Raw genomic sequence first — 57,671 nt, forward strand, 5'->3', positions numbered from 1 at the left:
TGTCCGAAAAGGCCTATGCGGCCGTTCGAGAATTCAAACTCATTAGCGCGAAAGAAACCCGCAATAACTGCTGCTATTGCTCAGTGGGTTGCGGATTGCTGATGTACAGCAAAGGAAGTAACGGCAAAAACGCCGAACAAAGTATTTTCCATATCGAAGGGGATGCAGACCATCCAGTCAACCGCGGGGCCTTGTGTCCTAAGGGTGCTGGTCTAGTGGATTATGTGAACAGCCCTAATCGTCTTAAATATCCTGAGTACCGTGCGCCAGGCAGTAATGAATGGACTCGTATCAGCTGGACTGAAGCTTACCAACGCATCGCCCGTCTGATGAAGAATGACCGTGATGCTAACTTGATTGAAAAGAATTCTGCTGGGATGACGGTTAACCGTTGGCTTAGCACTGGGATGATGACCTCGTCGGCGATGCCGAATGAAGGCGGCTATATCACCCAGAAATTTGCACGGGCACTGGGCCTAGTTGCAATCGATACTATTGCGCGTAACTGACACTCTCCAACGGTAGCAAGTCTTGCTCCGACATTTGGACGTGGTGCCATGACCAACCACTGGATCGATATTAAAAACTCTAATTTGATCATTATTATGGGCGGTAATGCTGCAGAGGCTCACCCTGTCGGATTCGGCTGGGTTACAGAAGCTATGCAACATAACAACGCTAAACTTTTGGTGGTCGATCCTCGCTTCACCCGTAGCGCCGCTGTGGCCGATTACTATGCGCCGATCCGCTCGGGCACAGATATCGCCTTCCTGCTCGGGGTGATCCGCTATCTTATTGAAACCAAACAAGTGAACTACGACTATGTTAAGGCTTATACCAATGCCAGTTACATAGTGCGCGAAGACTTCTCTTTTAGTGAAGGTCTGTTCAGTGGTTTCGATGAAGAAACAGATAGCTACAATAAAGAGTCTTGGTATTACGAGTTAGACGAACAGGGTTACGCGAAAATCGATCCTAGCTTCGAACATCCACGCTGTGTGTGGAACTTAATGAAGCAACATGTAGAACGCTATGACTTTGAAACAGTAAGCAATATTACCGGTACGCCGATTGCGGACTATGAGATCGTTTGCCAACAAATTGGTAGCACTCATACCCACGATAGAGCCGCGACCTTTATGTATGCCTTAGGTTGGACTCACCACAGTAAAGGGGCGCAGAACATTCGCTCTATGGCCATGGTGCAGTTGCTGCTGGGTAACATTGGGGTGTTGGGCGGTGGTGTTAACGCTCTGCGCGGACACTCGAACGTGCAAGGCGCGACCGATATGGGTTTATTGTGTCAAAGCTTGCCCGGTTACCTCAAGTTACCGAACGAAAAAGACATTAATCTTAAAACCTATCTCCACAACTATACCCCTGTCGCTCTGCGTCCGGGTCAAACCAACTATTGGCAAAATTACCCTAAATTCTTTGTTTCACAAATGAAGAGCTTTTGGGGCGATAACGCTACGGTTGAAAATGACTTTGGTTATGACTGGTTGCCGAAATGGGACAAGCAGTACGACTTTACTAAACACTTAGATATGGCTTTCCACGGCGAAGTGAATGGCTACATTATCCAAGGTGTTAACGCCATTAACTCTATGCCAAACCGTAATAAGGTACTCAAAGCCTTGAGTAATCTTAAATACATGGTGGTGTTAGATGCCTTGGCAACGGAAACCGCAACCTTCTGGCAAAATGCCGATGGCTTCAATGAAGTCAATCCCGCTGAAATCATGACGGAAGTGTTCCGTTTACCTACGACATGTTTTGCCGAGGAAGAAGGTTCCATCGTCAACTCTGGCCGTTGGATGCAGTGGCATTGGAAGGGAGCTAACCCGCCGGGTGAAGCCAAGCCAGATGCTGAGATTCTCTCTGGCGTCTTAATGGCAATGCGTGAACTGTACAAACAAGAGGGCGGTAAGCTGCCTGAGCCAGTGCACGCGATGAGCTGGAATTACCACAATCCTCACTCACCGCACGCTGAAGAAATCGCTCGCGAGCTTAACGGTAAGGATCTCGTGACTCAACGTCAGCTCAGTAGTTTTGCTGAACTGAAAGCTGATGGTAGTACCGCCAGCGCCTGTTGGATTTATGCGGGTTCTTGGACCGAAGAAGGCAACTTGATGGCTCGCCGTGACAACCATGATCCTTCCGGTAAAGGTGTTACTCCGGGTTGGGCATTTGCTTGGCCAGCAAACCGTCGTGTGCTGTATAACCGCGCTTCTTGCGATATCAACGGCAAACCTTGGGATCCAAAACGCACTATCGTCGAGTGGGTTGACGGTAAGTGGCACGGTATCGATGTGGGCGACTTCAATATGAAGTTAACACCACAGGAATCCGCTGGCCCCTTCATCATGCAACCCGAAGGTGTGGGTCGTTTCTTCGCCCTTAAACTATTGGCCGAAGGTCCGTTCCCTGAGCACTACGAGCCGATGGAGTCGCCTATTGGGTTGAACCCGTTACACAAGGTCACCAGTAACCCTGCGGTACGTATGTTACCGGGTGTGAAGGAAACCTTAGGTTCCCATAAGGACTTCCCTTATGTGGCAACTACTTACTGTGTAACTGAACACTTTAACTTCTGGTCTACGCATGCTCGTTTAGCTGCGATTTCTATGCCTGAAACCTTCGTCGAAATCGATGAAATGTTAGCGGCAGAAAAAGGTATCGCCAATGGGGATTGGGTCACTGTCAGCTCTAAACGCGGCAGCATTGAAACCAAAGCTTTAGTGACTAAACGGCTACAGCCGTTAAAGGTAAATGGCCAGTTAGTCCATACCGTCGGGTTACCCCGTCACGGCAGCCATAATGCACTCACTCGTAAGAGTTACTCCTGTAACGTACTCACCACGGAAGTGGGGGATGCAAATACACAGGTGCCTGAGTTCAAAGCATTTTTGGTTAACATCACTAAAGCGGAGGGGATCTGATTATGGCATCACAAGACATTATCCGCCGCTCCGGTACTTCAGCGGTGACGCCTGCGGCAAAGGGGCGTAATTCGTCAGAAAAGGTCGCCAAGCTGTTCGACGCCACTAAGTGTAATGGCTGTAAAGCCTGCCAAGTGGCGTGTTCTGAGTGGAATGATTTACGGGAAGAAGTGGGCACGTTCCAAGGCAGTTACCAAAACCCCATGTCGCTATCGGGCCAATGTTGGACTCTGATGGAGTTCCATGAGGTGATGGAAAGCAACAAGCTGCGTTGGCAATTTACCCACTCGGCCTGTATGCACTGTGCCGATCCTGCCTGCTTAACGGCCTGTTCGACCTCGGGCGCGATTATCCAGCACGCCAATGGTGTGGTGGACTTCGATTCGGACAAATGTATCGGCTGCGGTTATTGCGCCAGTGCTTGTCCTTTCGATGTGCCCAAAATAGATCCTAAGGATAACAAGGCCTACAAGTGCACTATGTGCTCTGACCGTTTGGCTGTGGGATTGGAACCTTCCTGCGTTAAGTCCTGTACCACAGGGGCGCTGCGTTTTGGCACCCGTGAGGACATGTTGTTCTACTCGCAAAAACGGGTCGAAGAACTGAAGGAAAAGGGCTTTGCTAAGGCAGGACTTTATAACCCTGAGGGTGTAGGTGGCACGGGTATGATGATGATATTGCACGATATCAATCAGCCAGAAAGCTACAACATGCCCGATAACCCGCAGATCCCACTGTCACTCACTCTGTGGCAGGACTGGGTCAAACCTTTAGGCACTATGGGCATTCTTGCCACTGCCGCCGTCGCTTGTCTGCATAAGATCACCGTCGGTCGCAATATAGTCGAAGAAGACCAACCGGGTTATCAACCGCCAGAGGAAGAGGCTAAGCAGGAAGAGGGGGCCGACAAATGAGCAAGCATGATAAGCAAGAAATGATAGTGCGTCACAAGCTGTTCGATCGCATCTGTCATTGGTTCATTGTGGCGGTTGGCCTAGTGACATTTCTCACTGGCTTTTCCTTCTTCTATCCGTCGTTTCAATGGCTTGGGGCGATAGCGGGCACACCGCAATTGGCGAAGTTTATTCATCCCATTGCGGGCTTGATGATGTGCTTACCTCTGATGTTGATGTTGGTACGTTACTACAAACACAACAAATGGGAAAAGCACGACCTCGCTTGGATGCTCGCCATTAAGGATGTGATGTTCGAGAACGAGGAGAAAATCCCGCCTATCGGCCATTACAACCCAGGGCAAAAGGTATTGTTTCGCGCCTTCGTGCTGACATCTATCACTTTAACGGTGACGGGAATCATCATGTGGCAGCCTTACTTTGCGCCCTATTTCTCCGCCACTGTGGTGGGTTGGGCCATTCTGTTGCACGCCATTTGTGCGCTCATCATGTTGATTTTTGTGATGGTGCATTTCTGGATGGCGACATGGGTGGAAGGGTCGGTTACGGGCATGCTTTACGGCAAAGTCTCTAAGGCTTGGTGCCGCAAACATCACCCTGTGATGTTGGATGAACATTCGGACGTGGAGAAACATTAATGAGTCATACAGCCGAGATACCTCTGGCCCAAGGCCGCGAATCGCCGCTGGAACTTAAACCGTTAAAAGCGGCAGATCCCCAAGCTGTGTATCACAGAAGGGCGCAGCGTTTGCTGTCATTGGCCAAGGACTCGCCGCTGGCTGACTACTTTGAGCTATGTCGCCGTTTGGTCTCTATACAGGCCAGGTTAGCGCAGGAGGCTGACTTCGGTAAGCTTCTCGCTTGGGGGAAAGATGAGGCGACTCCGCTTTCCCTGTTGGGCTCAGAGGCAGATAGCTATTGGCAAGGACTGCTACAGCAACTGTTAAGTGATTTGTTGCCGCAGGTGGATGAATCCATTGCTCGGGTAGTGCGTTTGCTGATGCAGCAATCGCCCGAGCAACTGAGTTCTTGGGGGCGTTCACTACGCCAAGGGCATGTCAGTGAAGTGCCTGCCCGTTTTAGCTTATTCATCTGGGCGGCGATGGGCGTTTATTGGTCGCATTGGGCACCTATGGTCATCAAGCGGATGGATCCGTGCAAGGTGGCGCAGCAGAGTATGTGTCCCGTGTGTGGATGTCATCCAGTGGCGAGTGTGATTGTCGATCAGCCCCGAGCTGGTTTGCGCTACCTGCATTGCAGTCTGTGCGAGAGCGAATGGCATTACATTCGTGCCCATTGCACCAGTTGCGGTCAGGACAAAGAGATGACGATTTGGTCGCTAGATGATGCCAAGGCTCAAGTGCGGATCGAAAGCTGCGATGAATGTCATGGCTATACCAAGATGATGTTCGTCGAAAACTCGCCGTCTATGGATGTGGCGGCAGACGATCTCGCAACCTTGATGTTAGACAGTGAGCTAAATGCTAAGGGCTTTGGTGCAACAACACTGAACCCACTGCTACTGGCCCACGAAACCACGTAAGCCACATAGCTTAAACAAATGCGGGAGGGAATCGGGTTGCTGATCCCTTCCTGCTTTTTATAAACCAATGGCAATAATATAAACAAAATGGCACAGATGATGACCCAAGCACCTGAAACACTACAAGTTCTGTACCGAGCTTTGCCTTCAATGGATAGCCTACTTGCAGAGCCTAGTTTTGTGGTATTGCAGCAGTCCTACGGCAAAGCGGCAGTAAAGGCCGCACTGGATACCCAGTTAAAGGCGGCGCGCAGCTTAATCGGCCGTGAGCACTGTTTGCCGACATGGTGTGGCGATCTTGCGCAATTGCACAGATGTTTGGTTGATCAACTGTCTAACGATTACAGCCACAGCTTAAAACCCGTGTGGAATCTCACTGGCACCATATTGCATACCAACCTTGGCCGAGCGCAACAGTCAGAAGCGGCAATTCGAGCCGTGACTTCTGTTATGCGCTATCCCACACCGCTGGAGTTTGAGCTTGCGGCAGGTGAACGTGGTCACAGAGATAATGCGATCAGTGCTTTGATCCAGCGCTTAACGGGTGCCGAGGCTTGTTGTGTTGTGAATAACAATGCCGCAGCTGTGTTGTTGATGCTGTCAGCGGTGGCGGCGGGGAAAGAAGTCATCGTCTCCCGTGGTGAGTTGGTGGAAATTGGCGGCGCGTTTCGCATCCCTGACATTATGCGCCAAGCGGGCTGCACCTTAGTCGAGGTCGGCAGCACCAATCGGACTCACCTTAAGGATTATGAGCAGGCCATTACTGAAAATACCGCTGCGATAATGAAGGTCCACACCAGTAATTATCATATTAGTGGTTTTACTGCCGCAGTGGAGGAGGCAAGGCTGGGTCAGTTATGCCGTGAGCGTGGCATATCACTCATTTCAGATCTTGGCAGCGGTTCACTGACGGATCTGCGCCGCTTTGGTCTAAAGCAAGAACCTACACCCCAAGCCATGTTAGCCGATGGGGTTGATCTAGTCAGTTTTTCCGGTGACAAACTATTGGGTGGCCCTCAGTCTGGTTTAATCGTTGGCAAACAGTCGCTGATTAAGCAGTTACAGAGTCATCCACTAAAGCGCGCCCTGCGTTGCGATAAGCTGATTTTGGCGGCGTTAGAAGCGACATTGATCCACTATCTTAACCCTGAAACCTTAGACATTGAGCTGCCTATTATGGCGAAATTTGCCCGTAGCCAAGAGACGTTATGGCAGATTGGTCGTCGCTTACAGCAAGCTTTGGTTCCACACTTTGAACCTTGTTATCGCATTGAGTTAGTCGAGTGCCAAACACAGGTCGGCAGTGGCTCGCAGCCCGATACTTTTTTACCTTCAGTGGCGTTGTGTTTTACCGCACTCAATGGCGGTAGTTTAAGTTTGTTAGAACAACAATTTAAGCAGGCGGCACGGCCTATCATAGGCCGCATGAGTCAGGACCAACTCAGGTTAGATCTGCGCGGTCTTGATAGTGAAGCCGAACTCCTCGCCGAGTTGAGCACTTTAGGTGTGCAGTTGTGATCATTGTGACTGCGGGTCATGTCGATCATGGCAAGAGCACGCTTATTCGTGCTTTGACTGGGATGAATACCGATCGTCTGCCGGAGGAAAAACGCCGTGGTATGACGATCGATCTTGGCTATGCGTTTATGCCACTTCGAGATGGTTCGCGCTTTGCTTTTATTGATGTGCCCGGCCACGAAAAATTTATCAACAACATGCTGGTGGGTGTGAGTCATGCTCGACACGCCCTGTTGGTGATGGCCTGTGACGATGGCGTAATGCCGCAAACCCGTGAGCATTTGCAAATTCTTGCGCTCTTACCTTTGCACAGTTTGACCTTAGTGCTAACTAAGCGGGATTTAGTTGATAGTGACAAGGCGGCACAGCTTGTCGCCGATGGACTCACTTTGCTCGCCGAGTATGGCATTGAAGCCAGTGGTGTTTTTGAAGTGTCGGCGAATGGAACCGCCGACTTAGCATCCAATGGCGTGGCGGCGCTGAAGGCGCATATTCTTGATTTAGGTGAGCAAGAGTCAAAGCGAGCGGAGGATGCCAGCAGCTTTAGGATGACGCTCGATCGCGCCTTTAGTGTGAAAGGTGCGGGTTGTGTCGTGACGGGCACAGTGATCAGCGGCAGCGTATGTGTGGGGGATAGTCTTTTTAGCTCAGGGCAAAAGGCCAAACTCAGAGTGCGAGGCATACATTGTCAGGGACAAGAAGCCCAAAGGGCTGTCACGGGTACACGCGTAGCACTCAATTTAACGGGTGTCGATAACCATAGGGAGCCAGAGCGTGGCGATTGGCTGAGCAGTTTGCCTCAAGCCGAGCTCTGTAGCCGCCCTGTTGTGCACATTCGAGCCTTCGATTTTTTAGGCAGTGAGCCATTAGTGCATTGGCAAAATGTCCACTGTCACCATGGCGCCGATCATACTTTAGGTCGAGTTTCCCTGTTAAATGAAGCTGATGAAGAAGGCTTCTATCTGGCGGAGTTAGTACTCGAAAAGCCACTACTCCTATGTCAGGACGATCGAATTGTCCTGCGACACATTGGGGGTAAACAGACTTTAGGTGCGGGGCGAGTGTTGGCGTTGAAAGTCCCTAATCGTAAGAAACGTACGCCTGAACGAGTCGCGAGATTACTGCAATTAGCACGCTTGGATAATCCTGCCCATGTGGTGGCTTTACTCGGCCAAACTCAGGCGCTAGATCTTGATGAAATCGCGTGGCGTTGGCAATTAACTGACGAAGGGCTGGCTATGCTGTTAGCCCAAGCGGGTTTAGTCCGTTTTGGGGCATTTGCTATAGCGACAAGTTTACTTGAGCAAGAAAAACAACAGTTTATTACTTTACTTAGCGAGTTCCATCAACAGCATCCCGACCAACTTGGGCTTGGGCGTAATCGCCTGCAGCGCATGAGCCATAGCGCTTTGCCGCCCGAATTAGCCAATAAAGTGCTCGACACGCTTTGCCAAGAAGGTCGCATGGTGCTGCGTGGTGCCTTGTTGCAGCTCGCTGAACATAAAATAGTGCTAGATGCTGAGGCGCAGCATTGTTGGCAGGCGCTTGCGCCTTGGCTGGCACAGCAAACAGCCCCTGTATGGGTCACCGAAATGGGCGAATACCTTGCGCTAGAACCTGCCAAATTAAGGCTGCTGTGTTTCCAGCTGGTGCAGCAGGGGTTTATTACTGCTGTGGTGAAGGACAGATATTTGCTCAGCGAGCAAATCTGTTACTACGCCAGCTTAGTGCGTACTCATATTGCAGAACACGGCAAGCTCGAAACGGCAGAATTTAAAGACATGGTTGGGCTTGGGCGTAAGGTGAGTATTCAACTGCTTGAGTTCTTTGACAGAAGTGGTTTTACCCGTAGGAAGTATCGCAGTAATAGCCGAGAAGTTCGGGATGCCGAGTTGTTTTTTTCCCATGAGAATTGGCGGAAGAACATAGGAGTCGAACCTACCCAGGACTGCTGGCAGCCCTACCCGGATTTGAAATCCGGACGCCTCACCGGAGACGACGTTCTTCCAATAGAAGACTTAGGGATAGTAGAAAATGCGTAAGGATGATTCAAGGCGATTCTTATTTAGTTTATGGGTTTGTGATACAAGTCTTAAATTGTCATCAAACTAATTGTTTTTATTTGGTTTTATAGTTTTAAAGGGGCGCTATGGAATATCATTCACATGAAGTGGTGACAGAAAGAAACGTGATCTTGTTAGAACATGGGCACGCATCTGAGCTGACTGACTACTTAGCTAATGAAGTGCGGGTCGCACTGGTCTATAACGGCATAGCGCATACCGTGATGTTGGCGAGCCCTCAAGATTTAGAAGCCTTCGCTATTGGTTTTACGTTATCTGAACGTATCGTTTCCCATATCAATGATATCAAAGGGGTGGAGCTCGAGTTCACCAGTGAAGGTGTGTTGATCCAAGTGGAAATCAACCAACGATGCTTTATGGAACTCAAGCAACAAAGGCGCAATATGGCAGGACGCACAGGTTGTGGATTGTGCGGCGTCGCCCAGCTCGAAGAGGCCGTTAAGCCTGTGATGCGGGTGGACTCAGATGCCAGATTCGATATCGAACACTTACAGGTCGCACTTGGGCAAATTCAAGATAATCAACAACATTTTAAGCTGACGGGTGCCACTCATGCGGCCATGGGGCTTAACCATCAAGGACAGATCATCGCCGCCTATGAGGATATAGGCAGGCATATCGCACTAGACAAGCTAATTGGCGCCTTTTCCGCTCACAATGTGGAACGTCCAGTGGCCGTATTGCTCACCAGTCGCGCGAGTTTTGAGATGGTGCAAAAGGCCGCTAGTGCCAATATCCAAATTCTGTTTGCTATGTCCGCCGTGACTTCACTGGCGTTGGAATTAGCAGAGAAAAGCAATATCACGCTTATCGGTTTTTGCCGTAATGGCAGGGCAACGCTTTACACCCACGGTTATCGCCTGTTGGGGCAGCAGTGTGTCAGCTTAGCTAAAGCCATTTAAGCGTGAGGCCACTTGAGATTGAAGTTGTCGAACGACTTCAATCATTCTGGCACACAGGTTATAAGCGCATTGCGCTTATTTTTTATAGTCTCGTTCATTAGGGTAATGACATGACATGGCAACAATTTAAACAAGAATATTTAGTCCGTTTTTGGGCGCCTATGCCAGCGGTTATCGCTGCGGGTATCCTTTCTACTTACTATTTTGGTTTGACCGGAACCTTCTGGGCTGTTACTGGGGAATTCACTCGTTGGGGTGGTCATTTACTGCAGTTTTTAGGTGCAGAGCCTGAAACCTGGGGTTATTTCAAAGTGATAGGTCTGCAGGGCTCTCCTCTAGATCGTATCGACGGCATGATGATTATCGGTATGTTTGGTGGTTGTATTGCCGCTGCGCTTTGGGCCAATAACGTCAAACTGCGTATGCCACAGAGCCGTATCCGTATTGCTCAGGCACTGATCGGCGGCATTATTGCTGGCTTTGGTGCCCGTTTAGCTATGGGTTGTAACCTTGCCGCCTTCTTCACGGGTATTCCTCAGTTCTCTTTACATGCTTGGTTCTTTGCTTTGGCGACGGCGGCAGGTTCTTACTTTGGTGCAAGATTTACCTTACTGCCGATGTTCCGTATTCCGATAAAACTGAAAAAGGTAAATAAAGCGACTTCAATCAAGCAGGACGAAAACCAAGCTAGACGTCGTTTCCGCATCGGTATGTTGGTGTTTGTAGGCATCGTCGGTTGGGGGTTGTTGACTATGTTCAATGCGCCAAAACTCGGCATTGCTATGCTCTGTGGTGTTGGTTTTGGTTTATTAATCGAACGGGCCCAAATCTGCTTTACCTCAGCGTTCCGCGATATGTGGATCACTGGTCGTACTCACATGGCGAAGGCGATTATCTTAGGCATGGCGGTCAGTGCGATAGGTATTTACAGCTATGTGCAACTGGGTGTGCCACCTAAGATCATGTGGGCTGGCCCTAATGCGGTGATCGGCGGCTTACTGTTTGGTTTTGGTATTGTACTGGCTGGTGGTTGTGAAACGGGTTGGATGTATCGTGCAGTCGAAGGCCAAGTGCATTTCTGGTGGGTGGGCTTAGGTAACGTGTTGGGTTCAACCTTACTGGCGTATTACTGGGATGATATCGCTCAGCCATTAGCAACGAACTGGGACAAAGTTAATTTACTGACCAGCTTTGGCGATAAAGGCGGATTATTGCTGACCTATGTGCTGCTGGGGCTCTCCTTTGGCGCTATGTTGCTGTGGGAGAAACGTTTCTTTGCTCGTAAGGCGAAGCGTGATGAACAATTGCTAGCGGAGGCGGCGTAATGGCTCAATATATTCCAGATTATCAACTCGATATGGTGGGTGAACCTTGCCCTTATCCCGCAGTGGCTACCCTTGAGGCTATGCCAAAGTTAAAGCCCGGTGAAATTCTCGAGGTGATTAGTGACTGTCCGCAGTCTATTAACAACATTCCCCTCGACGCTAAAAATCATGGTTATAAAGTGCTGGAAATTGAGCAGAATGGTCCGACTATTCGTTATCTGATCCAGCGTTGAGGATAGGACTATGTTGACTATTCTCAGTGGCTTAGGTATTGGCTTAGCCATGGGATTTGTGATGCAAAGGGGTAGATTTTGTATGGCGGGCGGGATCCGCGATACCTATCTGCAACGGGACTTTACCATGGTGATCGCTATTTTGATTGCCATCAGCATCCAAAGTCTAGGGCTGTTCCTGTTTTACGAATGGGGTTGGGTTAAATTGCCAGAAGGGCATTTCCCTTGGTTGGCAACCTTAGTCGGTGGTGTATTGTTTGGTGTGGGTATGGCAGCAGCGGGAAGCTGCTCCACTGGTGCCTATTACCGCGCTGCCGAAGGGTTGGCTGCCAGTGTGATGGCCGTTCTCGGTTTTATTGCTGCCAGTAAATTAGTGCGTCTCGATGAGTTGAAAGGTCTACTTAAACCTTTTAAACAGCATCAATTTGAGGACCAAACGCTCTATCAAACTCTGGGCGTTTCCCCTTGGGTGATCGTGCTTGTCCTCGTATTACTCACATTGTGGTTGGCATTGGGTTATCTCAAACGCCGCAAACGTCCGGTTGCACTGATGGCACCCCGTAAAACGGGTTTAGCTCATTGGTTGTTTGAAGCGCGCTGGCATCCCTTTGTAAGTGCTTTGCTGATTGGTTTACTGGCGCTACTTGCATGGCCTGCAAGTCTTGAAAGTGGCCGTGTAGGCAGTGTTGGGATCAGTGGCCCGAGTGCGCAGTTATGGGATCTTGTCACCACAGGTAACACTAAGTTCTTTAGTTGGCCTGGATATTTTCTCTTGGGATTATTTGTAGGTGCCTTTATCGCTGCCCGGGGCAGTGCTGAGCAGCGCTGGCGCTACCCAGGTCATAAAGTGGTGTTATTTGGGTTTATTGGTGGCCTGTTGATGGGCGTGGGGAGCGGGCTTGCCGGAGGTTGCATGCTTGGTAATGCGCTCGTTGGCGCGGCTTATTTGTCGTGGCAAGGCTGGCTATTTATCCCTGCTATTTTATTTGGCAGTTGGTGCTTTAACTATTTTGCGCTACTGAGGCCAATGCGTCTTGCGCAGATTTAACTTTTATAAAGGAGCTGTATATGGAACAGTATCTCGACACAACGGGTAAGCTATGCCCTTTTCCTTTAATTGAGCTACAACGCTTAATTGCGAGTCTTGAGACTGGCGATAAAGTGGTACTGGATTACGATTGTGGCCAAGCAACTGAGAATATTCCCCGCTGGGCGGCTGAAGCTGGGCATGAGGTGACACACTTTGCCCAGAAGGGCGATGCTGCTTGGACTATGACGATTCAAAAAGGCTAACTCGTCCTCAACTAAAAAGCGCTGCATTTGCAGCGCTTTTTGATCTTAGCCTTGGCAATCTACTGGCAGATATTCATCCGGAATACCGTTGCTGCTGCAAACCCAAGTGATATTATTTTGCTCATCAACTTGAGGCGATAGATAGACTTCATAGCCTTGATAATCCCCGAGTGCTTCGCTTCCTATAAAACCGACTATGCCATCTGTGTACAGATTAAATGTCGCAATCTGCTCGTCCGTGAGTCCAAGCACATCCAATTCGGTTGGCCAAGCTTTGTTGGTTTGATAGTAGCCGACTAAGATGTCAGTGATCGGTGCCAGTGCTTGATGTTGCTGGTCGATACTGGCAATAGCCAGTGCCGCATCGGGTACATTCAATGCTGCTGGTGTGGCTTCGGTCGTGGTTGGCGCCTCATAACTCGTGGCGGCACCCATCTTCTCTTGATAGTCCTTATACGCTGGCAACGCGACTGCTGCAGCAATACCAATAATCGCAGCGAAGATTATCAATCCACCGCCTGCTGTGCCTAAACGTGGCATAAAGAAGCTGAGTACATAGGCCCATGCACTGCGTGATGGCGGTGCATATTCCACTCCTTGTGCTTTGGCTTGGACTCTTGCCATGCGCTTGGTCAACCAAGGATAGCTGCCATTAAGCTCGTGCAGCGACATCCAAAAACCACTCGACTCACTGGCTTGGCGGATATATTGATCCACATTCATACGTTTCCATTGCTCGACACCAGCGGCTAACACAGCAACGGCATTTGTGGCTGAACGTAAGCTGTTGCAGCAACGTAATCCGTGGAGATCGCAGGTATATTCACAGGCGCGAGAATAAGCCGCACCGACTAAAGGTAACCAAGTGGCGAAGACTAAGAAGGGCGCTTTACCTATATGATTGCGGCGAATATGGCCTAACTCGTGGCCGATATAGAAGTTGAGCGCATCTTTATCTGACTCAAGCGCATCCACAATCGATGAAAATAGCACTATATAGTTGCGACCGAGGAAGCGTGTCGCCAGTGCGTTTAACATGCCATCAGCTGCCAATAAGTAAGCGCGTGGTGGCTCGCGCATTTCTAAACGTTCGCAACACGCTAAATATTGTTTATGTAATTCAGGAAATTGCTCTGCATTGATTTCGACAGCCGTGCCTTTTAAGTAGCTGATAAAGGCGGAGTGGCTAAAGAGATAAATAATGAAAAACATCAACACATAGAGCAGCGCCATGCCAAAAGTGCCTATGATCAATGCCGCCCAGACGATCCCAGAAATAATAGCTAACAGAGTGAACAGCGATTTTTCCTTCGAATAGACAATATCTGTCATTTGAATGGGATTCTCGTTCCCTGCGGTAATAACTTGTTCCATGTTGATCCTTTTCCTTGTGAAGAGACAAACGGCGTGAAAGTAGTCAATTTTACTCGAAAATTCAACCACTATCGTGTGCAAAGCAAAAAATTAACCGTTTTGACATTCAGTTTAATCAGCTATGCGCAAATTGGAGTAGGTCGATTTCATCAGGATTTTGTGGTTTTTTGGCGCTAGAGAGTCCGATTATGCAGGCGGACACAGATTGGTAAGTGGCTCTTAGTCTCTGGGCATTTTCCTCGCAGCGCACTAGAATTAGGTGTTTTCGCAGCATATCGGCTGAGGGTTAAGTCTTAAGTTAGAACCGAGATAAAAGTAAATCACATCACTATGAGTGCACTTTAAGGCATGGTTCTTCAAGGCATAGTGCTTTGAGTCAGGCTCGGTTAAGCCTATATAGGGTTAGCTATGGTAAGCGTTAAAACAAACCACAGAAATACAAAGGAATTGAGATGGCTAAGTTAACAAATAAGATGATAAGTAATCGATTGGGTTTCAAATGGTACTGTGCCGCAGGCGTGATGGTTAGCGCGTTAAGTGCGGGAGTAATGGCGGCTAATGCACCTTCTTTTGACTGCACGAAAGTAAATTCTGGCAGTATTGAAGACATGGTCTGTAAGGATGCGGGGCTGAACCAACTTGATAATCAGTTAGCTAAGGTTTATAGCCAAGCGCTTGAAAAAGCGAAGAATGAACAACCTCCTACTTTAAAGGCGATGCAACGTGGTTGGGTGAAAGGCCGTAATGAATGCTGGAAGAGCGACGATAAGCACGCGTGTATTGAATCTAGCTATCAAACCCGCATTGCCGAACTGCAGGCACAATATCGTTTAGTCGACATGACCGGCCCAGTGTTTTATGCCTGTGACGGCAATCCAGCTAACGAAGTGGTCGTGACTTATTTTAAAACCGAACCTGCAACCCTGGTTGCTGAACATGGTGATAGTACTTCATTAATGTTTGTGCAACCCAGCGGCAGCGGCGCTAAGTATCAAGGCCGCAATGAAAGCCTATGGGAACATCAAGGCGAAGCTAAAGTAGTTTGGGGCTACGAAGCACCAGAAATGACCTGTAAACTGGTGACCAAATAGGATTGATTTAAGGTCGCCATGAAACAAGCTCTCGTGCATATCGCCTTAGTCGTAAGAGATTACGATGAGGCGATTGATTTTTATGTGAATAAATTAAAATTCGAATTAGTTGAAGACACTTATCAAGCCGAGCAAGATAAGCGCTGGGTCGTTGTTGCCCCACCGGGTTCTAAGGGCGCTTCTATCTTGTTAGCGCGGGCGTCTAAACCTGAGCAGTTCGATTTTATCGGTAATCAGGCGGGTGGTCGGGTGTTTTTATTCTTGAATACCGATGATTTTTGGCGTGATTATCGCCGTATGGTCGCCGATGGCGTGGAGTTTGCGCGCGAGCCGCAAGAACAAGACTATGGCACAGTCGCTGTGTTTAAAGATCTCTACGGTAACTTATGGGATTTACTGCAATTGAATGATGAACATCCTATGGCTCACAGGTTAGCGTATCGGGAGCCAGGATTAGAAGTTAACCCCTAATCCTAAGGTGTAGCTGGTATCTCTCGTATTGCCTATCACTGTTTTAGTGTCGTTGAAGTCATATTTAAATGACAAATAAATCCGCTGAGTTAGTAGATATTTAAGTCCTACTGTCGAGTTTGAGATGTAATCAATCGAAGGCATATCTGGGAAGGCAATTTGCAGATCGGCATAGGACTCTAAAATGCCACCAAACCAATATTGTTTATAGTTAAGTGAGGCCGCCCAAGCATTTAGTTCTAGTTTAAAGGACTGTTGTTCAAGCCAAAAATGGTTGTAGGTTACGACGAAGTCTAATTTATCGCGCCCAGCACCCCAAAAGCGATAACCAGGACCGAGCGCTGCATAATAGCTATGGCTATCGATGCCGAGTTTATCTTCTTCATAAAAATCTTCCTGACGTAACAGCCAATGCTCATTGAGTAGATAGTCTAATGAATAATGTCCTTCGAGGGTGTTGCGCTTAGTCACGTCATCTTCGGTTTCATAGCGCACTTCGGTCTTGAGATTATGTCGCCATTGCAAGGTTTCCGCTGTGATATCGCCTTTGATATGTAGCTTCTGACTATTTTTCTTGTTTTTGGTGACATCAAGTGTGGTTTCTACACTACCGTTAAAATTCCAATCTGAGTTTGCATAGTGCTGCGAAAATCTCAACTCACTCACGGGAGTGTGCTGGTTATTAATTAATACCATGCCATGTTCATTAGAGGCTTGAATTCTTATGTCCTGTATGGAACGACTGACACTCCAAGGTCTAGTATCTGTGACTTCGAGGCTGAGAATAGCACTGCGTTGAATGGTAATTTTAGGGGTATAACTGGTGTTGATGATGAGATTTTGATCGTTAAACTCTTTAATTTCACCGCTAATTTTATCGCCATTGAGCAAAAAAACTGTGTCGGCATAACACAAGGGGCTGACACTACAGAGCGTAGCAACAAGGTACAATGCTGGATTGGATATCAGATTATGCATCTTGCTCGTGGGCTCAAAATAAAGGGAGAGTAAGTGTTGTCATTCTACTCGAACACAGGCTCTACAAAGCAATAACATTTGATAAAAGTGTTGATAAGGGATTGAAAACGGGTTCGCAATCCCTTACTTCTTTGCCTGTTAGCGTGAGTTAATTTCGGTTATTTTGAGGTTAATGAGCTGCTTCTGCCATTGGGATTTATCTATGCCTTCGACCCAAATGACGCTGCTTTTACGCTGTTCGCCTTTGCGTAGATAGGTCTCAGGCATGCGGAAAATGGCTTCCCACACTTCGAGTTTTTCGGTTTTGAGCAAAGTACCATTATCGGCGAAGAAGCTAGCTTCAACTTCAACTAAGGTAACGTGTTCATTGCTGGTGCTGGCGAGATCGAAGCTGAGTCCGAGTTTGTCGCCTTTCCATTGACCTTCAGCAAAGCTGACTTTGATCCCATCTTTTGCCGTTGAGCCTAATAGCTCAGGTTGGGTAATCGCAGTGGCGGTCAAGGTGGTGACTGGCGCAGCAACAGTTTGAGTGGTAACTGCGGCACTTGGGACACTGGCAATATTGCTCGATGCACTTGCTACGGCTGCAGTGGCTAAGGCATTGGGCGCTGCTTTGGTTTCAGTGATCACGTATTCCCAGGTAAAGTCGTCTTTGAGTCTGACTTGGGCGCCATTTTCTAGGGTGATATTGGCTACGTCGGCCGCCATAACCGATGATGTTAGCAATAACAATGAGCTAAGTGCGCTAAGGCGTAATGAAGTGTGCATTAATTTTCTGGCTCCGATATCCGTCTGAGTCAATATTCTGCCCTAACATAAACAATTTGCCGCATGTTAGTCACTGTCTAAGTCGTGTTTTGATGAATAAAGTGGATTAATGGCGAGATTTTAACGCTAGTACAGATTGAGCTAGCTGACTGTGGCACTATTAGATAGGTGTACATGAGCGGTATGCTCAATGAATAAAGTAACAGGAGATTAAGATGCAGATGAAACATGGAATTTATGGCTTAGTGATTGGATTGGCATTTAGCACTGTCACTTTGGCTGCTGAAGCACCGAAAGTGGGTTGCGCGGCGAAATTAGATGCCATTAGTGCCGAACTTGCCCAAGCAAAAGCGGCAGGTAATAAGCATAAAGTCGCGGGACTTGAAAAGGCCTATGACGAAGTTTCAACCCATTGCGACGATGATAGCTTATACGCCGAGCGAGTCGCTAAAGTTGAGGCTTTAGAGGAAAAACTCACCGAGCGCCAAAACGAATTGGCCAAAGCCATAGAAGAAGGTCGTTCTATGGATAAAATCAACAAGAAACGCAATAAAGTCGCCGAAGTCGAGGCTGATCTTGCTAAGGCGCGAGCCGAGCTAACGCAATAAATAGCTCAAGCCCAATCGCTAGGAGCTTAGCCCGCGTAACCTATGCTTAAAATAGTGGATTCTGTGCTGGAGTTATAACCGGCACTCAGTATGAAGTGCTCAGTGATTCGATATCTTAACCCAGCTTCTGCGCCCCAACGGGTCGTTTTATCTTCTTCCCATGTGGGTTTGCCATCGACAATTTTGGGTGAAATGTTATTCGTGTAAGACACTGTGCTGATATAGCCACTGCCGCCGGCATAAAAGCTTAAATCTGCCGTTAAGCTGTAGCTTAAGCCTAAGCGGAAGAGGCTTTCTTGGCGATAGGACTGCGCGGGTTCTGGCACGATAATATCGGTTTCACGACTGCGGGCATAGCCTAGGTAATAACCCCATTGTTGGTAATTATTATCGAAATGATAGGGGGCGATTGTAATGCCATAGAGATTATCTGTGGCGGGAATATAATCGAGCATAAGGGCGATATAAGGTGCATTGGCAGTTTCGTCTGATTTATCTGGCCTAACTAATTGCTTAGAAGTGCTATATTCGGCCGCTTGAAGCGGTTGGCATAGGCTCAGGAGTCCAATGCTAAGACAGGCTAGCGTATATGAATGACGACACATAGGATGGTTTCCTTAGGGATAGGGGAAATATTGTTCATTTTCCTGTGTGCGGGGTCAATTCAAAATGCTAAAATCTCTTTTAAAATAAGTATTTGTAAATATTTTGTGTTTTGATTTGAGTGTTTTCTAGGGTGATATTTAACCGAGGTCAACTCGGCAGTTACCTTTGTATGGGTTTGTTGCGCTAGCGCCTACGTTGGAGTGAAATTGTGGATCAGGAAATAAGGCTCGAAATTTCGGCATGGTTAGCGGGCTTTGGGATTGATAGCCAACCTTCTGATGGAATATCGACCACAGTTATGGTCATTGCTTGCTTACTGTTAGCGAGCATCGCTTATTTTATTGTCCGACGCGTGGTGATTCGTGCGGTGAATATGGTAATCCTGCGCTCTAAGGCGACGTGGGACGATGTATTCATGCGTTATAAGGTACTTGAAAAGCTGGCCATGCTTGTGCCCGCTATCGTACTTAATCTATTGGTGCCAATCGCGCTGACTGAGCATCCACTGTTAAGCGGGCTAGTCGACCGATTACTGAGTATTTGGTTAGTGGTGCTGATTATCCGCGCTATGTATGCAGGTATGGATGCGGTTGATGAAATTTCAGATGTGAATCTGGTGAGTCGGCGCTTGCCTGTTAAGAGTTTCGTACAGTTAACTAAGCTATTTTTATTCTTTGTTGGGATTATCGTTTCTATCTCAATCTTGGCCGATCAATCACCTGTGTACTTCCTCAGCGGCTTAGGTGTGGCAACGGGTTTTGTGATGTTAGTGTTCCGCGACACTATCTTAGGTTTTGTGGCGGGCATTCAGTTAGCGGCTAACCGTATGGTGAGTAAAGGCGACTGGATCCAGATGGACAAATACGGCGCCGACGGTGCGGTAGAAGAAGTCTCGCTGACCACAGTGAAAGTGCGTAACTGGGACAAAACCATCACTATGATCCCTGCTTATGCCTTAGTGTCGGATGCGTTTCGCAACTGGCGGGGTATGTCTGAGTCGGGCGGTCGCAGGATCAAACGCGCGATCAATATCGATATCAACAGCATAAAGTTTTTGACCGAGGAAGAGCGCGAACGTCTCAGTAAGATCAATTGCTTAAAAGAATATTTTCCCGCAAAAATAAACGAAATTCGTGAGTCGAATGCCAGAGTGTCGGATCTCGATATGAAAGTGAACGGCCGCCATTTGACTAACGTCGGCACTTTCCGCGCTTATCTGCAGGAATATTTACAGCGTCATGATAAAGTCCACAAGGATATGACTTTAATGGTACGCCAATTAGCGCCGACTACTGAAGGGTTACCGATCGAGATTTATATCTTCACCAATGATACTCGTTGGGCGTTTTATGAGGCGATACAAGCGGATATTTTCGACCATGTGTTTGCTGTATTACCTGAGTTTGGCCTGCAGGCGTTCCAAGCGCCCACCGGCAATGACATTCGCAGTTTAAAGTCTGTTAAGGTCGACTAGTTTGATGGCTGTCGATGATTATCGATTTAGTTTCGAGAGACAAGAATCGCGGCTAAGGTGATAAATACACCGCCGCTGGTTCTGTCAAACCAATGCAGCTTGTTGCTCGCCTTTAGGCTGGGCGCAAGTACATTGGCCATGCAGGCATAAACCATCACAAAGCTAAAATCCACCACGGCCCAAGTGACTGCAAGAATGGTCAGTTGCGGTAATTGCGGCGCGGCAAGATTGATAAATTGCGGAAATAACGCGGCAAAAAACAGTAAATCCTTCGGATTACTGATCCCCACTAGAAACGCCTGCTTATAAAGCTGCCAAGGCGTACCTTTGCCCTCTGACGGGCTAACTTCAAGGGCTTGACCTTGGTTTTTCGTCAATAACAGCTTAATACCTAAAAATACTAAATAGGCCGCGCCGCACCATTTGAGCAGAGTAAAACCGTATTCTGAGGCGCTAATAATCGCCCCCAGTCCTGCCGCTGACGCCATCATTAAGATTAAAGCGGCGCTAACACTGCCAAGGCCTGTGGCTATGCTGCGCATCTTGCCGAAGTGGATCCCATGGGACATAGACAACATAGCGATAGGACCTGGTGAAATCCCAATCAATACAATGGCGAAGAGATAGAGTAACCAAGTTTCGGGTTGCATATTTGCTGCTCTAAATGGAATAAATGTTAATGTTTAGCACTCGCTATAAAATCAGGGATCACCTTGGGATGACGGCCTTTAATGGTGCGATAGAAGCTCAAAATCTCTTGCATGTCGGTCACGATATCGTCACTGGGTTGCAGTGGTGTGCGGATAACGACAGTGCGGCGGCTAAAGTCTAAGCCAACGGGAGTGATGGGTACTTGGGCCTTGCTGGCGATATGATAAAAGCCGCACTTCCAACGCGTCACTGGGCCGCGGGTGCCTTCTGGCGCTAGCGCTAACTTGTAATCGGATTTTGATTCAAACAGCTGCACGGCGGCATCGACTAAGTTGTTGTTCTTGCGCCGATCCACCGGACTGCCGCCAATGGCGCGGAAAAACCAGCCCCAAGGCGGGATAAAGAGTTGGTGTTTGCCGAGAAAGTGAATGCGGATACCTAGGGCGCCACGGGCTAAAATGCCGACAATGAAGTCCCAGTTACTAGTGTGCGGCGCAACTATGATGATGTATTTAGCACAGTCGGGCAGTTGGCCTTCTATCTGCCAGCCTGAAGTTTTAAGTAGCCAACGGCAAAGTGGTGTAAACATAGTTCGGTGCCCAGAGTCGAAAAATTAATAATATCATCAGTTTTTTTAGATTTTAAACTGGCTTAAACAAGATAGTCTGTACTTAATTCGCGATATACCCAAACAACCTCAAGATGCAGGATTCAGCGGTTGATGTTCATGGTAAGGTAACGCATTTTAGACAAGGCTATTTACGGACCTTAATAGCCAGCACGGCCTAAAATGCGTTGCCACATGATCAACATCAGCCGCCGGGACGGAGCGCCTAGGGCACCCCACTTCCGTGTTGCATCAATTCAAAAGGTGGTCGACATTCTTTCATTGAAGCGCCTTGAATTGGTGTACCCTAGACGCTCTGAAACTCGTATCTTGAGGTAGCTTGGGTATAATACAGTTTAACCTGATTGATTGTGGGGGAACGATACTATGTTGAAAAATGGACTATTAAACAAGGTTATCTGGCAGCGTGTTTTTGCGGCACTGTTACTCTTGCTGACTTGTCATGTTAATGCGGTGCCGACGGATGAAATTACGCAGATGCTCAAAGGCCAAGAAGACGCCTGGAATCGCGGTGATCTCGATGCTTATATGCAAGGCTATTGGAAGAGTGATCAACTGCGTTTTGTCTCTAATGGTAAGTTTCGTTTTGGCTGGGAAGAAACTCTCGCTGCCTATAAGAAAAATTATCCAAATAAAGAAGCGCTTGGTGAACTGAAGTTCACTATCAAAGAAATAAAAATGCTCAGTAATTACGCCGCTATGGTTGTTGGGCGCTGGGATTTACGGCGGATAAAAGATGCCCCAACGGGCGCGTTTACTCTGTTGATTGAAAAAATCGACGATCGTTGGGTGATCACTATGGACCACAGTTCAGACTAAACCGTGTCCTTTACACTCAGTGCTGCACTGCAGTTCAAATTAGATTTGCGATAATAAACAGTCTGGTTTGGCTGGCGGCTCGGCGGGCAGGGTTAAATGGAAATCCTGCTGTCCAAGCTGTCTACCTTTGCCATCGTATCTCACTTCGGTGAAATGCATACCGCCCTCAGCATCTTCAAGCAGAATGCTGGTGGAGCGGGTGCCATAGTCGGGGTGACGAATATAAATCGCAGCTAAACGCCGTTCCCACTCGATCCCTACTCCCGTATTAGGCAGCTCATTATCTTGCGGCTGGGAATCGTCTTTCATTAGTTGTAACAGTACTTGCACTTCTATACTGCTGGACTGGCTGATTGCCGCTTCTAACGCCTGCTGTCCCTTCGCCATTTTCGGCCAAATATCATCGAGTGCACCATTGCTAATGGCATGAAATCCATCGGCAAGTTTTACTGTGTCTTTATTGATACTGTTAAAACAATATAAGTCAGTGCCTTGGCCGAAGATGAGATTGAACGGCTGATAATTGTCGCTATGTTCAACGAGCCAATTAGGGCACACGAGCGACCCTGAGTTGAGCGTCATAGTAATTAGCTCGCCACGACTACGCATGGCTTCAGGGTTCTTTTGCGGAACGCGCAGATTGGTTACGCCAGCGATTTGTCCTTGTTTATTGATGCCAAACCAAGTGCCACCGGCCTGCAGATCTTTACCCGCGAGTATGTTTTCTTCCGGCGGCCAAAAATGCGCTGGCGCAGTTGGTCTATGATGAAATTCATCGCGGTTGGCACAGATGATTAAGGGATACTTAGGATGGGCATTAATGGCGACAAAGAGTATGCACATAGCAGGCTAAATTAATCCAAAGGTAGATTAACTTAGCCTGTCTGCTCACAAATGAACAGCGTTAGTGGTGCGAGTGCTTATCCGTTTTTGCGTGTTCATGTACATGTTTATCAGCACTAGGTGTCGCAACAGGTTTCTGCTCGTCTGTGTGCGAAGCGCTAGATTCGTGAGTATGTGTATTCTCGTGGGAATGGCTATGGGCGTGACTATGCGCATGAGCTACCGGTTTGCTGAGCATTAAGCGGCGTAAAAATTTACGTGGACCTAAGCGCAGTAAGCTGGCAGCAAACAACCCTGAGAGGATCAGTAGTGCAATTAAGTTCACGACTTCAGGCAAGGTAAATAAGGAGAACCATAGTGGCAAGCGTAATGCTGCGGCTAAACTCAGCGCAATAATACTCAGTAATATCGCCCTTTGCGTCCATGTCATTAACTTAAGCTGAGCTATGTTGAGCACAGGTGCTGCAATCAGCGGCATCATAATCGCGATAGGACTCCAGCCACTATAGGCCAGTGCAAGAGCGAGGACGGCGGCGCCTAAGTTGCAGAAACGCATAGGTAAAAATACAAGCAATAGCACAACAACCTGTAGCAATGGATTGCTTAAGGGTATTGAAGGGTGGCCAATTAAATTCACTAATACTAGGCTGAGTAAAATCCAAGGTGCGCTGCGATCGACTAAATGAGCAAAGCCGAAACGCAGTGAATTGCTGGGTAATTTAGTGTGTGGATCGGTAATGGTGACGTTAGCATGGCTTAAATATGCACTCAGAATAAACACTACAAGCAATTGGAATAACGCTAACCAAGGACCAAGAAGTAGAGCTGTGATCACTAAGGCTTCAGGCCCTGCTAAGCGTTGGAACCAGCGACGGGCTAAACTGCCATCCTGCGGCGTCAAACCTAATTTAAAGCGTAGCGCAGCCGCACCATAGCTTAGCAGCAACACGGGTGCGAGCTTTAATAGCCAAGTCATTAATTGCTCTGTACTGTGATCATGGTGGGCATGTTCGTGGCCGCCTGAATCCATTAATAGCAATATCACGAGTAAACCGATGCCGAGCAAACTACCTATGCCAGCTTGGTATTCATATTTGCCTTGCGTATCACTTTCATGCTGACCATGGGGTTGATGTAGTACCACATGCAGAATTGTGCCAGTAATAAAGGCTTGTAAGTAGACAGTGTCATCGATATTTAAATAAGGAAGTAGTTGCTCACCGGCGAAATAGCCTATGCCTGTAAATAGCATCTGGGCTGCAAAGATCATAAGTGTCCAACGTGTTCCGAGATGGGGTTTAAGTATCCACCATACTGCAAAACCGACGGGTAATTGGTGGAGTATGACACCAAGAGCTAGCAGAATGGAGTTATCGTCTTGCTGCGCCAAAACCATAGCGGTGCCATCGGTGATGGTATGCAGTAATAAGCCACCAATACCCAAGAAAAGCGTAAAATTATGGGTGACTTCTGAATAACGGTGAAATAGGCGTTCGCTGGCGGTAGGCCCCCAGATGCCGAGGAGTACAAAGACGATCGCAAGCATGCCACCATGCTCGAGTAATTCTGGCAAGATGTGGATCAGCACTAATCCACCTAATGAGACGAATATAAAACCATCGAGCCCCTTTTGTAAGCCACTACTCGATGAGAAGTAGCGATAAAACAGAGGGCCAATTAAGAGTGCGATACAGCTAGCAAGAAGATAGAGCATGGATTCCACGGAAAATTTGCTGAAAAAACGCCATAGTATACCAGCTGTAAAGCAAAGTGAGCAGTGACTTGCAGGCAATTTACTCAACTGACATTTTATACTGTGTTTTGAAGGGGAGAATTTTATTCACTTTGACCATTCTGCGGAGAAGTTTTCGGATCTAACTCGAGAAAAGGTTATACAATATCGGCTTATGTTGGCTTGGGTGTTGATACGTTAAATGGATATATTTTCTGCTGCGGTAATGTTGTTTCTGATCATGGACCCTTTGGGGAATTTGCCGATTTTCGCGTCGATTCTGCGGCATATCGATCCCAAGAAACGTCGTAAGGTACTGATCCGCGAATTACTTTTCGCCTTAGTGATCATGTTGTCTTTCCTTTATGCGGGTGAGGCTATCTTAAGTTTCTTAAATCTTCGTTCCGAATCTGTGAGTATTGCAGGCGGGATTATTCTGTTTTTGATCGCGATTAAAATGATTTTCCCTCAACCCGGCGGTGTCGTTGGATTAGCCGCGGGAGAAGAGCCTTTTATCGTGCCTATGGCTATTCCCTTGATGGCTGGCCCATCGATTCTTGCAGCCTTGATTTTACTGGCGCATACCGATAGCTCACGTATGGGCGATTGGACCATAGCGTTAGTGTCAGCTTGGGGGGCGAGTGCGGTGATCTTAATGTTTTATAAACTTTTCACCCGTGTGCTGGGGGAAAAGGGGCTCACAGCGGTCGAGCGTTTGATGGGTATGGTGCTGGTCATGATCTCAGTGCAAATGTTCCTCGACGGTATTTCAAACTATCTGAAAACCGCTGGCTAACTTTATCTAGTTTGATCAAAACGAAACCGTATTAACGTTGTTAATGCGGTTTTTTTATGGCTGAGATTTGGCTTGGAATTGAGTCAGCACAGAGGTTTGCTGAATATTTGCTGACAAAAGTGCAAATCTTACCTGCGAACAGGTGTATCAAGTTGTTACTGAGGTGCAGTGCTGCTAATGTCGAAAACTCTGTCTCTATCACTTGAAGACGGATAAACCCTGGGTAGGTTACTCATTAAAGGTAATTTGTCTTAATACAAAGAGACACTAGTCTTAATAAATAGAATGGCGTTGGCTGTTACAGAAGGATGTTAAAAATGCGAAGTACAAAAGGCGTAACAGCGTTTGGACTGATGTTGGCATTGATTAGCGGCGCGAGTATTGCAGCTCCGAATCATACGCCTGCAGATGCGGGTGTGATTAATAAAGATCGAATTTTATATTGGTTGATTAAGCGTGGCGAAGTGGCCGCCGATGCCAGTGATAGTGTAAAGCAGGAGGCGATAGAAGCTTATATTCATCGCGCCACTTTGGCACAACCTAAAGCGCCGCGCATCGAAGTTGAAGCTGAACATGCGCGTCTACAAAGAGCTAAATCATCGCAAATGATGCGCTCACCCGCACAGCGTTTACAGGCCGATGCGGATGTAAAGAAAACCGTTAAAGTGCTCACAGTATTAGTGGATTTTGCTGATCTAAAACATGATAACAATGGCTTAAAAGCGGGGGATACAGACATGTATTACCCGAGTTATCCTGCGTCCCACTACAAGGAATTACTCTTTTCGCCTACGGGCTTCAAAGGTCCACAGGGGCAGACGTTAGATTCGGGGTATCAATATTATCAAGCGGTTTCTGGGCAAACCTTCTCCTTTACTGGGGATGTGAAGGGCTGGTATACCGCCTCGCAAAATGCTGAATACTATGGTGTTAATGATCCAGATACCCGTAGTGATTCACAGGTCGAACAATTGGTAAAAGAAGCCGTATCTCAAGCTGTTGCAAATATGTCTGCAGCTGAGTTGGCGAGTTATGATGTTGAAGACCAAAATGATTTGAACAATAACGGTAATTACGATGAGCCCGATGGCATTATCGACCATGTGATGATTTTCCACTCTAGCGTAGGCGAAGAGGTCGGCGGCGGAAAACTAGGATCGAGTGCGATATGGTCGCATCGATATTATGTCGACCAAGCAACCAATGGTTATGCGCTTCCTGGTACGAACAAAAAAGTGTTCGGTTATACAATCCAGCCTATCGATGCGGCAACGGGCGTGTGTACCCACGAGTTTGGCCATGATCTAGGTCTGCCTGATGAGTACGATACCTCTGAAAATGATAAGAAAGACGGTTCGCCTGTGGGGCTATGGTCTTTAATGTCTGGTGGTAGTTGGGCTGGTGCTATTCCTGGCGCTCAGCCGAGTGGTTTTAGTCCTTATGCTCGATCTTATCTACAGAAAAGATACAAAGGTAAGTGGTTAAATGAACGTGAAATTTCCTTAGATAGCATTCCCAAATCAGGCATGGAAGTGACGTTGAATGAGGCGGTTAATCATCAGGCGGTTAATCAGATCTCTATTCCACTTCCTCCAACGCTAATTCCTTTTAAAACACCTTATCAGGGCAGTTATCAGTACTATTCTGGCCAAGGAAATATGCTGAATAACAGCATGATTTTTAATGTTAAATTACCTGCCGTAACCACAGATAAACTGATTCTGAGTATGAAGGCCAGTTGGAGTATTGAACTTGACTTTGACTACATGCAGGTGAAAGTGGATGGTGCGGCCATTGCGGGTAATTACACTAAGTCGAACAATGGGATAAATAGCGCTCGTCATATCATCACTGGTGAATCGTCTGCGCTTGCTCAGGCGGAAGGTCGTGATGCTTGGGTAACATTAGAATATGATTTATCAGCATATTCTGGAAAATCTGTTGCTGTTGAGTTCAACTATGTCACCGATGATTTAACCTCTAAGTCAGGGATCACTATTGATAACATCAGCGTTAAACAAAATACCACTGAGTTATATAGTGATAACGCTGAAGTCGCGGATAAAATGACGTTTTACGGCTATAGCCGGATTAAGGATTCTCGTCCGGATCCCAAATCTCAGTCTCGTTATATTATCCAGCTGCGTAGCCATAATGGTGTCGATGCGGGTTTGAAAGCAAAAAGCTTTGATCCCGGAGTTTTACTCTGGTTAGAAAATTTTAGCTACAGTGACAATAACGTTTCAGACCATGCTGGCCATGGCTTGATTGGCGTGATTGATGCTGACCAAAATATGATTGGCACTCGCTCTACCGACGTGCAAATTCGTGATGCGGCCTTTAGTACAGTAAATCAAACCTTCTATTTGGAGGACAATCATCGCGATGCTGTCAGCCTGTTCGATGACAGCTTAGATTACAGCGCGCCACTACAGCCACAGTCAGGTATGGTGTTGCAGCAGCTGGGGTTGACAATGCAGGTACTATCTCAAGCCAGCAATAATGGTACTGCGGTCATTCGTCTTGCGAATGCGAACTCTGATGCTATAGCGCCGTTAACTGTCAGTTTTACTAATACTGTCAACCAATTAGCAGTAAGCTTCACCAGCAACATTGGTGGCGGTATGGGAGTATTAACCTACGCTTGGGATTTTGGTGATGGCACGACAAGCACTGTCACGGCGCCAACCCATACCTATGCGAAGGCGGGCACTTATACTGTGAAGCTTACAGTGACAGATGCGCAAAATACTAAGGCGATTAGCAGTTCGACGGTAACGGTTGTTGCACCTGTTACGCCTCCAGTAACTCCGCCGGCCAGTGAGAGTTCAGGTGGCGGCAGCTTAGGTTGGTTAAGCCTTACCTTCCTTAGCTTATTGACTTGGCGCCGCCAGTTAAATGTGCACTAAGTTGATTGTTTGAAACCCGAACAAAAATGCCTCTGATCTAGAGGCATTTTTTATCTGTCTTGAGGCTAAATTCTGACTAAGCTTTGGGTGAAATCTAAAGTTTACAACTGACGGATAGCTTGCTCGGCCGCTGGCAGAAAGATTTCGCTGACGATCATTTCATGCTCACCGTGATGGAAATAGCGGCGGCGTCCCCAGAGTGCATGTTCGACACTTTGATCTAAACTTTCAGCTAAGTGGCCAAGGCGACTACAGGTTTCGAAACTGGCCACTTCGATTCTACCGGGGATGAAGTTATCTTGGCTAAACAGTAATTCACCTAAGGGGCGAGTACCCAAACTAAGGAAATCCATTTTGCGCTCGGCCATTAATTTTTCAGGGATCAAGGTTCTGGCAAATACCCAAGGTATCGAGTCGAGGCAAAGCAAGACTTCACGGATCCATACAGCACCTTGCTGGGGATATTCGCCCTCTAAGGGAGCATGCAGTCCTTCGCCTAGTATCTTTACTTCAAATTGAGCACAGCAAGTTTTGAGTTTTTGCGTTAGGCTGCCAGTGGCAAGCAACCATTCTTTCAAGGGCGATTTGGGGAGTTTGTCGGCTAGATCGGCTGAAAACCACTGAATAGATTCACCATAGGGAAAGCTTAAGCTAGTCACATTCATTAAATACTCGTTACAATATAAACAAACGTCGGCAGTCTAGCATGTCGCGACGCGAGCATATATACCCAAGCTACTTCCAGATACGGATACTGCATCTTCAGGTTGTTTGGCTATATAGATTGGGAAGTTTCTTCCATTACCATTATTGTTTTAGGGAGCCGTAAGCCGCTATGAAAAAATTACTCTCAGTCTGTCTGATCCTGTTTACCAGTGTTTTCAGTGTTTATGCGGCCGATGAAAAAGAAGCAGCACCTGCTGCAGCAACCCCACCTACGGGTGAGTATGCCTACTATGGTTTCGAACCCGAAATTGTCACTAACTATATTTCTAATCGCAAGAAATTGGGTTTTGTGAAGATTAGCGTTGAGTTAATGGTAAAGAGTCCAGATGATCTAGTGACAATTGAGCTCCATAATCCATTATTGCGAGCCGCAATTGTTGAAGTGTTAGGCAATCAATCGGAAGAGAAGATTAAGTCGCTCACGGGTCGTGAAGAGATTCGTCGTGAGTGCTTTGAAATGGTCAACAACTTGATCACCAAAGAAGCTGGCAAACCCTTGATCGTAAACTTATTGTTTACCTCTTATCTGTACGATTAATTTACTGCCCCATTCCATGGGCTGACTCAGGTCGGCCCATTGCGTTACAAGAGCTATTATGTCAAAACCTGCCGTGAAACCCGTCCAATTAGTGACTGCGAAACGCCTAACGAGTACAGCCAACATTGGTCATGCAAAAACTAAAGCACCAAAGCAGGCTAGAACTGAGGTGAAAGGCAAAGCCAAGTCGGTCAAAAACAGGCCTAGTGCTGAGATTAAAAAAGCTTTACATCCTCGAAATGTACACTTGAACGGCTATGATTTTCCGGCGCTGATGAGTTCATTCCCTAAGCTAAAAGCCTTTGTTCGACCCACGCCTTATGGGGCTTTATCGGTCGATTTTGCCGATCCGTTAGCAGTTAAAATCCTTAATGCGGCGCTACTGAAATATCATTATGGGATTGAGTCTTGGGATATTCCTGATGGAGCGTTATGTCCTCCTATTCCCGGTCGAGTCGATTATTTACATTATTTAGCAGACCTTCTAGCCGAAGGCGATGATGTATTTGCTTTGGATAAAACTAGGGTATTAGATATCGGCACTGGCGCGAACGGTATTTATCCCATATTGGGTTGCCAAGTATACGGTTGGCAATTTGTCGCCTCGGATATTAATGCCGGTTCACTCAGTAATGTGCAGAGTATTATTGAGCAAAACCCATTGCTGCAAGGGCAGATAAGTTTACGATTACAGCCAGATGACAAGGCGGTCTTCAAGGGAATCATTCAAGCCGGAGAACGTTTTGAGTTAACCCTGTGCAATCCGCCATTTCATGCCTCTATGGCTGAGGCGAGCGAAGGTACAAAGCGTAAGGTGAATAATCTGCAGCTCAATCGAGGTGGCTTGGTCAAGTCTTCCCCTAAGCTGAATTTCGGCGGTCAAGCGGCTGAGCTTTGGTGCCAAGGTGGTGAACGACAGTTTCTAGCGACTATGATCCGTGAGAGCCAAATGGTTGCAGATCAATGCTTATGGTTTACCAGTCTAGTGTCGAAGAAGGAAAACCTGAAACCTTGTTATCAAGCCTTAGCGCAGTTGAAAGTCGATACTGTGAAAACGATTGAGATGCAGCAGGGTAATAAAATTACGCGGGTTTTAGCGTGGAGCTTCCAGTCAGCAGCTAAGCGCACAATCTGGCGCGGTGAACACTTAGCCCGTTAAGGCTTTTGGGTATGACCCAATTAAGTACTGTTAACAAAACAGGCGCCAATAGCGCCTGTTTTTATTAAAGGTAAAAATAGCCACTGTTACTGCGGCTTTTCTTCCTTATGCTCGCGACGGAATAACGCCCACTCTTCAATGGCTTCACCGCTGGGTAAGGTGCAGATCCCATGTTCACCTTCGGCTGTTTTCTCAATTGTTAATTTGCCACCAATGGAGACACAATACTCAGAGGCGGGATTGGCTATTTTTACTTGTTCAGTATCACTGCATCCGACTAATACCACACTCGCCAGAAGTGGAGCAGTAACAAGTAGGAATTTGATTTTCATAGACACTCCTTGGTGAGTTATTTTCGCCCTAAAATCCGCAGGATCCGTAGGAACAAGTTGATGATATCCATATACAAAGCGGCGGCGCTATCGATAGCATTATCTATGGTTTTAGGAATTTGATTCGCTCGTCCCCAGTCATAACCAATATAACCGCAGAAAATCAGCACGACGATCCAATCTAAAATGCCGTGGTGAGTATTAAAGATAAACACTTCAATCAGTTCGACGACGATAACGAGCAATAAAGCAATCGTGAGTGCGCCGGAAATTTTTTGGAAAAAGGCGGGGAAGAGTGTGCCTAAACACATCATGGCTATGGTCACTAGCCCTGTGATACGAATGGCTTCGGTCACCAATTCGGGATCGTATTGACTGACCACCATATTGATAATTAAGCCGAAGGGCACGACTACAAAGTTGTAGCCAATAAAACTGACAACGGGATTAGTCGATTTTTGGAACAGATAAATCCCAAAGAAACAGGAGGCGAAATAGCCGATAAAGAAAATCCAAGGATTAACACTGGCAATCGCCTCTGGGTCTATATTGGTGACCATCCAATAGTTAACGGCAAAACCCCAAATTAGCGTGAGGCCGATAACGAGGTTGTAAATACCTGCGCCAACTATGGGGTCGTCTGTGGTCATGCGGTCAAATACACTGTTTTCCGAATCCATATGTTTTCCTTGTGATTTCCTTATGTTAACGGGCCATTAAGCGTCATCAGTGTTGAGCTATATGACGGCAAATTAAGCGGTGGCAATTAAGCTAGTGTAAATAAAGCCGTTTTTCAAGCGAGAACAACCTTAAGCCCCTTTAGTGCCACACACACTGCAGTTGGCTTGTTTCGGTAACTTCATCTCGCGAAACTCCATCGTCATTGCATCGATCATCAAAATGCGTCCTGCTAAGGTTTTACCCATGCCAGTAATCACTTTGATGGCTTCAACCGCCTGCAAACAACCTATCATACCAACCACTGGTGCTAGGATGCCCGATTCAACACAGCTCAGTTGTTGCTCGCCAAATAGGGCGCTAAAGCAATGATAACAAGGCGTTTCGCTGTGATAATCGAACACAGTGACCATGCCTTCCATCCGAATTGCCGCGGCGGACACTAAGGGCACTTTATGCTTAAAACAGCTGAGATTAAGTTGCTCGCGCACACTGACATTATCGGTACAGTCGAGCACTAGGCCATGATCGGCGACTAGGGCGTCAATCTCATGATCATCTAATACTGCATTGATAATGTTGAACTTAATAAAGGGATTGAGCTGCATGAGGCTCTGTTTAGCCGATTCGACTTTAGGCTGGCCGACATTGGCATCTTGATGAAGCACTTGGCGCTGCAAGTTGGATAATTCAACTGTATCAAAATCGACCAGTGTCAGTTCACCAATACCCGCAACCGTGAGGTACTGGCTGGCGGCACAGCCCAAACCGCCAGCGCCTATCATCAGCACTTTGGCTTGTTTTAAGCGTTCTTGACCGTCGATATCCATAGCCTTGATGGATATTTGGCGGCTGTATCTTAAGAGTTCGCTGTTGCTGAGAATATCTTCTGGCACATTCATTGGGATTTTCCTAGCAAAGCACGCTGTTAAATGGCTCGACCGTCACTTGGGTGCCAGCGGGAGTATCACCTTGGAATTGCTCCAATAAAACGAAACAGTTTGCTAAGCTCATCGAAGTCAACATGCCAGAACCTTGGCTACCAGTAATGGCAACTTCAAGTTTACCTTGTGCATTACGGCTTAAAATGCCCCGTTGATATTCGACGCGGCCCGGTTGTTTACGCACAGGCGTGGTGAGCGTAGCGTCTAACATCAAAGGTGCAACTGGGGTTAACCCCTGCATCTTGTTCAGTATTGGCCAAACGAGTTTGTAAAACGTCACCATAGAAGACACGGGATTCCCCGGTAAACCACAGAATATCGCTTTGCCTATTCGGCCCATGGCAAAGGGCTTGCCTGGTTTGATGGCGAGTTTCCAGAAGGTAATTTTGCCTTCCTCATCAAGAATTTGTTTAGTGAAATCCGCTTCACCGACCGACACGCCACCCGAGGTCAATACCATGTCGGCTTGGCTGGCAGCATAGCGAAATGCCTGACGTATGGCTTCAGGATCATCGGCAATCACGCCTAAATCGAGCCATTCCACGTTAGCGCGGCTGAGTAATCCTTGGATCGAGTAACGGTTTGAATCGTAAATTTGTCCTAGGGCTAATTCGCTGCCAACGGGACGCAGTTCATCGCCTGTGGAGAAAAATGCCACTTTAAGCTGACGATAAACTCGCACTTGGCTAACACCAATAGTGGCCAACACCCCGAGTTCGGCAGCACCAATTTGAATGCCAGCACTGAGTACTTTAGTGCCTTGGGTGAGTTCTTCACCGCGGCAACGCACATTGGCGCCTTGCGCCCTAGGATGGCGGATATGAATAATCTCTCCTTCAACCTCGGTTTCTTCCTGCATTTGCACTGTGTCATAACCTGTAGGCACGGGCGCGCCCGTCATGATCCGCACGCAGGTATTAGGTTTGGCTTCACCTTTAAAACCATGGCCAGCGAAGGAACTACCGATAAGGCGCAATGCGGTCTGATTGGTTTGCGTATTTAAGTCGACAAAACGGAAGGCGTAGCCGTCCATAGAGGAGTTGTTAAAGGGCGGCAGGTCGATGCAGGAAGCTAAATCTTCTGCTAGGACGCGGCCAAGGGCATGGGGAAGCAATACGACTTCGGTGTCTGACACTGGGCTAACTTGCTCGAGCAAAAGGGGAATAGCTTGATCTGGATGCATTAAGCTAGGTTGCGAACAAGGATCGGCTGTTACGGACATTAGGGTCTGCCTTATATGCAATGGGTCGTAATGACGCTGAATGAATTTCCACCTGATTATGACTGGCTATTATGCCACGGTGATCTGGGATGGCTATGATTTGCATGTGAGTTTCTGTGATAGGCCAGTCAGTTTTTTCTGCCACTTTGGGTGATAACCTCGCTAGAAGTTACACAATTTACTGCGCTAATTCGAGGGTTGAACGCGAGTCGATGAACAAATGAAAATCATTTTTATCAATGAATCATTAACTTAGCAAGAAATCCAAAGGTAAATTTTGTTGCTTTTGTCGACCCCCTTGATGACAATGTCCCCCATGATTCAGTTCGAATGCAAAAGAGGATTTACTATGCTGTCTGCAACTATGATCGAAAAGTTGAATGAACAAATTAATATGGAGTTCTTCTCCTCAAATTTATACCTGCAAATGAGTGCGTGGTGTGAAGATCAGGGATTTGAAGGCGCAGCTAAGTTTATGCGTGAGCACGCGGATGAAGAAATGGGCCATATGCGTCGTCTGTTCACGTATGTGAGTGAAACTGGTGGCTTACCTTTGTTAGGTGCGATTGCGGCGCCGCAGTCACAGTTCGATTCTTTACTGGCGTTGTTTGAATTAACCTATGAGCATGAGCAGCTGATTACCCGTCAGATCAATGCCTTGGCCCATGCCGCATTTTCGAATCAAGATTACTCAACCTTTAACTTCTTACAATGGTATGTCGCTGAGCAGCATGAAGAAGAAAAGCTGTTTAAGTCGATTGTCGATAAGATACGTTTAGTGGGCGAAGATGGTAAGGCACTGTTCTTTATAGATAAAGATTTAGCTAAGCTAGCCTCTAAGGGGGGCGAAAGCATAATGAACGGTCAAGGCCAACCACAGGCTTAAACCCGTTTTATTTGCCACAAAAAAGCAGCCTAGGCTGCTTTTTTGCTCTTTATCGTTTTATTTTTTATAAGCTTAGATATTCACGCATTTATCTTGATAGCCATCATTCAACAGTGCTGTGTGCTTGATGCGTAGCAAGGGAGTGATTTCATTGAAGGGGAGCGGCTTGGAGATCAAATACCCTTGAGCGAAGTGACAACCTAAATCTCGTAGGAAGTGCCACTGTGCTTCGGTTTCTATGCCTTCAGCAACTAACTCCATTTCTAGGCTTTGCCCCATCATGACAATCGCTTTGACTAAGTTGGCGTTCGAGTTATTTTCGAGGGCATTTTCCACAAAGCTGCGGTCGATTTTAATCACTGAAATCGGGAATTTTTTCAGATAACTCAGGGAAGAATAACCCGTACCAAAGTCATCGATATAGATTTGCGAGCCTAAATGGCGAATAGACTCGAGCGTGCTCAAGCAATGGCTGGCATCGCCCATCAGCATGCTTTCAGTGATCTCAATATGCACATTTCGTGGGTTAACGTGGTGGCGGTTGAAGCACTCTTGCAACACTTGGTCGAACCCCATGCCGCGTGTATTGATACATTGGCGGCTGGAAACATTAATCGCGACATTAATATTTAAGCCACTTTTCTGCCATTGCCTCAGATCATGCATGGCTTGGTTGAGCACCCATTCGCCCATAGGCTCTATCAATCCGGTCTCTTCGGCTAACGGGATAAATTGATCCGGCGGGATCAACCCAAGCTCGGGGTCTTGCCAGCGGATAAGGGCTTCGACGCTGCAGACACTTCCGGTTTGCATATCCACGATAGGTTGATAATGCAGGGCAAATTCATTTTGTGCCACGGCACGGCGTAGACGTTGTTCTAACTCCATCCGGGCGAACATGGCTTGATTCATACCCGCGGTGAAGTATTTAAAATTGTTCCGTCCCGCATCTTTGGCTTGATACATGGCGGTTTCGGTATTGCGGGTGAGTGAGCCGGTATCTAACCCATCTTCGGGATAGACGCCAATACCAAAGCTGGCCGAAATCTGGATCTCGCGGTCATTTAAGTTAAATGGCATACCTAAGGTTTCAATGATTCGGGTTGCCATGTGTTCGATGGCGAGTTCGTTAGTCAGTCGCGGCAAAATAAGTACAAACTCATCGCCACCGATACGTGCGATAAAATCGGTTTTCCCCGTAATGCCTTCTAAGCGCTTTGCGACATCTTTAAGTAATAAGTCGCCAGTGGCATGGCCTTGTACATCATTGATATATTTGAATTGATCCAAATCAATCAGCAAGATAGCCAGCTTGCGAGAGTCATGCTGCGCCACATGGATTTCGTGCTGCAGTCGTTCATTGAACAACTTACGATTAGGCAGTCCAGTTAATCCATCGAAGTTGGCCTGATACCAAAGATCCTGCTCATATTGCTTTCGCTTACTGATATCCATAAATAAACCAATATGTTGGATTATTTTACCTTGCTCATTTCGCACCACTGTAATCGCTAGATACTCGGGATACACTTGGCCATCTTTGCGTTTATTCCAAACTTCACCCTCCCATTTCCCTTCTTTTTGTAGTGACTCCCACATGGCGGTATAAAAGTGCTTAGGATGACGGCTAGAGCTGAGTAGGGAGGGACTGCGGCCTTTCACTTCTTCCAATGAATAGCCCGTAATGTGGCAAAACGCGGGGTTGACGAGTTCAATATGGTTGTCGGCATCTGTCACCACTATGCCTTCGGCAGAATAGTCAAACACAGCTGCAGCGCGGCTTAGGGCGTGGTTCGCTTTTTGCCGTTCGCTAATCATACGGTTCATGGCGCTGGCCATGCGGGCGAGTTCATCTGTGCCTGAGACTTGGATATTAATATTGAGCTGTGGATCTGCTGCCATTTGCTGCATGTCATTGGCAATCTTAGTGATCTTATCCATAAAATTGCGGATGATCTTTTGTCCAAGCCAAAGTGTGATGGTCGCGGTGAACAAAGCCGAGAACAAGTATAAGCCGAGTAAGATTAAGGTGTGGTTTTGTTGATATTCGCTCTGCTGCGCCATGTTCTTGGTGATATTTTGCGCCAGCAAATGTAGTTGATTGATACGCTGAGTGGTGAGATCCCACCACTCCTGGCTATCAATTGGATGTGGCGGCATTAATAGTTGGCTCATCGCTTGGCTTAATTTGTCCTCGCTGGCAGGGACTTGCGCGATGGCTTTGATCTCCGTCATCGGCAAACCTTGCTGCTTCAGTTGCTGCAACTTGACCATGCTGAACTGGTATTGATTTATGCTGTCCTCAATGGTTTTCAGCGCTGCCTTAAATTCGGGTAGAGAACGAGTCTCGTGACTGAGTTCATCCAAATTAAGCTGAATCGTCGCAAGTGCTGCATTAAATTTTTGCAGTGAAATCTCATCGCCCTTAAGCAAATAGTCCTGAAAACTGCCCATTAAGCCACCGTAACCTAAGTAGGCATTAATATTTTGTGCCAGAGCGCTAATGCGAGTTTGTTGTTCAATTTGCTTGCTGATTTGCAGAATGCGTTGATTTTCTGGCGAATCTTGTAGGTTTTGCAGTAAGGACCTTCTATCGGAAATTGATGCATTACTCGCGTGCATCACGGCTCGCTCATATTCATACATAAAGGAGATTATGGTGCGGTAATCATTAATATTGAGTGACTTGCTGAGCAGTAATTGATTGATGGCACTTCGTTCTTTTACGGCCAACTCCTGCACCATAAGCAGGTTCAATAGATCGGTATAGGCACGGGACTGACTGATTTCATTGGTTTGTAACTGTAATAACTGGATGAGCTGTAAAAGCTGAGTGTGGAATTGATTATAGAGTTCCGTAAACTGACTCAGTGTTTCGTCTGTGTGGTTTTGGTGAACGTTAGCGAGTTTGTTGCCTGTGAGTTTGAGCGCATCCAACAATGCGTTCATTTTGTTTGCTTCAATACTTTTAGGGTCGAGCGCCTCCAGAAGATGCTCTAAAGGCTCACTGTTCAATAACGCATTGAGTGCTTTTGATCTAGTCGCTTGTTGCTGTAATAGCACTTCATCGGTTGGTCGCTGATTTGTACTTAGACCATATTCGTTTTGCAACTGATAGAGTAGCTCAGTGATTTGTACCGTTGTTTGTACCGCAAGATGATTGTGCTTGGCCGAGTGTGATTCCTTTATTAAGTCATGCATGCGCGTCAGAATGAAAAAGCTCATCATTAATAATGGGACTAACGAAAACAGAATGAGCTTTTGCTTCAAACTGAGATGGTGTAGCGCTGACGGCATTAAAGATCACTCCACTCGTTCGCCTAGGCAGAAAAAGAAAATTCAACGTAATAACGTTGAATCCGAGTTACAAATAGGACTAGGCACAGGGTGAGGATATTTAACATAGGCAGCCAGCTACCGCGACCTTTAGTTTATGGATATCTAATCTAGGTCACGAAATTAAGCAAATTGTTATATATCATGCTAAGAGACTATTTTTATTAACCTATTTTGCACCTATCAAACAAGCATTTGCTTTGTCTGTGATGTGAAGCAGTATTTCATCATTCGAAAGAATGACTTGTTTAACTTTACCTTTCATCGGTTTTTTAGTGCATTAGGTGGAACGCGATTATTAACGGTAAATCTACTTAAATAAAAAGGACGTTTGCCGCAGCTAAACGTCCTTCTATTTAAATCAATGCCCTAGATTCAGGCGATTGGCATGTTATCTAGCCGACATTGGCCAGCAATGATTTGCGATAAACGACAATATCTTCAATCGTTAACACGGGTATATTGTGCTGAGTTCCGAAGGCAATAATTTCGGGCAAACGCGCCATAGTGCCATCGGTGTTAGTGACTTCACACAATACGCCAGCGGCTTTTAAACCTGCGAGTTGCATTAAATCGATAGTGCCTTCAGTGTGACCACGGCGGGTCAACACCCCACCCGGTTGGGCGCGAAGTGGATACACATGGCCAGGACGAGCGAGATCGCTTGGCTTAGCGTTATCGGCAATCGCCGCTTTAATGGTGGTCACGCGGTCAGCGGCAGAAACGCCAGTCGTCACACCGACTTTAGCTTCAATACTCACAGTAAACGCAGTGCCGTATTGGCTCGAGTTGTTTTCCACCATAGGGGGCAATTCGAGGGCTTTGACTTTTGCATCGGGTAAACACAGGCAAACAATACCGCTACATTCACGGATGAGCATGGCCATTTGCGCGTTAGTCAGCGTCTCGGCAGCGAAAATTAAATCGCCTTCGTTTTCTCTATCTTCGTCATCGACAACTAACACACCTTGGCCTTGACGCAGGGCATTAAGACCCGCTTCAACGCGTTCGATAGCAGTACCAAAAGGAGCAAGTAAAGACTGATTCATGGTTAATATCCTTAAATAAACGACATTGGAATATCCAGAATCAGGGCGTGCAGAAATACAACGTAATCAAACCCAATGGCTCGATTTTGCTGTAGCAATATCACTTCACTTGGGGTGAAGTTATTGCAAAACATGAGGCTAACACTGCAATACATAAGCGCGTTGCACTTAAATACTGCAAGGTGTTGTCTTACATTCTCTTCCATCCGGACTCAGCACTGTCGCCATTGAAGCAAACAGTCCATTACCGTCGGCTCTGGAATAGTCAGTTTTGCACTAGGCAAAATCTAAGGCACCAGATCTGCTGACCCCGAAAGTGATTTCGGGCGCTCGCGGGCTTTGGGTGTCGCTCAGCAAAATAATCACTTAGTCGTTACCCATTTACCGCCGGTGGGGAGTTTCACCCCGCCCTGAGAATTTGCTTTTGAGCCATTTGCGCTCAAAAACGCGGTTATGTTGCTCTTATTTACCGCGAATGGCAACTTCTCGCGTTCAATGTTTGCGCTAGTGCACACCTGACCACTATCATACTGAACACATAAGCTAATTGACTTGCCGTCGCATTCTTCGACGGTCGTTATGGACGTCACAAGGACGTATAAATGCGCTCTCTGCTACTCACTTTAGGTATTGCTATGCTGTTATCCGCTTGTTCGACCTCCAAAGGGCAAGTACCCGCCCCGGTTGCTGAAAAAATTCCCCATGTGATGACTTTACATGGCGTAACGCGTACCGATGATTACTATTGGCTGCGTGATGATGAGCGCAAAGATCCTAAAGTGTTGGCCTATCTCAACGCTGAGAATCGCTATACCGCGGCTTATTTCAAACCATTAAAGCCGCTGCAAGATGGTCTTTATAAAGAGTTAACCGAGCGTTTAGTCGCCGATGAGTCGAGCGTGCCGTACCAATGGCATCAGCACAGTTACTATCACAGATACCAAGAGGGCAGCGAATATCCGCTGATCAGCCGTAAGGGCGCCGATGGTGTTGAGCAAGTGATGCTCGATGTTAACGAGCGAGCTAAGGGCCATGAGTTTTATGGTTTAGGCGGCGCGAGTGTGAGCCCAGATGAAACCATGTTGGCCTTTGGCGAAGACGTCCTCAGCCGCCGTGTATATCATATCTATTTTAAAGATTTGGCTTCGGGCGACATGATCACCGACGTGCTTGAAAATACCGAAGGTCGCGTAGTGTGGGCGAACGACAACAAGCATGTGTTCTATATCGCCAAAGATCTAAAAACCTTGCTGGGCTATCAAGTGTATCGCCACGAGCTGGGCACTAAGCAATCGAGCGATGTCTTAGTGTATGAAGAACAGGACGATTCATTTTATATCTCACTCGGCAAAACCTTAGATGAGTCGCAAATTGTGTTGTTCCAAGAAAGCACCACGACGAGTGAAGTGTCTATTCTCGATGCCAGCGAGCCTTTAGGTTTATTCAAGCCAGTATTAGCGCGGGAAGAAGGCCACGAATACAGTGTGTCTAAGCTGGGTGATACTTATTACATTCTCACCAACTGGCAGGCGACTAACTTCCGTTTGATGAAAGTCGCCATTAAAGATGCTGCGGATAAATCTAAGTGGCAAGAAGTGGTTGCGCATAATCCCAATGCCCGTATCGAAGACGAGTTAGTGCTCAAGGATTATCTGATTATTCAGACCCGTGAAAATGGCCTAACGCGGATTAAAGTGATGCCGCTCAATGGTCAAAAGCCCTTCGAGTTGAGCTTTGATGAGCCTGCTTATGTGATGGGTTTAGAGATTAATTCCCAGCAAGACAGCAATAAGTTACGCATTTTCTACTCTAGCCTAACGACGCCAGAAGCCGTATACGAATATTCGCTGGTGAATCCCGATAGACGTGATTTATTGAAACAAGATCAAGTCTTAGGCGGCTTCGATGCCAGCCAATATCGTGCCGAACGGATATTTGTGACGGCCCGCGACGGTGCAAAAGTGCCTGTCTCTTTGGTATATCGCAAAGATAAATTCAAGAAAGATGGCACTAATCCTCTGTATCAATACGGTTATGGATCTTACGGTTACACAGTAGAACCCGATTTTTCTTCATCCGTTATCAGTTTGCTTGACCGCGGTTTTGTGTATGCCATTGCCCATGTGCGCGGCTCAGAAATGCTCGGTCGCCCTTGGTATGATAATGGTAAGTTGTTGAATAAGAAGAATACCTTCAATGATTTTATTGACGTAACAACGGCATTAACGGCGCAAGGTTATGGCGACAAAAACAAGGTAGTTGCCTCTGGCGGCAGCGCGGGTGGTTTGCTAATGGGCGCGATTGCTAACCAAGCGCCGGATAAGTATTTCGCCCTTGCAGCCCATGTGCCTTTTGTTGATGTGGTGACCACTATGCTGGACGAGTCGATTCCGTTGACCACCAATGAGTACGACGAGTGGGGCAATCCGAACGAGAAAACCTATTTCGATTACATGCTGAGTTACTCGCCCTACGACAATGTCACCGAGCAAGAATACCCACACATCTTAGTGACGACGGGGTTGCATGACTCGCAAGTGCAGTATTTTGAACCCGCCAAGTGGGTCGCTAAGCTGCGCGATGTTAAAAATCAATGGTACAAGAGCGACGATAAAGTCTTGTTACTTAACGTGGATATGGAAGCCGGCCACGGCGGTAAGAGTGGTCGTTATCGTCAGTACCAAGACACAGCCCAAGAATATGCATTCTTCTTGAGTCTATTAGGTATGGCGAAGTAGGTTATTCGCAAGTGACTGAATCAGTCGTCAGCCTAGGCAATACGGACATAGAAGCTGTGCAGCAACATGAGTCACTGGTGGCAGACACACTTGCCCCAGTGACTAGCGCTGTCGTTACCAAAGATGCAGTGACAGAAGCTTCGCTGAATCCCGTACCATTAAATCCTGCACCACAGAAGCCTACACCCATAAAATCAGCATCCCTCTGGTACTTGTATCTAGTCCGCTGCGCCAACGGGCATTTATACACAGGTGTCACTACAGATGTCACACGACGCTTTAGCGAGCATCAATCGGGTGGTATCAAATCCGCTAAGTATCTGCGTGGTAAAGGTCCGTTAACCTTGATGTATCAAGAACAAGTCGGCACCCGCAGCGATGCCCTAAAGCGTGAAATCGCGGTTAAAAAACTGAGTCGTGCTCAGAAATTGGCGTTGATCGAATCTGTACTCAGATAACACTGAACTCTGACGTCATTCAGATCTTATTGTTTTCAGGCAAAAGCTAAATCAACGTCGTGGGGCTTCACCCCACACCCGACCAAGGAGGACTGCTCGTCCTATCCTCCTTGGATTCTCCAAGACGCCCCTGACGGAGTTGGAAGCCCCTTGTGCTCATCGACAAATTTGCTATCGCTTCCGAAGGATGCATCCCTGCACCTGCGAAAGCTAGCTCGCCATCCATGGCGAGACTCACGCAATTTGTCTATTCGCCCTGCGGCAACTCCGAGGGGAGGTGAACTCCTGTCGCTTTGGTGTTGTCTGCGATTTGCTTAAAAAGATACGCATGTCCTGTCTTTTTTCCGTCATTCCCGCAGTGTTTTTGAGCGGGAATCCAGATGTTTGTATATGCCGATGAAACGATTAAGCACTGTCAATCCAGTGACACGCCGCCTTTTCATTTAATAAGAATTACCCCAATTCTGTTGTTTTGCCGCAAAATTTAACCATGGGTTTCTCGATAAACTTCTTTAGGCAAATTGATCTGCAATGGAAAAAGTAACAAAACCGACGCGACTGCAAACAGGTTCATGATGATTGGCTGGATGCATAACCAGCCGTTTTTGATCACGGGGTCGGTCCGGCCTGATGGCGTAAAATCTCGATTAAATTAGCATCGGCAGTCAAAACCATGGTGTTGCAGCTTTCTATGCAAGCCAAAATAGCGACCCGCGGCCCATTTTGCCAGGCGGCACTGGCATAAAACGCCTGCTGGCTTTGCTCACAATCCGCTAAGCTGTGATAAGCCCTCACTAACATGTAGGCGTCTGGGGTTTGCAAAGAGGCTGAGGCGAGAACCACATCAATCCCTGCGGCGGCCAATAGTGGTAAGGATTTTTCATGTAACAATTGATGGAACTGTGACCCAGTGCCTGGTTTTAATTGGTAACTCCGAATTTCAATGATATTTTGCATCGATGAGCATCTGCGAAAGTGGCAATAACAAGCCACTATGGTAAGTGGAAAACTCGTGTCGACACAGTGCAAATCCCAAGCATTTGCCGCGATACAACCACTGAATTAAAGATATTTCACTAGGTTTACTATGGCTTTTGAACTTGATAACTACGACCGCAAAATTATCGTCCTGTTGCAAAGTAATGCGCGCATCAGCTACACCGAAATTGGCCGGCAAGTCCATCTCACTGCGCCCGCGGTAACAGAGCGGGTGCGACGTTTGGAAGAGGCTGGTGTGATTACGGGCTACCAAACCCGAGTTAATTTACGCGCCTTGGGTTATAGCTTTGAAGCCTTTATCAATATTGTGGTGGATTCACATGCTGCCTTGGATGCTTGGGCTGCTGCGCATTCCGAGGTGTTAGCACTGCATGCGACCACCGGTAACCACTGTGCACTGATGCACATAGGTGTCACCTCGCCGGAACATTTACAAGGCGTGTTAATGTCGTTGGGTAAAATAGGTAAAACCAGTACCTCGATGGTGCTGTCGTCTCAGTTTGAAAACCGTCCACGCTGTCATGGTGATCAATTGCCGAAATCCTCCTAATGCGCTCCTCAAAACTGGCGCTTGCCAAGGGCAATTTGCAGCGTCAGTACCGCCTATGCTCAACCAATGCGCAGTGTTTTTTCGACCTTCAAGCCCTTGCTCACGGGGCAATTTAGCCAGCTTTCGCCATTTGTGCGAAATCCAAAGTAAAACCGGTTTAAATCTGTGAAATCCGTGGTTCACCTTGGCTAATTACTTGGTTTTGTCTATGTCCTGATAACGCCTGGCGCCTTATGATCTCGTTCGGCACTTGCCCTTTCTACAGCATCACTCAGTCAAGGAAAACACAGTGTGAATGACCCTAAACATGATTTTGATTTTTTCGTTGGCCGCTGGCGGATAGAGAACCAACGGCTGCGTCATCGTTTGCAACATTCCAACGACTGGGAGCATTTCGAAGCGAACCAAGAGATGCGATTGCTGCCTGGTGGCATCGGCAACTACGATGATTTCCTCGCACCCTCCTGGCGCCCGGGTTTTGTCGGCATGTCGCTGCGTTTGTTTAATCCGCAAACGCAATTGTGGAGTATTTATTGGCTCGACAATATCAACGCTGGTCTTGATGGCACCGGTAGTTTAATGCCGCCGGTCGTAGGTAAGTTTGAAAATGGTATTGGCATCTTCGAATGTGATGATGAACTGGATGGCAAACCTATTCGGGTTCGCTACAAATGGTTTGACACCTCTACCGAAACCCCGCGCTGGGAGCAAGCTATGTCTGCAGATCAAGGTAAAACCTGGGAAGTGAATTGGCGCATGCAAATGTTCCGACAATAAATTTATGGTCGCAAACCCGAATCGTGTTGAATGGCCAAGCAGTAGATTATGGATATACCCAAACAACCCACTGCTCTAGCACTTAAAAAATATAGGAAAATCATGCTAAGCACTAAATTAATAAACAAAATCACGACATTCCGCCAGTTGCACAGTCAAGGCGGTTTACTACTCAATAATGTATGGGATGTGATGAGTGTGCGTCTTGCCGAAAAAGCTGGAGCGACCGCAATTGCGACAACCAGCGCAGGCGTTGCATGGTCAATGGGATATGCCGATGGCCATACCATCCCCCGCAAGTGCGTGATGCAACATGCGGCCGCAATTGTTGCCAGTACCGAACTGCCGGTGTCTATCGACGTTGAAAACGGCTTGCTAAGCGCTGGCGAAAGCATGAACGACTTGGCGCAAGATCTACTGGCTGCAGGGGTCGTCGGCGTGAATCTGGAAGATACACAGGACGGCAGTATGCTCGACCTTGTGAGCAGCGCACAACGCATTCAACAATTGCGTGACGCCTGCAAAGCATTGGACTACCCGTTATTTATTAATGCCAGGATGGATGTATTGCTTCGCGGCGGAAACAAGGATGCCGACAGCTTAATCAACCGAGCTCAAGCTTATATTGCGGCTGGTGCAGATGGGATTTTTATTCCCGGGTTAATCGATTTAGCACTGTGCCAGCAAGTGGCCCTTGGTATCGATGCACCTTTGAACGTGATGGCATTATCGGGTGCGCCGAGCGCCAACGAAATCTTCTCCACGGGAGTCAAGCGTTATAGCGCAGGGTCCTTTATGGCAGAATCCGCATATAGCCATGTGTTGGCTCAGATGCACATATTTCAGCAAACCGGTTATTTGCAGCCCGCCGTGAGTCATTTGAGTTATGGCGAGATGAACCAGATGATCGGCTCGTTGGAAATTGCCGACTAAAGCAACGGAAGAGCCAGTCAGCATCAAGGCATGGCTGGCGCAAAAAAAGTGCTACCAATAAAAGTTTATTTAGACACCCATTGTTAAATTTTGCTACGAAAATACAGAGAATAGGCAAATTCTTTACTGTTGAACTTGCTTAAAGAGAAATGTTTGCTGAGATGGTTAGCTCGGCCTTGGCGTAACACTTGGGCGCAGTTTCAGGATAACAGAATATGATTTAGCTTGCGGTATTTGCACTTCCGTATGCAGCAGATGCCGCCGTCGAGCCTATAGGGACACTTCTTGTTAAACGAAAGGGCGGCGAGTCACTAGAATGGCTGTGCTTAATAGCTTAACGATTAACCTCCATAATACATCAAGTGTTTAAGCTTTTTCGCCACCAAAGACTGGTCTGCATCGGGGTTAGGGTTAGAGAAGTAAGAATTGAAAGTTAAAAAATGCCAATGGCCGGTTTATTGCCGGATTTATTATTGGGATGAGTCGATTTTTTCTTCTGCTGAGCGATAAGTTTGTCTGCTATTGGTATTCTGAAATCCATTCAACAGTTTAATAATGCCACTTACACAGATCTTTTCGCGCTCTCGAACTACATGTCCGGCCTTTTTCTATGCTTAATTTACAATCCCTGGTAGGGCTTTTCTTAAAAGTTCCAACTCCTTTTTGTTTGCTTTAATCCAAAGTTTTTTCAAGTTTGGTATCGAAGCCAAGATTTCTACTGTCTCTTTAGTCTTAATTACATTTGTTTCAACAAGATACAACGCAAAAATATTTTTATTTCCACGCAACTCGTCAATACTGGACAACTGTGGGTTTCCACTGAGGTCTAAAATTTTTACGTTGTCCAGCGTTGAAATGATAGAACCAAAATCTAACTTTTGACATTTATTTAAAGATAAGTAGCTTAAATTCTGGGTGTTTCCGGTAATTTCAGAGAGTTTGCTTGCATGGGATACACTTAATGATTCAACTGAGTCTGAGCATAAATTAATTGACTCTAATGAACGAACAATGGAGCAGTTTAATGAAATTGCGACATCAACTTTTAGATTAATAACTTTGGAGTTGAATATATTTACATGCTTAATCCCGTCAACCAATTCAGATGATTCATTTTGCTCAACATAACCTTTCCGAATGAATGCCATTATGGCTTTCCAATCATCTCGCTGCCACTCAGCGTTATATACATAATCCAATATTGGTAATATAGAATCGAAGGTAGGTAATGAATTTTCCCATCTCTGCCATTCTGAAACATTTTCTGGTGCTAACTTTATATATTTCTTAAAAGATGAAATGTCCATATTATCACTTAATTAAAATTGGGTTGTCGAATTCAGAACGTTGATCTCTTCCGGTATATTTTTGCATTTCTTTTGAGAAGCGCCTCTAAATTCTGATGATTTATTCTGTCACGCTATCCCTTTACTCACTCTTATTTGAGCTGACTAAAGCTTTAAAGCGAAGGTCACTCTTGCTCAGAGGGGTAAGTGCCTCGGCTTGGGTGAGATATTGCATAGTGATGTGGATAGCATCTTGATGGTGACTAAATTCCCTAAAAATACGCTTTGCAATCAGCAGATTTAATTGATGTGTAGCTAATGAGGCATGCTCATGCTTTATCTGTAAAATAACATCTTCTAGGGAGATAGGGGGAATTTCTTCCAAGGTTATAAGAAAGGCTTTTGCGACAGTCCTGGCGTGTGATAAATAGTCTGAGTGCGCATCTAAGGCGTAAATATGCTTGAAAATGTGTTTGGCTAGGGCTTTATTGCCGTTGCGATAAAAAGATTCGCCATCAAAACAAATATCCCCTAGTCCTTCCATTATCTGTCTAGGGTTATCCGATAGAGAAAGCGCTTCAATTTCTTTTTGGTATTCCGAAAACTGATCCATATTCTCGACCTTACTGGCAATACAGTGTGACTTTTCGACTATTGAAGTGGGAAGGCTGACAATCTTAGCAAATCCACAAGGTTAAAGCGTAACGGTCTGAATAAAATCAACATCATTTCTGCAAACTCAAGCTTAATTTCGGTATAAAAAAATGCCACTACAAGGGGTTAGTGGCATAAATGCATAAGTCGGGCACACGCTTAAAAGGGTGGGTAGAAGACTGACATCTTGGCTGGGAACCGTTGCAACATCAGTCTCTACGCCGGGAAGTGGGTAAAACCTTTGGGTGTAGGGTAGTAAAACGGCGCGTTATTCCATGCTTACTGGGCCGTCGATTTTGTTAAATTTCACATCGCCAGAACCTGCCGCAAGAATCGTTAATCCCTTAGTGTTAAAGACATTAATATTGCCTGAGCCGTCTGTGATGGTCACAGCACTTTGCACATTGGCGACCTCTATGTTGCCCGAGCCGTCATCAATTGCGGTATTGCCGCGAATATCGGTCAGCTTGATGGCACCAGAGCCATCTTCAATGGTTAGGCTGCCGTTGATTTGGCTGATTTCAATATCACCTGAGCCATCCTCTATGTTGATATTGTTACCACCGTTGATAGTGAGTTCACCCGAACCGTCTTTGACGTTCATGTCTGACGTCATCTTGCTGATCAAAATAGCCCCTGAGCTGTCATCAATATCCAGTGTAAAGTTCGCAGGGACTTGCAGTTTTAGGTCTATATAGGGCGAGTCATTATTAGAATCTGTTTGCTCAAAGTTGGCCTTGAGCTTGGCTTTATTGGCTTTTTTCTCAAGGGTGAGAATGACTTTGCTGTCATCGTTGCCGTCCTTATTGCTATAGATGTCGGCGACGAGTTTAATTTGGGTTAGGCCTTCGACACCGATAATTTCCAAGCTGCCTGCGCCAGTTTCTGCAATCAGGCCTTGTAAGTCTTTGCTATCGAGGGTGAGTTCGCGTTGCTGGTGGTCTATGTCTGGCATGCCTGCAGCGTTCACATTAAGAATGCAGCCAGTGAGCGATACCCCAGCAGTAAAAAACACTATAAAAGCGAGGGTGAATATAAATGGGCGTAGTGACATGTTAGCTTCCTTGTTTATCTGGCACTCGATTTTTTGGGTGAGTGCTGAGTAGTCTTGCGATGGGTAAGATATTGCACAGCTTATGCCAATTTTAAGTTTCATTTATAATCAATTGGTTAAGCTAAAAGTGTCCGAGGTTCACTGTGCGGACATGTCCGCTACATGGGTGATTTACTCATAGATTAGTGAAATTACTCATTTATTAAGTTAGTTTAAGCTCCGCAAGTCACGCGGAATCAAAAATACAAAAAAGACAAGAAGGGATGCTGATGGATTATTTAACAACAAACAAAACGGCTTGGGATGCGCGCACTCGGGTACATTTAACTTCTGATTTTTATGATGTGGCGGGCTTTCTTAGTGGTAAGACTTCGCTGCGGGAAATTGAGCTAGGTGAACTCGAGGTTGCAGGTAAAAGTTTGCTGCATCTGCAATGTCATTTCGGCTTAGACACCTTGTCGTGGGCGCGAATGGGAGCGAGAGTCACTGGCGTCGATTTGTCAGAGGTCGCGATTGTTGAAGCGCAAAAACTGGCAGAACGGACACAGTTGTCCGCCGAGTTTATCTGTAGCGATGTTTACAGTGTGGCGAGCAAGGTTGAGCCTCACGATATTGTGTTTACGTCCTATGGTGCCATTGTTTGGTTGCCGGATTTAACTCTGTGGGCGCAGACTGTGGCTGCCTGTTTAACACCCGGCGGACAGTTTTACATGGCCGAGTTCCATCCTGCGCAGCAGTTGTTCGATGGTTATAGTTATTTTAATCGGGGTGAGCCAGACATAGAGCAGGAAGGCACATATACCGAAAATACCGGTGATGATCAGCAAACCTTAATGTGCTGGTCACACAGTCTATCGGAAGTGATCAATGCGTTATTGCAGGCGGGCTTAGTGTTGGAGTTTTTCCACGAATTCGATTTTAGCCCGTACAACTGTTTCGAAGGGCTCGAAGCGCAAACCGATGGCCGTTATGTGTTAACACACCAAGGGCAGAATGTGCCCTTGGTGTATAGCATTAGTGCGCGTAAGCCTGCGTAATCACAACCTTTTGTAATCGCGATGATTAACGACTACGGTAAACCGGATACTTAAGGTAACGGTTATCGTAGTAAGGGCTGCGTTCATAGAACCAGCGTAGGCGTGCCTCAGGATCGGCGGCAAACTCTGCATTGGTCAGTGCTTTGTCGAACTCCGCTTGTAGCTTAGGATCATCTTTTAGCATCTTGGCAGCCAGTGGCTCTACCGCATAATCTTCAATGTATTCAGTACGAGTGAAGATAGGATTGAAGAAACCCCATTGCAGTAAAGAATCTTGTGATTGCGGCTCAAGCAGTAAAATCGCCAGATCGCCTAGCGGTTGATCCGTACTGATTTTAATGGTGCCAGCGGGCAGAGTAGTACTGACTTTGGTTAACTCTGACTCGGCTTTGACCGTTTGGCGGCCCTCAAAATCCTTAGTGTTAAACACGGGATTGCTGAGAGTATATTGCTGCAATTTCAACTCGGTTGGCTTTTTGAGCGTGGTCATGCGAATGCCATGCACGTTAAGACGATCAATCACTTGAGTCCATTGAGCGTGAATATAGTAAGCACTCGGACGAGTGACCTTAATGTCGGGCACTGTTTCAGCCATCACAGGTAAGTTAGGGTAAAGCTTAGGTTCACCTGTCCAGCGCACAACTTCAGCGCCACTGATGGAGCTCTTTTCAAGTTGATAATCTATGCCTTTAAAATCCCAGCCTTTTTCTAATGGTGCTAATTTCCAAGTAAGGGTGATTAGCGGTGAGGCGCGGTATTTATCTTCTTGAATCGCACTTTTAAGTTTTGTCGCCTGTTCACCCACTGTTTTGAGGGTTTGCGCTAACATCACATAAGTGCCGAGCACCCTTTGCTTAAAGGGCTTTAGGCTATGGTTTTCAACCAGAATGGTGGGCAAATGGCGAGCATCGCCATAACCGTTAGAGAAGCGCGGGCTCGGATTCCACAGCGACATGCCTTTGTTAATATCGGCGTTATCCACGGCAAAAATCAGTGCGCCGGGAATATGGCCTTGTTCCGTTAATGCGGCTTCAACCGCAGGTCTGTAGCTGTTTTCGAGCCAGCGGTAGCTCGCAGGGCTTAAGCCTTGGGCAAGGTTATAACCAAAGGTAACATCGTATTGATAGTCGATGCCGTCAGTAACATGGACATCGATATACAGATCCGGTTGCCATACGTTGATTGCGCGCAGCATGTGCTGCATTTCTAAGCTGTCGGCCTTAGCATAATCGCGGTTAAGGTTGAGATTATTAGCCGTAGTGCGCCAGCCCATATTCACAGGGCCACGTTGATTTACACGATTAAATTCGCCGCTGCGCTCATGGGCATCAACACTAAAAATAGGCACAAACAAGATGTTAGCTTTATCGAGCAGGGCACTTTTATCGCCTTGGATAATGTCACGTAGCAGCATCATGCCGGCATCTTTACCGTCGATTTCTCCCGCATGAATTCCCGCCTGCACTAGCACTGTCGGTTTAGTGTTTTGTTTGAGGCGTGCCGATTCATTAATGCCTTCACTGCTGGCGATATACATCCAAATATCGCGCCCTTGTGGGCTCTTACCTAAGCTCACCTTTTGTAATTTATCTGTCTCGCCCGCGAGTTTGTCGAGCCAAGCGATAGTGGCATCGTAGCTTGGACTTTCAATACCGCCACTTTGCTCAAAGGGAGTCGCCCACTCGCTATCAACACTTAACATGAGCGATTCGCTGGCGCCATGCCAAGTGATGCTGGGCGGTAAAATCGCATCGTTGACAAAGGTGTTGGCTCGTTCAGGAATGGGCGCTGGTTGTGCTTCTGGCGCTGCAACTGTGGTATCGGTCAGTACATTAGTCGCAGTTTCAGTTGCTTGGCTATTCGCTGCTGGACTTGCATCCTGTGACGTTGTGATTACTGGGGAGCCAACTGCCAATGTTTCTGTGGTAGAGGCTTGCGCCATAGTGGCTGCCGGAGTTGTTTGGGTTGTGGTTTTCGCATCATTGGCAAAAGCATTCCCAGGGTAGAGATTGCCCGTAGAGAGACAGGCAATAGCGATAACGGAGAAAGAAAACAAGCGCATGAAAAGAGTCCATCTATCGAATTTTTATTAGGACGGTATCTTTTCATTAAACGCCCCGTTAACGCAAGGGCGGTTAAGGGTTATCCGGTATTTCTGACATGGATTTAAGCACTAAGCGGAATGGGAAAATCGACTAAGCCGTTTTGTTGGGCGTTATCTGAGAAGTTGGCCGCTTGTGATAGGCAATGTCGATAATGGCAATGTCTTTATAAAGTGCTTCGACGGCAATTGCGAGCTGATAAATCAGCCAGCTATAACCTGTGAGCGCAAATCCCCGCGGCACTTGGTCGTTTACGGCTGTCACTGGATCAGCGGTTGATGCTTGAGTGGCTGCAACTAGGGCAAGCTGGAGTCTGTGTTGTAATTCTTGATCTAAGCATTCTGGTAGTGTCGGTAATTGTTGAGCTTTACCCGCTACAAATTCTGCAAGTTGTTGCAAATAGAAGGCAAGCTCAGAGGCAACCGCATTAATCTGCAGATAGGCGTCTTTGTCTTCTTCCTGCCAGCGGGTTAAGGGTAAGAGTTCGAGTAAGGTGATTAAGCGCACTTGTTTATTGGCTAACTGCGACAGTAGCACTTTGTGTTTTTTGAGGGTTTGACTTTCCCATTCCAAGGAGAAAAACAGTTTCTTTTGAGTGAGTACGGCCTTCATCGCAGCCTCCAGTCTAGCGCGAAAATCGAGCTCATGATTGGCGGGCGCTTTAAGATGCTCGGCTAATACTTCGGCCATATTGTCGATGGCATGGGTGAGTTGGGAGCGCCAATCTTGTTTAGCTTTAATCGGAAAAATGAACAGTGAGACCAAAATAGCAATCACGCAGCCGGAGAGGATGTTGGCCGTGCGCCATAGTGCCTCAGAGGTGTCATGGTTGGCGTCGCCGACCACGATTATGATGGTAAATCCAGCCACTAAATAGGCATAGCTGTAACGTCCGGCCGAGATAAAACAAATCAAGCTAACGGCTAAGATCAGCAGGCTCATGATTAGCCAATAACTGTCCACTGTGGCAACTAACATCACCCCATAAGCTGAGCCTAAACAAGTACCTATCGCCCTTTGTAGCGACTTTTCAATCGCGCCGCCTACCTGAGGTAAACTCATCATAATGATCACTATCGTGACCATGCTCCAAATAAAATGCGGTGGCGCCCAAATGGCATTAATAGTGACAGCAACGAGTAAGGCTAGCCCGAGCTTTAGGGCGTGAATTGAGCGGAAATGGCGATAGATAAAGTCGGCAAAGGGTGTGGCTGGGGCAAATACAGACATAGGGCAAAATTCCTTTGAGCTAACTTAGCGCTGTTAATCTAGTGGTAGTATCGCAGAAAAACCGTGTCACTTGCGGCCATAGCGCCATAAAGAAATGTAAATTGCGAAATCTAGCAAATTGAGCTTAGTGGATGGCGCGGGAGAGATCACATTAACACTCAGATTAAATAGGCTTAACTGATGCGTGTAGAGGCAGGCCATTATACCGTGCTGCAGATATAAAAAAGGCTTGAATAAGCGTTGCCTATTCAAGCCTATATTCAAAGTGTTTGAGTTAGCTTAAGCTGCGCTCACTATCCGCTTTAACGTCAACTTCTGTGTATTTATCCATAATCAAGGCACAAGCCGCATCGCCAGTGATATTGAGTGCGGTACGGATCATGTCAAAAACCCTGTCTAATGCAAACAGCAAAGGTAAACCATCGATAGGAATTCCCGCAGCTAACAGCACTGCCACTACTAAGAAGGATGGGCCCGGCACACCTGCTTGACCAATTGCACCTAAGGTTGAGGTGAAAATGATGGCCGCATAGGCTGTCATCGACAGATCAACGTTATACATTTGGGCGAAGAACATGGCCACTAAACCATAATAAATCGCGTTGCCGCTCATATTAATGGTGGCGCCTAACGGCAGTACAAAAGCCGTGGTAGCCTTAGAGACTTTAAGATCTTCCTCGCAGGTTTCCATATTCACTGGCAGAGTCGCCATTGAAGAGGCGGTCGATAATGCCATCACCTGCGGCTTCTTCATTGCCGAAATAAACTGGCGCGCCGACACTCTTGAGAAGAGTTGTACCACTAATGGAAAGAAGATAAAGCCGTAGATCAGAATCGCAGCAACAAACACGGCGAATAACTTAAACACGACTTCTAGTGCATCAAAACCGAAGGTGCCGACAGAATCGGCCATCAAACCAAATACACCGATAGGGGCAATGATCATCACGCAGTTGATCATCCACACAAAGGCATCGACGACTGTGTTGAGTGCGGCCAAAATAGGCTTAGCGCCATCGCCTTTAACTTTAGTCAGTGCGATGCCGAAGAAGATACTAAAGACTAAGATTTGTAATATGTTACCGCCGTTCAGCGACTCGAATACATTGGTTGGGATCATGCCGATAAAGGTATCCATTACCCCGGGTAATGCGCCATGTTCCTTGGTTACTTCCATCAAGTCTGTGCTGCTGTGGGCGGTAAAATCAACGCCTGCACCCGGTTGGAACAGATTACCCATCAAGAGTGCAAGCACAACGGCAAAGCCCGACGTGACAATAAAAAAGCCGAAAGTGCCAATGCCAATCTTACCCGCCGATGGGCTGTCACCTAAGCTCGCCGCGCCGCTGATGATAGAAACCAATACCAGTGGTATCACTAGCATTTTGATTAAATGGATGAAAATGGTTCCGAGTGGTGCAAACACACTTGCACTCTCGCCCATGATAAAACCCACCAGTGCGCCGATAATCATGGCAATAACCACTTGCACACCAATGTTACCTAATAAACTCTTGCTCTTCATTCTTGCGAAACTCCCCAGTTGCCGCAGCATTTTGTGTCATGCACAGACGATTTGAACCTAGATGACTCAAGCTTTAGTGATTAAGGCTTACTCTAGGCTAAAGGTTCACTCTATGTTAAAGGCAAATGCCCGACATTTTTGACCGAGTAAAGTACCACAATTGCATAGCAGGGGATTGTGAAACATCACTAACCTTGGTTTCAAAATAACCAAAGTCTAAATCACGTTAACGTTAAATGAGGAATGCTTAAATTTATGTGCTTAAAAATGAATAAAGCTTATTTAATTGTGGGATTTTAACTGCCGAATTAATGAATTGTGATTTTTACTTTGATGGGCGCAGATATCCTCTCGTATTCTTTGGGCGGCTTGAGTCGTTGGTCACCCATCTTTTACTTGTATGAATCATGAGAGTGGTTAATAGCTAAAAAACCTCCATGACCATTCAACTCTGTGACTCACTCAGTTTTCCCTATGACAACTCCATTTCGAGGACATTATGAACATCACCTCATTTTTCGGCCCGCCCGAATCGTTACAGTGCTGGATAAGAAAGTGCGTCGAACAACCTGGATTAAGTTATTGGCTGGTTTATCAAGATCTTGATGAAAGTGAATCCCTGCAACTGGCCACTCCATTATTCCCGATAGTGAATGATATGAGAGACCTATCGGATGACGAAATCGATGCCTTTGAGGATAGCTTAGGCCGGAGTGACTATGGTTATCTGCTAAACACGGATCAGATTGAGGATGTGATCGATAACCTGATGCAGCAAAAAGCCCTGCCAAGTGAACAGGAACTGCTTGAAGCTATTATCTTTTACTATGAGCGAGATGCGTTTATAGATATTTAAGTGTTTATTTTTATTTTGTTGTTTCTATATAAAATAAAATTACGTGTTGTTAGCGGTAAAATACCGACGGTTAACGTCGGCATTTGCGTTTAAGGCGAGGTAATAAGTTGTGCACCATTTAGTGGTTATTGAGGTATTGAGCGCCTGTTTATTATGAATTCAATTTCGCAAGCACTCTGAATACCTCTTGAACGCCCTAAGGCATTGCGGGGAAGGAGAGCGAGCTGCCAATCCCTAGAGGCAAGCCTAAGGCCCAATATGCCAGTAAGAAACCGCTCCAAAGTAAAAGAAAACTGATTGAAAACGGTAACATCAGTGCCACTAAGGTGCCGATGCCTGATTCCTTAACGTATTTTTGGCAAAACACCACAATTAACGGAAAGTAAGGCATCAGTGGGGTGATGATATTAGTGGATGAGTCGCCCACTCGGTAAGCGGCTTGAGTCAAATCCGGTGACACACCTAGTTCCATTAACATGGGCACCATAATGGCACCAATTAATGCCCATTTGGCTGAAGCGGAACCCACTAATAGATTGACGAATGCAGTGAGAAACACAATCCCCACCAGAGTCACACCCATAGGAAGGGCCAATTCCTTTAACGCCAACGCGCCTTTAATTGCCATTAATGCGCCTAAATTGGATTGACCAAATGCATAAATAAACTGGGCACAGAAAAAAGCCATGACGATGTAATAACCCATGCCACTCATGGATTTGCTCATGCCTTGAATAATGGCTCTGTGGTTGTTTGCCGTGCCAGCGACGTAACCATAGACTATGCTGGGCACTAGGAAGAACACAAAAATAATCGCCACAATGGATCGCATTAAGGGGGCCGAGGCACTGGTTAGGGCGCCATCGGTACTACGCCAAGCAGAGTTGTCCCCATAGGCAGTAAACACCAGTCCTAAGGCACATAACAACATGGATAGCATGGCGAATTTGAGTCCGCGGCGCTCATGGGGTTGCAGTTCATCTAGGGTTGGGAGCGTGCTGGGATCGCCATTCACCGCAGTGTTTTTTAGGCGCGGCTCGATAACTTTATCCGTTAAGAACCAGCCAACTAAGATAATTAAAATGGCAGAAGCCGAAGTAAAAAAGATGTTATTCAATGGGTTAATCGTTAATGTGGCGGCCGCAGGATCGGCTGATAATCTTGCCGCTGCCTGAGTTAAGCCCGCTAACATAGGGTCAAGACTCGATGGTACGCCTACGGTTGCAGAAAAACCACCGGATACGCCAGCGAAAGCGGCGGCAATACCGGCTAAGGGATGACGACCCGCGGCGTAGAAGATCACCGCGCCGAGTGGGATAACGAGTACATAACCCGCATCAACCGCGACATGGCTTAGAATACCTACGGCTATCAATACCGGGGTGAGTAACATTTTGGGAGTGACAGATAAAATGGAGCGCAGCCCCGCATTAATAAAGCCGGTATGTTCAGCAACGCCTAGACCCAACATAGCAACCAGCACGACACCTAGCGGCGGGAAAGTCACAAAGGTGGAGACTATGTTCGAGGTAAATGCAGTCAGTGCGCCGCCTTCGAGCATATTCACGACTTGAATCGGGTTGCCAGTACGAGGGTCGATTTCATCAAAACTGACACCCGATAATCCCCAAGAGATCAACCAGACTAAGCCCAGAAACATCGCAAATAATACTGCGGGGTCGGGAAGTTTGTTGCCGATGACTTCGACGCCATTGAGAAATCGCTGGAATCCAGTGACAGGTTTATGATTTTCCATTTGGGTGCCGCTTCCTAAAAATGATGATTGTTATCGGCGATTATAAAAACGCAGCATTAATTTAAGCTTGGTTTAACTAATCGATAAGAAATAAAACACATAAAAATCTATCGCAGTGGCTTTAGTGCGGGTGGATTTAATCATCACTAAATCAATTTAGCCGCAAATAAAAAGCGCGGGTTCATGACTGAACCCGCGCTTTTTTACTCAACAATGTGTTTGATTACATTATCCGAATGGATCCGCTACGCGCTTATGCCTTTGGACCTGCGTTACGGATAGCGTCTGACACTTGATACTTAGCGAAGTTTTTAGTGAAAGCTTCTGCTAGTTTCTGGGCGTAT

General features: G+C 46.8%; 52 protein-coding genes, 1 tRNA gene and 1 riboswitch (2 of these 54 cut by a window edge). Of the genes, 27 read left to right on the forward strand and 26 right to left on the reverse strand.

Annotated elements, in window-relative coordinates; genetic code table 11:
- From fdnG to selA, 5 genes are all read left to right on the forward strand, one after another.
- Window positions 1–2,942 carry the 3' portion of a formate dehydrogenase-N subunit alpha gene (gene fdnG / locus KO531_RS16430; RefSeq protein ID WP_173496974.1) on the forward strand. Its footprint begins 73 nt before the window's first position, so 2,942 of the gene's 3,015 nt are visible here — the last part of the coding sequence; its start codon lies off the left edge, out of view; it ends in the stop codon at window positions 2,940–2,942.
- 2 nt (window positions 2,943–2,944) lie between these two features.
- Entirely contained in the window at window positions 2,945–3,856 is a 912-nt protein-coding gene (gene fdxH / locus KO531_RS16435; protein ID WP_168826883.1) for a formate dehydrogenase subunit beta, read from the forward strand.
- A complete protein-coding gene (locus KO531_RS16440) occupies window positions 3,853–4,494 on the forward strand; it encodes a formate dehydrogenase subunit gamma (RefSeq protein WP_011982054.1) in 642 nt (213 codons plus the stop codon). Before fdxH ends, KO531_RS16440 begins: the two co-directional genes overlap by 4 nt.
- Window positions 4,494–5,399 carry a formate dehydrogenase accessory protein FdhE gene (fdhE, locus tag KO531_RS16445; protein ID WP_219251711.1) on the forward strand — a complete coding sequence of 302 codons (906 nt, stop codon included), beginning with the start codon at window positions 4,494–4,496 and terminating at the stop codon, window positions 5,397–5,399. The genes KO531_RS16440 and fdhE overlap by 1 nt, the downstream gene beginning before the upstream one ends.
- Window positions 5,400–5,495: 96 nt before the next feature.
- The gene (selA, locus tag KO531_RS16450; RefSeq protein WP_219251753.1) at window positions 5,496–6,917 is read left to right on the forward strand and encodes an L-seryl-tRNA(Sec) selenium transferase; all 1,422 of its coding nucleotides are present in this window, start codon (window positions 5,496–5,498) and stop codon (window positions 6,915–6,917) included.
- 214 nt (window positions 6,918–7,131) lie between these two features.
- On the opposite strand, the gene KO531_RS22465 is transcribed toward selA, so the two are convergent.
- Together KO531_RS22465 and KO531_RS16460 are read right to left on the reverse strand one after the other, a co-directional pair.
- Window positions 7,132–7,599 carry a hypothetical protein gene (locus KO531_RS22465; protein WP_251068990.1) on the reverse strand — a complete coding sequence of 156 codons (468 nt, stop codon included), beginning with the start codon at window positions 7,597–7,599 and terminating at the stop codon, window positions 7,132–7,134.
- 1,231 nt (window positions 7,600–8,830) lie between these two features.
- A tRNA-Sec gene (locus KO531_RS16460) sits at window positions 8,831–8,925 on the reverse strand.
- A 141-nt stretch (window positions 8,926–9,066) separates the two neighbouring features.
- On the opposite strand from KO531_RS16460, the gene fdhD reads away from it, so the two are divergent.
- From fdhD to KO531_RS16485, 5 genes are all read left to right on the forward strand, one after another.
- On the forward strand, window positions 9,067–9,903 hold the full coding sequence (gene fdhD, locus KO531_RS16465; RefSeq protein ID WP_113941247.1) for a formate dehydrogenase accessory sulfurtransferase FdhD: 837 nt from the start codon (window positions 9,067–9,069) through the stop codon (window positions 9,901–9,903).
- Window positions 9,904–10,013: 110 nt separating this feature from the next.
- Window positions 10,014–11,228 (forward strand): selenium metabolism membrane protein YedE/FdhT, encoded by a 1,215-nt coding sequence (gene yedE / locus KO531_RS16470; RefSeq protein ID WP_107946195.1) that lies wholly within the window; start codon window positions 10,014–10,016, stop codon window positions 11,226–11,228.
- Window positions 11,228–11,461: a sulfurtransferase-like selenium metabolism protein YedF gene (gene yedF / locus KO531_RS16475; protein WP_107946196.1), complete on the forward strand. Its 234-nt coding sequence runs from the start codon at window positions 11,228–11,230 to the stop codon at window positions 11,459–11,461. The genes yedE and yedF overlap by 1 nt, the downstream gene beginning before the upstream one ends.
- 10 nt (window positions 11,462–11,471) lie before the next feature.
- Entirely contained in the window at window positions 11,472–12,509 is a 1,038-nt protein-coding gene (locus KO531_RS16480; RefSeq protein WP_219251712.1) for a YeeE/YedE family protein, read from the forward strand.
- Between the two features lie 20 nt (window positions 12,510–12,529).
- Window positions 12,530–12,754 carry a sulfurtransferase TusA family protein gene (locus KO531_RS16485; protein WP_107946198.1) on the forward strand — a complete coding sequence of 75 codons (225 nt, stop codon included), beginning with the start codon at window positions 12,530–12,532 and terminating at the stop codon, window positions 12,752–12,754.
- A 45-nt stretch (window positions 12,755–12,799) separates the two neighbouring features.
- Here KO531_RS16485 and KO531_RS16490 read toward each other — a convergent pair whose 3' ends face one another.
- Window positions 12,800–14,128, reverse strand: coding sequence for a M48 family metallopeptidase (locus KO531_RS16490; RefSeq protein ID WP_113941250.1), 1,329 nt, complete (start codon window positions 14,126–14,128; stop codon window positions 12,800–12,802).
- Between the two features lie 452 nt (window positions 14,129–14,580).
- Between KO531_RS16490 and KO531_RS16495 the strand changes: the two genes are divergently transcribed.
- Both KO531_RS16495 and KO531_RS16500 read left to right on the forward strand, forming a co-directional pair.
- On the forward strand, window positions 14,581–15,219 hold the full coding sequence (locus KO531_RS16495; RefSeq protein WP_219251713.1) for an MliC family protein: 639 nt from the start codon (window positions 14,581–14,583) through the stop codon (window positions 15,217–15,219).
- An 18-nt stretch (window positions 15,220–15,237) separates the two neighbouring features.
- Window positions 15,238–15,690, forward strand: coding sequence for a VOC family protein (locus KO531_RS16500; RefSeq protein ID WP_219251714.1), 453 nt, complete (start codon window positions 15,238–15,240; stop codon window positions 15,688–15,690).
- On the opposite strand, the gene KO531_RS16505 is transcribed toward KO531_RS16500, so the two are convergent.
- Both KO531_RS16505 and KO531_RS16510 read right to left on the reverse strand, forming a co-directional pair.
- Window positions 15,673–16,668, reverse strand: a complete 996-nt coding sequence (locus tag KO531_RS16505) for a DUF481 domain-containing protein (RefSeq protein WP_219251715.1) — start codon at window positions 16,666–16,668, stop codon at window positions 15,673–15,675. The two genes, KO531_RS16500 and KO531_RS16505, sit on opposite strands and share 18 nt — an antisense overlap.
- Before the next feature lie 138 nt (window positions 16,669–16,806).
- On the reverse strand, window positions 16,807–17,436 hold the full coding sequence (locus KO531_RS16510) for a DUF3157 family protein (RefSeq protein WP_105250959.1): 630 nt from the start codon (window positions 17,434–17,436) through the stop codon (window positions 16,807–16,809).
- Window positions 17,437–17,651: 215 nt separating this feature from the next.
- Here KO531_RS16510 and KO531_RS16515 point away from each other — a divergent pair, with 215 nt between their 5' ends.
- A complete protein-coding gene (locus KO531_RS16515) occupies window positions 17,652–18,044 on the forward strand; it encodes a DUF1090 domain-containing protein (RefSeq protein ID WP_105250960.1) in 393 nt (130 codons plus the stop codon).
- Between the two features lie 26 nt (window positions 18,045–18,070).
- Here KO531_RS16515 and KO531_RS16520 read toward each other — a convergent pair whose 3' ends face one another.
- A complete protein-coding gene (locus KO531_RS16520) occupies window positions 18,071–18,649 on the reverse strand; it encodes a porin family protein (RefSeq protein ID WP_219235484.1) in 579 nt (192 codons plus the stop codon).
- A gap of 209 nt (window positions 18,650–18,858) precedes the next feature.
- On the opposite strand from KO531_RS16520, the gene KO531_RS16525 reads away from it, so the two are divergent.
- On the forward strand, window positions 18,859–20,124 hold the full coding sequence (locus KO531_RS16525) for a mechanosensitive ion channel domain-containing protein (protein ID WP_219251716.1): 1,266 nt from the start codon (window positions 18,859–18,861) through the stop codon (window positions 20,122–20,124).
- A 26-nt stretch (window positions 20,125–20,150) separates the two neighbouring features.
- On the opposite strand, the gene KO531_RS16530 is transcribed toward KO531_RS16525, so the two are convergent.
- Window positions 20,151–20,774 (reverse strand): LysE family translocator, encoded by a 624-nt coding sequence (locus KO531_RS16530; protein WP_219251717.1) that lies wholly within the window; start codon window positions 20,772–20,774, stop codon window positions 20,151–20,153.
- Between the two features lie 26 nt (window positions 20,775–20,800).
- A complete protein-coding gene (locus tag KO531_RS16535) occupies window positions 20,801–21,364 on the reverse strand; it encodes a lysophospholipid acyltransferase family protein (RefSeq protein ID WP_113941259.1) in 564 nt (187 codons plus the stop codon).
- A gap of 405 nt (window positions 21,365–21,769) precedes the next feature.
- On the opposite strand from KO531_RS16535, the gene KO531_RS16540 reads away from it, so the two are divergent.
- Window positions 21,770–22,222: a nuclear transport factor 2 family protein gene (locus tag KO531_RS16540; protein ID WP_168826916.1), complete on the forward strand. Its 453-nt coding sequence runs from the start codon at window positions 21,770–21,772 to the stop codon at window positions 22,220–22,222.
- A gap of 39 nt (window positions 22,223–22,261) precedes the next feature.
- On the opposite strand, the gene KO531_RS16545 is transcribed toward KO531_RS16540, so the two are convergent.
- Both KO531_RS16545 and KO531_RS16550 read right to left on the reverse strand, forming a co-directional pair.
- Window positions 22,262–23,065 (reverse strand): NRDE family protein, encoded by an 804-nt coding sequence (locus KO531_RS16545; RefSeq protein WP_113941261.1) that lies wholly within the window; start codon window positions 23,063–23,065, stop codon window positions 22,262–22,264.
- Between the two features lie 61 nt (window positions 23,066–23,126).
- Entirely contained in the window at window positions 23,127–24,779 is a 1,653-nt protein-coding gene (locus tag KO531_RS16550) for a metal transporter (protein WP_219251754.1), read from the reverse strand.
- A 220-nt stretch (window positions 24,780–24,999) separates the two neighbouring features.
- Here KO531_RS16550 and KO531_RS16555 point away from each other — a divergent pair, with 220 nt between their 5' ends.
- Both KO531_RS16555 and KO531_RS16560 read left to right on the forward strand, forming a co-directional pair.
- Window positions 25,000–25,593, forward strand: coding sequence for a YhgN family NAAT transporter (locus KO531_RS16555; RefSeq protein ID WP_011848195.1), 594 nt, complete (start codon window positions 25,000–25,002; stop codon window positions 25,591–25,593).
- A gap of 317 nt (window positions 25,594–25,910) precedes the next feature.
- Entirely contained in the window at window positions 25,911–28,502 is a 2,592-nt protein-coding gene (locus tag KO531_RS16560; RefSeq protein ID WP_219251718.1) for an immune inhibitor A domain-containing protein, read from the forward strand.
- A 101-nt stretch (window positions 28,503–28,603) separates the two neighbouring features.
- Here KO531_RS16560 and KO531_RS16565 read toward each other — a convergent pair whose 3' ends face one another.
- Complete coding sequence (locus KO531_RS16565; RefSeq protein ID WP_219251719.1) at window positions 28,604–29,167, reverse strand: chorismate lyase; 564 nt, start codon at window positions 29,165–29,167, stop codon at window positions 28,604–28,606.
- A 170-nt stretch (window positions 29,168–29,337) separates the two neighbouring features.
- Between KO531_RS16565 and KO531_RS16570 the strand changes: the two genes are divergently transcribed.
- Both KO531_RS16570 and rlmF read left to right on the forward strand, forming a co-directional pair.
- Window positions 29,338–29,766: a flagellar basal body-associated protein FliL gene (locus KO531_RS16570; protein ID WP_105250969.1), complete on the forward strand. Its 429-nt coding sequence runs from the start codon at window positions 29,338–29,340 to the stop codon at window positions 29,764–29,766.
- Window positions 29,767–29,824: 58 nt separating this feature from the next.
- Window positions 29,825–30,925, forward strand: a complete 1,101-nt coding sequence (rlmF, locus tag KO531_RS16575; protein WP_219251720.1) for a 23S rRNA (adenine(1618)-N(6))-methyltransferase RlmF — start codon at window positions 29,825–29,827, stop codon at window positions 30,923–30,925.
- An 86-nt stretch (window positions 30,926–31,011) separates the two neighbouring features.
- Here rlmF and KO531_RS16580 read toward each other — a convergent pair whose 3' ends face one another.
- The 4 genes from KO531_RS16580 to glp all read right to left on the reverse strand — a co-directional run bounded on the left by KO531_RS16580 (window position 31,012) and on the right by glp (window position 34,101).
- On the reverse strand, window positions 31,012–31,257 hold the full coding sequence (locus tag KO531_RS16580) for a DUF333 domain-containing protein (RefSeq protein WP_219251721.1): 246 nt from the start codon (window positions 31,255–31,257) through the stop codon (window positions 31,012–31,014).
- Between the two features lie 17 nt (window positions 31,258–31,274).
- Entirely contained in the window at window positions 31,275–31,937 is a 663-nt protein-coding gene (locus KO531_RS16585; protein WP_168826929.1) for a Bax inhibitor-1 family protein, read from the reverse strand.
- Between the two features lie 129 nt (window positions 31,938–32,066).
- Complete coding sequence (gene moeB / locus KO531_RS16590; RefSeq protein WP_219251722.1) at window positions 32,067–32,837, reverse strand: molybdopterin-synthase adenylyltransferase MoeB; 771 nt, start codon at window positions 32,835–32,837, stop codon at window positions 32,067–32,069.
- Window positions 32,838–32,847: 10 nt separating this feature from the next.
- On the reverse strand, window positions 32,848–34,101 hold the full coding sequence (gene glp, locus KO531_RS16595) for a gephyrin-like molybdotransferase Glp (RefSeq protein ID WP_219251723.1): 1,254 nt from the start codon (window positions 34,099–34,101) through the stop codon (window positions 32,848–32,850).
- 349 nt (window positions 34,102–34,450) lie between these two features.
- Here glp and ftnA point away from each other — a divergent pair, with 349 nt between their 5' ends.
- Window positions 34,451–34,987 carry a non-heme ferritin gene (gene ftnA, locus KO531_RS16600; RefSeq protein ID WP_105250975.1) on the forward strand — a complete coding sequence of 179 codons (537 nt, stop codon included), beginning with the start codon at window positions 34,451–34,453 and terminating at the stop codon, window positions 34,985–34,987.
- Window positions 34,988–35,059: 72 nt separating this feature from the next.
- Here ftnA and KO531_RS16605 read toward each other — a convergent pair whose 3' ends face one another.
- On the reverse strand, window positions 35,060–38,284 hold the full coding sequence (locus KO531_RS16605) for an EAL domain-containing protein (RefSeq protein WP_219251724.1): 3,225 nt from the start codon (window positions 38,282–38,284) through the stop codon (window positions 35,060–35,062).
- Window positions 38,285–38,718: 434 nt separating this feature from the next.
- Complete coding sequence (ribB, locus tag KO531_RS16610) at window positions 38,719–39,372, reverse strand: 3,4-dihydroxy-2-butanone-4-phosphate synthase (RefSeq protein WP_219251725.1); 654 nt, start codon at window positions 39,370–39,372, stop codon at window positions 38,719–38,721.
- A 190-nt stretch (window positions 39,373–39,562) separates the two neighbouring features.
- Window positions 39,563–39,794, reverse strand: a riboswitch (FMN riboswitch).
- Window positions 39,795–39,974: 180 nt separating this feature from the next.
- On the opposite strand from ribB, the gene KO531_RS16615 reads away from it, so the two are divergent.
- Window positions 39,975–42,110, forward strand: a complete 2,136-nt coding sequence (locus KO531_RS16615; RefSeq protein ID WP_219251726.1) for a S9 family peptidase — start codon at window positions 39,975–39,977, stop codon at window positions 42,108–42,110.
- A gap of 11 nt (window positions 42,111–42,121) precedes the next feature.
- Entirely contained in the window at window positions 42,122–42,568 is a 447-nt protein-coding gene (locus KO531_RS16620) for a GIY-YIG nuclease family protein (protein WP_219251727.1), read from the forward strand.
- Between the two features lie 609 nt (window positions 42,569–43,177).
- On the opposite strand, the gene KO531_RS16625 is transcribed toward KO531_RS16620, so the two are convergent.
- Window positions 43,178–43,525 carry an NIPSNAP family protein gene (locus KO531_RS16625; RefSeq protein WP_219251728.1) on the reverse strand — a complete coding sequence of 116 codons (348 nt, stop codon included), beginning with the start codon at window positions 43,523–43,525 and terminating at the stop codon, window positions 43,178–43,180.
- A gap of 130 nt (window positions 43,526–43,655) precedes the next feature.
- On the opposite strand from KO531_RS16625, the gene KO531_RS16630 reads away from it, so the two are divergent.
- The 3 genes from KO531_RS16630 to KO531_RS16640 all read left to right on the forward strand — a co-directional run bounded on the left by KO531_RS16630 (window position 43,656) and on the right by KO531_RS16640 (window position 45,827).
- A complete protein-coding gene (locus tag KO531_RS16630; protein WP_219251729.1) occupies window positions 43,656–44,117 on the forward strand; it encodes an AsnC family transcriptional regulator in 462 nt (153 codons plus the stop codon).
- 291 nt (window positions 44,118–44,408) lie between these two features.
- On the forward strand, window positions 44,409–44,894 hold the full coding sequence (locus KO531_RS16635; protein ID WP_219251730.1) for a hypothetical protein: 486 nt from the start codon (window positions 44,409–44,411) through the stop codon (window positions 44,892–44,894).
- Window positions 44,895–44,996: 102 nt separating this feature from the next.
- On the forward strand, window positions 44,997–45,827 hold the full coding sequence (locus KO531_RS16640) for an isocitrate lyase/phosphoenolpyruvate mutase family protein (RefSeq protein ID WP_219251731.1): 831 nt from the start codon (window positions 44,997–44,999) through the stop codon (window positions 45,825–45,827).
- A 614-nt stretch (window positions 45,828–46,441) separates the two neighbouring features.
- Here the strand turns inward: KO531_RS16640 and KO531_RS16645 are convergent.
- From KO531_RS16645 to KO531_RS16655, 3 genes are all read right to left on the reverse strand, one after another.
- Window positions 46,442–47,134: a hypothetical protein gene (locus KO531_RS16645; RefSeq protein WP_219251732.1), complete on the reverse strand. Its 693-nt coding sequence runs from the start codon at window positions 47,132–47,134 to the stop codon at window positions 46,442–46,444.
- 121 nt (window positions 47,135–47,255) lie between these two features.
- A complete protein-coding gene (locus tag KO531_RS16650; protein ID WP_219251733.1) occupies window positions 47,256–47,726 on the reverse strand; it encodes a hypothetical protein in 471 nt (156 codons plus the stop codon).
- 309 nt (window positions 47,727–48,035) lie between these two features.
- Window positions 48,036–48,821, reverse strand: a complete 786-nt coding sequence (locus KO531_RS16655; RefSeq protein ID WP_219251734.1) for a hypothetical protein — start codon at window positions 48,819–48,821, stop codon at window positions 48,036–48,038.
- Window positions 48,822–49,090: 269 nt separating this feature from the next.
- Between KO531_RS16655 and KO531_RS16660 the strand changes: the two genes are divergently transcribed.
- On the forward strand, window positions 49,091–49,858 hold the full coding sequence (locus tag KO531_RS16660) for a class I SAM-dependent methyltransferase (protein WP_219251735.1): 768 nt from the start codon (window positions 49,091–49,093) through the stop codon (window positions 49,856–49,858).
- A gap of 25 nt (window positions 49,859–49,883) precedes the next feature.
- Here the strand turns inward: KO531_RS16660 and KO531_RS16665 are convergent, their stop codons facing one another.
- The 3 genes from KO531_RS16665 to KO531_RS16675 form a co-directional block, all read right to left on the reverse strand.
- Window positions 49,884–51,920, reverse strand: coding sequence for a M14 family metallopeptidase (locus KO531_RS16665; protein WP_219251736.1), 2,037 nt, complete (start codon window positions 51,918–51,920; stop codon window positions 49,884–49,886).
- 133 nt (window positions 51,921–52,053) lie between these two features.
- Window positions 52,054–53,190, reverse strand: a complete 1,137-nt coding sequence (locus KO531_RS16670; protein WP_219251737.1) for an FUSC family protein — start codon at window positions 53,188–53,190, stop codon at window positions 52,054–52,056.
- Between the two features lie 274 nt (window positions 53,191–53,464).
- Complete coding sequence (locus KO531_RS16675) at window positions 53,465–54,715, reverse strand: dicarboxylate/amino acid:cation symporter (protein ID WP_105250986.1); 1,251 nt, start codon at window positions 54,713–54,715, stop codon at window positions 53,465–53,467.
- A 499-nt stretch (window positions 54,716–55,214) separates the two neighbouring features.
- Between KO531_RS16675 and KO531_RS16680 the strand changes: the two genes are divergently transcribed.
- A complete protein-coding gene (locus KO531_RS16680) occupies window positions 55,215–55,571 on the forward strand; it encodes a hypothetical protein (RefSeq protein ID WP_219251738.1) in 357 nt (118 codons plus the stop codon).
- A 196-nt stretch (window positions 55,572–55,767) separates the two neighbouring features.
- Here the strand turns inward: KO531_RS16680 and KO531_RS16685 are convergent, their stop codons facing one another.
- Together KO531_RS16685 and KO531_RS16690 are read right to left on the reverse strand one after the other, a co-directional pair.
- The gene (locus KO531_RS16685) at window positions 55,768–57,327 is read right to left on the reverse strand and encodes an AbgT family transporter (RefSeq protein WP_219251739.1); all 1,560 of its coding nucleotides are present in this window, start codon (window positions 57,325–57,327) and stop codon (window positions 55,768–55,770) included.
- 253 nt (window positions 57,328–57,580) lie between these two features.
- Window positions 57,581–57,671, reverse strand: partial view of a phosphoenolpyruvate carboxykinase gene (locus KO531_RS16690; RefSeq protein WP_168826957.1) — the 3' portion only. 1,451 nt of this gene lie beyond the right edge of the window; only the last 91 of its 1,542 coding nucleotides appear in the window; its start codon lies beyond the right edge, outside the window — the gene reads right to left on this strand; the stop codon is at window positions 57,581–57,583.

The organism is Shewanella sp. NKUCC06_TVS, assembly GCF_019345515.1.
GTDB lineage: Bacteria > Pseudomonadota > Gammaproteobacteria > Enterobacterales > Shewanellaceae > Shewanella > Shewanella oncorhynchi.

Coding starts and splice junctions, on each gene's coding strand:
- fdxH (WP_168826883.1), top strand. CDS start 2,945: ATGGCATCACAAGACATTATCCGCCGCTCCGGTACTTCAGCGGTGACG.
- KO531_RS16440 (WP_011982054.1), top strand. CDS start 3,853: ATGAGCAAGCATGATAAGCAAGAAATGATAGTGCGTCACAAGCTGTTC.
- fdhE (WP_219251711.1), top strand. CDS start 4,494: ATGAGTCATACAGCCGAGATACCTCTGGCCCAAGGCCGCGAATCGCCG.
- selA (WP_219251753.1), top strand. CDS start 5,496: ATGATGACCCAAGCACCTGAAACACTACAAGTTCTGTACCGAGCTTTG.
- KO531_RS22465 (WP_251068990.1), bottom strand. CDS start 7,599: ATGCCTCGCACTCTGAGTTTGGCCTTTTGCCCTGAGCTAAAAAGACTA.
- fdhD (WP_113941247.1), top strand. CDS start 9,067: ATGGAATATCATTCACATGAAGTGGTGACAGAAAGAAACGTGATCTTG.
- yedE (WP_107946195.1), top strand. CDS start 10,014: ATGACATGGCAACAATTTAAACAAGAATATTTAGTCCGTTTTTGGGCG.
- yedF (WP_107946196.1), top strand. CDS start 11,228: ATGGCTCAATATATTCCAGATTATCAACTCGATATGGTGGGTGAACCT.
- KO531_RS16480 (WP_219251712.1), top strand. CDS start 11,472: ATGTTGACTATTCTCAGTGGCTTAGGTATTGGCTTAGCCATGGGATTT.
- KO531_RS16485 (WP_107946198.1), top strand. CDS start 12,530: ATGGAACAGTATCTCGACACAACGGGTAAGCTATGCCCTTTTCCTTTA.
- KO531_RS16490 (WP_113941250.1), bottom strand. CDS start 14,128: ATGGAACAAGTTATTACCGCAGGGAACGAGAATCCCATTCAAATGACA.
- KO531_RS16495 (WP_219251713.1), top strand. CDS start 14,581: ATGGCTAAGTTAACAAATAAGATGATAAGTAATCGATTGGGTTTCAAA.
- KO531_RS16500 (WP_219251714.1), top strand. CDS start 15,238: ATGAAACAAGCTCTCGTGCATATCGCCTTAGTCGTAAGAGATTACGAT.
- KO531_RS16505 (WP_219251715.1), bottom strand. CDS start 16,668: ATGCATAATCTGATATCCAATCCAGCATTGTACCTTGTTGCTACGCTC.
- KO531_RS16510 (WP_105250959.1), bottom strand. CDS start 17,436: ATGCACACTTCATTACGCCTTAGCGCACTTAGCTCATTGTTATTGCTA.
- KO531_RS16515 (WP_105250960.1), top strand. CDS start 17,652: ATGCAGATGAAACATGGAATTTATGGCTTAGTGATTGGATTGGCATTT.
- KO531_RS16520 (WP_219235484.1), bottom strand. CDS start 18,649: ATGTGTCGTCATTCATATACGCTAGCCTGTCTTAGCATTGGACTCCTG.
- KO531_RS16530 (WP_219251717.1), bottom strand. CDS start 20,774: ATGCAACCCGAAACTTGGTTACTCTATCTCTTCGCCATTGTATTGATT.
- KO531_RS16535 (WP_113941259.1), bottom strand. CDS start 21,364: ATGTTTACACCACTTTGCCGTTGGCTACTTAAAACTTCAGGCTGGCAG.
- KO531_RS16540 (WP_168826916.1), top strand. CDS start 21,770: ATGTTGAAAAATGGACTATTAAACAAGGTTATCTGGCAGCGTGTTTTT.
- KO531_RS16545 (WP_113941261.1), bottom strand. CDS start 23,065: ATGTGCATACTCTTTGTCGCCATTAATGCCCATCCTAAGTATCCCTTA.
- KO531_RS16550 (WP_219251754.1), bottom strand. CDS start 24,779: ATGCTCTATCTTCTTGCTAGCTGTATCGCACTCTTAATTGGCCCTCTG.
- KO531_RS16555 (WP_011848195.1), top strand. CDS start 25,000: ATGGATATATTTTCTGCTGCGGTAATGTTGTTTCTGATCATGGACCCT.
- KO531_RS16560 (WP_219251718.1), top strand. CDS start 25,911: ATGCGAAGTACAAAAGGCGTAACAGCGTTTGGACTGATGTTGGCATTG.
- KO531_RS16565 (WP_219251719.1), bottom strand. CDS start 29,167: ATGAATGTGACTAGCTTAAGCTTTCCCTATGGTGAATCTATTCAGTGG.
- KO531_RS16570 (WP_105250969.1), top strand. CDS start 29,338: ATGAAAAAATTACTCTCAGTCTGTCTGATCCTGTTTACCAGTGTTTTC.
- rlmF (WP_219251720.1), top strand. CDS start 29,825: ATGTCAAAACCTGCCGTGAAACCCGTCCAATTAGTGACTGCGAAACGC.
- KO531_RS16580 (WP_219251721.1), bottom strand. CDS start 31,257: ATGAAAATCAAATTCCTACTTGTTACTGCTCCACTTCTGGCGAGTGTG.
- KO531_RS16585 (WP_168826929.1), bottom strand. CDS start 31,937: ATGGATTCGGAAAACAGTGTATTTGACCGCATGACCACAGACGACCCC.
- moeB (WP_219251722.1), bottom strand. CDS start 32,837: ATGAATGTGCCAGAAGATATTCTCAGCAACAGCGAACTCTTAAGATAC.
- glp (WP_219251723.1), bottom strand. CDS start 34,101: ATGTCCGTAACAGCCGATCCTTGTTCGCAACCTAGCTTAATGCATCCA.
- ftnA (WP_105250975.1), top strand. CDS start 34,451: ATGCTGTCTGCAACTATGATCGAAAAGTTGAATGAACAAATTAATATG.
- KO531_RS16605 (WP_219251724.1), bottom strand. CDS start 38,284: ATGCCGTCAGCGCTACACCATCTCAGTTTGAAGCAAAAGCTCATTCTG.
- ribB (WP_219251725.1), bottom strand. CDS start 39,372: ATGAATCAGTCTTTACTTGCTCCTTTTGGTACTGCTATCGAACGCGTT.
- KO531_RS16615 (WP_219251726.1), top strand. CDS start 39,975: ATGCGCTCTCTGCTACTCACTTTAGGTATTGCTATGCTGTTATCCGCT.
- KO531_RS16625 (WP_219251728.1), bottom strand. CDS start 43,525: ATGCAAAATATCATTGAAATTCGGAGTTACCAATTAAAACCAGGCACT.
- KO531_RS16630 (WP_219251729.1), top strand. CDS start 43,656: ATGGCTTTTGAACTTGATAACTACGACCGCAAAATTATCGTCCTGTTG.
- KO531_RS16640 (WP_219251731.1), top strand. CDS start 44,997: ATGCTAAGCACTAAATTAATAAACAAAATCACGACATTCCGCCAGTTG.
- KO531_RS16645 (WP_219251732.1), bottom strand. CDS start 47,134: ATGGACATTTCATCTTTTAAGAAATATATAAAGTTAGCACCAGAAAAT.
- KO531_RS16650 (WP_219251733.1), bottom strand. CDS start 47,726: ATGGATCAGTTTTCGGAATACCAAAAAGAAATTGAAGCGCTTTCTCTA.
- KO531_RS16655 (WP_219251734.1), bottom strand. CDS start 48,821: ATGTCACTACGCCCATTTATATTCACCCTCGCTTTTATAGTGTTTTTT.
- KO531_RS16660 (WP_219251735.1), top strand. CDS start 49,091: ATGGATTATTTAACAACAAACAAAACGGCTTGGGATGCGCGCACTCGG.
- KO531_RS16665 (WP_219251736.1), bottom strand. CDS start 51,920: ATGCGCTTGTTTTCTTTCTCCGTTATCGCTATTGCCTGTCTCTCTACG.
- KO531_RS16670 (WP_219251737.1), bottom strand. CDS start 53,190: ATGTCTGTATTTGCCCCAGCCACACCCTTTGCCGACTTTATCTATCGC.
- KO531_RS16675 (WP_105250986.1), bottom strand. CDS start 54,715: ATGAAGAGCAAGAGTTTATTAGGTAACATTGGTGTGCAAGTGGTTATT.
- KO531_RS16680 (WP_219251738.1), top strand. CDS start 55,215: ATGAACATCACCTCATTTTTCGGCCCGCCCGAATCGTTACAGTGCTGG.
- KO531_RS16685 (WP_219251739.1), bottom strand. CDS start 57,327: ATGGAAAATCATAAACCTGTCACTGGATTCCAGCGATTTCTCAATGGC.